The sequence below is a fragment of the Xenococcus sp. PCC 7305 genome (genome assembly GCF_000332055.1).
Lineage (GTDB): Bacteria > Cyanobacteriota > Cyanobacteriia > Cyanobacteriales > Xenococcaceae > Xenococcus.
In genome coordinates this window covers 1-54053 of the sequence record NZ_ALVZ01000199.1, presented here as the reverse complement: position 1 = coordinate 54053, position 54053 = coordinate 1, and the positions used below count along the sequence as shown (strand labels likewise).

The window sequence follows — 54053 nt, the reverse complement described above, 5'->3', positions numbered from 1 at the left end:
TTTATCCTTCTGCCCTCTCTCTTGGTGAGCGTTCCCTTGCGCCTGACGGCGGCGCGGGGTCTCACCGCTGCCCTCTGCCCTCTGCCTTCAAGGGCGAAGCCCCGTTAAACTATTTAAGCGTACTTGCCCCAAAAATAATCGGTAGGAAAACAAAAATCTACAAGAATCAGCAAAACGCTGACAGCTCAACACTTATTACTTATTACTTATTACTTCTTACTTATCACTTCCACGCAACCGTACTAGTTGGTAAGGGAGCAGAGCCTTTAGATGGAGACAGCACTACCTCGACAGGGAGGATAATACGTAACCTTAGGTACAAATATTTGTCTTGTTGCCGTTGTATAATCGGAATTAATTTGAGTTGCTAACTTAAAATAATCTATTTTTTGAACATAATATATGATTAGTGCAGCGATCGAGACTCAACCGCTAAATTTAGAATTAGTCAATCAGCAATTAGAGAAAGTAGAAGCTAGTGAATTGGTAGCTTGGGGCGCCAAGAATTTCCACGACAATATTGTCATGACCACCAGCTTTGGTATCCAATCTGCGGTGATGTTGCATTTAGTCACTAGATTGATCCCCGATATTCCCGTGGTCTGGATTGATACTGGTTATTTACCCTCAGCAACCTATCAATTTGCCGAAAAATTAATCCAGAGACTAGAACTAAACCTGAAAGTTTACCAATCATCAATGTCTCCTGCCCGAATGGAAGCGTTGCACGGAAAACTTTGGGAGCAGGACAATCTAGAAGCTTTCAACCACTACGACCAGATACGCAAGGTCGAGCCAATGCAAAGAGCTTTAAGAGAACTTAATGTCAAAGCCTGGCTAGCCGGACTACGTAGTGAACAAACCAAACATCGTCAAACATTGGGCAGGGTTGCCAAACAAGGAGATATTTACAAAATACACCCGATTCTTAACTGGAACTCCCGAGATATCTATAAATACTTGATGGCCCATGATTTGCCCTACCATCCCTATTTCGATCTTGGTTATGTCAGCGTTGGGGACTGGCATTCTAGTCGTCCTCTAACCGCAGATGACACCGACGAGAGAGATACTCGCTTTAATGGACTAAAACAGGAATGCGGTCTTCATCTACCGAAGACCCGAGAAGAAGAAGAAAGCCTCAATTCCAGCAGTCTTTAAACTTGAGGCTTCAATCTGTCTAGAAGTCGCAAAAGAAACTTATTATTTAGAATTAGAACCAACTAAGCGCTTCTTAAGAGATTCTAGGCGTTGTTTTGCGATCTTATTTTCTGGCTCGTATTGGGCTGCTGCTTCGTAGGTTTCTACAGCTTTGACAATCATTTGTTTCTTTTCATAAACATTGCCCAAATTATTTAAAGCAATCACATATTCTGGATAAATTTTCAAAGCTTCTTTGTATTGGCGAATGGCAATGTCATATTGTTCTTGGGCGAAATAAGCGTAACCAATAGCATTGTAAATCAGGGCCTTATTTTCTGGTTCTAGGTCTTTGTCTTTTAGAGCTTTTTGGAAAAGAGTTAAAGATTGCACAAAAAGTTTTTTATCAAGATATAAACTTCCCAGTTCATAATATTCTTGGGCTGTCCCTTTTTGCTCTTTAAGTTTTTTCTGTAACTTGCTAAATTTATTTTCTGAAAGTCTGATTTTAATTACTTCTTTGACGACAAAAAATGCTGCGATTAGCAAAATTGCCAATAAAGTAGAAATATAAACTAAAGGTAAATTGTCATCCATAACCAAATTTTCTTTTATGTATTTATTTATTAACTAATCTATTGTCTATTTATTGATTGGTAATTATTCCTCGTTCCTTCTTCCTTATTCCTCCGTCCTTAATTTAAAGTCCCCAATATTTAATTCTTTCTTGTAACCATCCTGATTCTCGCCAATCTAAAACTGCGTTATTAATTTTGCTCCTTAGGGACTCATATTGTAGCCCTTTGGGCATAACTATACATAAAGCTTCCCCAGATAAACGTTCCCAGAGCAATCGGTATTGGGAATATTCTTGTTCCCAACCCGCCAAGACAGTGCGATCGCCAGCAAAAGCATCAACTTTCCCATCCTCTAATAGCTCCAATGCCTCCTGATAGGAAGCAACGCCCACTAGTTTCGCTTGGGGCAATCGTTCACGAATCACAGCAATAGTGGACGAGTTGTATAGTACCGCAATTGTGCCTGCCATTAAGTCATTGACTTTAGCAAATGTAATATCTTTGGTGATAATGCCTGTGCCATCAAGATAATAGTAAGGACTAAGGGCAACAAGACGACGACGAGATGAGGTATCCGTTACGTTGGCGATCGCGATATCCACATCGTCATTTATAACAACTTTTAAGCGATCTTTATTCTGGACTGGCACTAAATTGACAGCATCCGCATCTCCTAAAATCTCTGTGGCTAAACGACGGGCAATATCAATTTCTAAACCAATTAGATTCTCCTGCTGATCCCGATAGCCCAAAGGACGCAGATTATCCTTAACCGCAATCGTAATTTTGCCGCGATTTTGAATTTCAGCCAATTCTGCTGCGATCGCAGAATTCTGCGGCCTAGGAGAAAATAATATGGGGCCAGCCAAAACTGCGATCGCTAAAGTGACAGGAAATAAGCGCATGGATTTTTTTGATGAAAACCTTACCAATCTGAATTATATGCCGAACGCAGAAAGTTAAAAATAATCTAAGAATTCGTGATTCCCAACTGTTTCTTCTTGCAAAGGCACCCCAAGTCACACTAAGCTATATCGAGGTGGGAGATATAAGCAAAATGCTGTAATGTAAACGTTTGCATTATCTTATCCTCTTCATCGCTCAAGCAATTTACCGTCAATGATCTCTCGAATCATTGCATATAAACAGAGAAATCATAAGTACTATGTTGAAACAAGTTATTGCCAAGATCAAAAATTGGTCTCCTGCACCAGAAGTCCATGCTCATTGCGACGGGCCTTGTGGTGTCTACGATCCTGCTGCTGCACGTATTACAGCTGAAGCAGTGCTATCTATGACTAAAAAAATTCTTGCTCTAGAAGTACCTGATTCTAGTGATGCAGCGGCTACTGTAGCTTATCAAAACACTCTTTCCCGTTTCATTGCCATTAAAGAAGAGCAAGCTCAAAAAACCAAAGATGATATCTTGATTCTTTGGACAGATTACTTCAAACCTGTACATCTTGAAAAATATCCTGAGCTTCACGATACTTTCTGGAAAGCCGCTAAACTATGTTCTGCTTGCAAAGTTGAAGTAAGTCTTGATCATGCTAATGAATTGATGGATGCTGTCCAAAAAATTCACCAAATGTTCTGGGCAACTAAAGATCGTGATGTGACTTACTACAAAGCGAGCTAGGGTTGCTAGATGAAAGTAATGAGTAATAAGTAATAAGTAATTAGCCTACATTAGTTCTTAGGAATTGATGTAGGTTTTAATTATTTAGAACTTGAGAGTAGACGCCTGACTAGCCAGTCTTCAAAAGCAGGTAAATTTTTCCAGGCAGTGGCGCATCGAATCACCTTTGCATTCTCATCAATTAAAGTGTAACCATCATCTGTTACTCGAATGCCCAAGTTTTCCATTTCCACATATTCTTCGGACAAGGTAAGGTAAACAGCTACCATGTCGAACAAAGTAGAACTCTTGACATTGGGATCAACTTTTGTCCAGTCAACATGTTCAGCCCAGCTATCATAGCTTTCAATAAGAGTTCGGATCAAAGCATCTTGAGAACTACGCACTTTGCGATATTTTCGGTCTCTAAGATAAACGATGCCACAAGTATCAAGAGGAGTAATTGTAATATCAGGAAATGCCTCTAACATCTTTCTACAAGCATCGGGGTTTAAGCGGACATTAGTTTCCTGAGTAATCTCGCTATTGCCATCGTAACCATATCTGAGGCTGCCCAACATTGCTTTAATTTTGACATTATTGACAATGCGAGGCTCAATCTCAAGGGCTGCTTTGATGTTGGGGACGGGTCCAATACAAATTAAGGTAATCGGCTCAGGTGAGGCCATAATCATCTCAATCATTGCCACCACACCCTCCTTGTAAACTGGGCCAGGATAATCCGAGATTTTATAGTCACCCAACCATGATTCCTGAGGGCCTGTTCCATCATTTTCATAGATGCCCAAGCCTATAGGAATATCAGTTCTACCCGCAGCTTCGAGATACTTCCCTGCTACAGCTCCACGATATTGAGGATTTCCCGTATCGGTAAGCAGCATCTTCAAATCAAGCTCTGGTGATTTCAGAAGCAAGGCCAAGGCCCAAGCATCATCAATATCACCACCAATATCAGTATCCAAGATGACGGGTATCTTGGCAGCTCTTGGTCTATTTCTTTTCGCTATAATTTCCGTTGTGGGATCGAAAGAGGTTGCACTATTTCCTTTTAATCCATTTTGTAGTATGAGAGTGGCTCCGATCGCGCCTGCTGATAGTGTCAGAAAATTTCGTCTACTTTTAGGCTTGCTCATCCAATTTTTGCTTTTTCTGTTGGCTTACTCCAGTTATCGATGATAACAATTCCCAAAAAATCTAATTAATTGTTAAATTAACCTGATTATCGATTAATTGTGATCTTCCCTGGTCATCGATCGCACCAAATGCCGAAAAATACTCTTGTAGTTGGTCAGGAAATTCGGGAAAGTCGAAAATAGTATCACCCTGGGCTATATCTGCCCAAAAATAACGCAATTGAGGAACATACTTTACTGCCTCTTGAGGATCAAGATTTAAGGGGGAGCAGGTTAGCAAGCTCATCATAAATTTGTCAGAGCGATCGCCCAGAAATTCCCTGGATGTTGTAGCCAAATCTGGCCAACCAGGAACCGAAGTTATCTGATGAGATTCTATTTTGACCGATAAATCCTCAGCATCTTGATTGCTTACCCGAATTATTCGATAGGGATGGGGATAGCTAACCAACGAGCCTGTACATATCTCATAAATATCATCAGATTGGGCAATATCCTGAACATGTAAATGACCAGTGAAAAGCAATTGCACTTGGTATTTTTTGAGAATGGACAATAGTTCCTGACTATTGCCCAACATATAGCGCTGCCCCAAAGGATGTCGGGATTGTCCTGGTAAATGTTCAATCACATTGTGATGAACCGCAACTAAAACTAATTTATCCCGTAAATTTGCCAAACAGCTTTCTAACCATTCTAATTGCTCAGCATCTAAGAAACCTAACTGAGTACCTTCAGAGTCAAACAAATTGGAATTCAGCCCAATCAGTTGCACTCCTGGGAGAATCTCCCGACTGTAATATAGTTGGGAACTATTTTGATAACCAAACTGCTGGTAATATTCAGGAAAATCAGCAATCGCGATCGCAGATTCAGTGGCCAATAAACTCGGAACATCATGATTACCAGGAATCACATAGGCAGGAAAAGGCAATCTAGCCAAACGCTCGACTAACCATTGATGATTTGCAGGCTCACCATTCTGGGTTAAATCGCCAGGCAACAACAGAAAATCTAAATCCAAAGATTCTAAATGCTCTAAAGCTTGTTCCAAAGCAGAGATGCTAACCTCCACTAAATGAAATCTTTTTTTGCCATTATTACTAATAGTTTGTGGTAGCGCAATATGAGGGTCGCTAATAACACCGAAGCGAAAATCAAGATTCATGATCCTTAAAACAGAGCCAAGCCCTGGTCAATCAACTAACAATCCTTCACAGCTAATTCGAGTTGTCTCACTGCTGTTCTTCGAATAAACTTCCAATTCTGCTTCTGGTAGCGCATCAAACAACAAACGTTGTTGAGGAAAAATCACTTTTTCAAAATACCATTCGTCAATATTCGAAATCCGGACAATTTGAATCTGGTCGGTGCGGTTGACATAGCAGCACAGACTAAAGGAGCGAGAATCAACCTTAGATATAGATAACATTGTAATTTTAAAGATAAAAAATTTTTTATTAAGTAAGATGGATTAAACCAAGACAAAGTTCTTGCCTTTTTAGGCCAACCTAGCATTTTATTGCGAAAAGTGCTTACTTTGTTAAGCATTGTAAACTTTCATTTTGTTATTTATTATAAATCTAAAGATTTTCTTTAGATTTGACCTTCAGGGTTTAAGATTTTAATGTTGATTTAAGACTCAACGAATCATTCCCGCTTCTGTTGGAGGTAAAGCGCCTTGAATATTTCACTATTGCGCCAAATTTGGAAGGTAATTGAGCAGGCAAATCTCTACGAATTATTATCCTTAAACGATACTGAGGTGATTACAAGATTACTCGGGCAACTAGAAATAAAAAACCGACTTTCTAGAGAAGAGACTCTGGTCGTCAAGGTTTATCTCAATTCAAAGCTGCCTTTGATCAAGGATTTGGCAGAGTCTCACTCCTAAGAGAGAATAAGTACCTAGGCTTAATATCTGCTTTGAGGTTTGGGGTGTTAGGGGGTTAGGGAATTAGGAAAAATAAAGATAGCTAATGCCGGCAAATAATTAAGGATATTTGGGGAACTATAGGTGATGTACAACAACATCAAATGAATTCCTAACTAGTAAATGTATTCTACTGCTGATTTACCAACTGAGCCAATCTACAATGAACCCATTCCCGTGGTACAGACTTGGAATCTTTGCAAAGTCTACCGCACTGGCTTTTGGATGAACAAAAAAATTGAATCTCTCAAAGATTGCTCTCTCACAATCTATCAAGGAGAAACCTTTGGATTGCTGGGGCCCAATGGCGCAGGCAAGACAACTTTATTAAAAATTTTACTTGATATTACTAAGCCAACTTCTGGCAAAGGAATAGTCCTTGACAAACAGATTGGCGATCGCCGAGTCAAACAAAGAATTGGCTACCTTCCCGAAAATGCTTATTATTATGAATATTTAACAGCTTGGGAATTTTTGGAGTTCACCGCAGGATTGTTTCAGATTCCTCGGGCAGTGCAAAAGAAACGCATTATCGAATTATTGAATTTAGTAGGATTAGCCCAATCCACTGCCAAGAAAAAGAAGCTTAAGCAATATTCAAAGGGCATGTTGCAAAGAGTGGGCATGGCCCAAGCTTTAATTAATGATCCAGAGATTGTCTTTCTCGATGAGCCGATGTCGGGATTGGACCCGATGGGAAGATATCGGATTCGCGAGATTATTTTATCTTTAAAACAGCAAGGAAAAACTATCTTTTTCAACTCCCATATTTTGGCAGATGTTGAGCAAATATGCGATCGCGTTGCGGTTCTAGCTTTAGGAGATTTGATTTGTCAGGGTTCTTTAGATGAACTTTTAGGCACTAGCAATAGTTATCATGTCACCATTAAAGGTGGCGATTCCGAACAACTAACCCCTTGGCTCACTAATTTAACTTGGGAACATAATCGTTGGCATGGTCAACTCCAAAAAGAACCAGCAGAGTTTATCTCTTATTTGAAAAATATTGATGCCCAATTAGTTCGTATGAATTTGGATCGACTCACTCTCGAAGCATTTTTTATGCAACAACTCAGAGAAAGAGGCATTGATTTTAGTCGCTAAGAAGATAGCACTTAATTTAATGACATGAAAAGAGATTAAGATTGATTGTAGAATAACAATTAATTTACAAAACGCAACATTTTTAATAAAAATCTCTTTTCATGCAGCAGACATCTTTAAACATAATCGCGATCGGAATTTTTATCATGACCGTATCGACGATCTTGGGGCCTATTCTAAATATTCCCCCCGCAGTTCCTGCCATAACCACTTTTGGCATTCTGGGTTTAGCAACTATCGATACTTTAAGTTGGAATAATAAAGGGGCTACTTTATTTTTAGACTTATTTGTCACAAGTGAACAAAGGCAACGAGTTATTCACCACGAAGCGGGTCATTTTTTAACAGCTTATTTTTTGGGAATCCCCATTACAGAATATAGTTTGACAGCTTGGGAAGCTTTTAGAAAAGGACATTATGGGCAAGGAGGAGTTGTTTTTGAGCCCAATTCGGCAATCTCCAAAACTGTAGATAAAAAAGATCTTCCCTTAACTTTAGATCGTTTATGCACTGTTTGGATGGCAGGGATTGCTGCTGAAAAATTAGTTTACGATGAGGCAGAAGGAGGACAGGAAGATTGCCAACAATTACAAATAGCTTTAAATATGGCTGGTTTCCCCAATACAATTTATAGTCAAAAAGAACGTTGGGGACAACTACAAGCAACTAGTTTATTGGAAAGACATAAGCGAGCTTTTGATGCCTTGGTCATCGCGATGGCCGAGAGAAAATCTGTCACCGAATGTTGCCAAATAATTCAAGAAAATTGCTAGTCTTAAATAAATCATTAGAGATTAACAATCGCTTACCCATTACCCATTACCTGTTACTTATTGCTTAAACTAAATGACAGAATCTACTGCTATTAAAAGTCCAGAATCAACCAAAATCAACACAAACATACTTTACCAAGTAGGAATGTCTCAACCGACTTCCCATCTATTTGAAGTTACGTTGAATCTTACTAATTGGCAAAAAGATCGGCTAGATCTAAAAATGCCTGTTTGGACTCCTGGCTCTTATCTAGTCAGAGAATATGCCAGACATTTACAAGATTTTTCGGCAGAAGATAGCAGTAGCCAACAGTATTTATCAAGCAAAAAATTAAGTAAAAATCACTGGCAAATAGACACAAAGGACAGCTCTGATATTACTATCAATTATCGAGTATATGCTAATGATTTGACGGTAAGAACAAATCATTTAGATGCCACTCACGGTTACTTTAATCCTGCTGCTTTGTTAATGTTTATTCCAGGGTTCACTGACAAGCCAATCACAGTCAAAATTGTCCCGACCCAAGCGGACTGGCAAATAAGCACAACTTTACCGTCAGTACCTAAGGCAACTAATACTTATCTGGCTCAAGATTTTGATACATTAGTTGATACTCCGTTTGAGATTGGAACCCAAAAAGTTTGGGATTTTGAAGTTTTGGGAAAACCCCATCAGTTTGTGCTTTGGGGACAAGGAAATCTCAATCGGCAACAGATAATTCAAGACACTAAGAAGATAATTGAAACAGAAGCTGAACTTTTTGGTGGGTTGCCCTACAGCAAGTATATGTTTTTATTGCATCTGTCTGGTAGCGGTTATGGTGGGTTGGAACATAAAGATTGTTGCACTCTTAATTATCCTCGTCTGGGATTTCGAGATAAGGATAAATACAATCGTTTCATGCAATTAGTAGCTCATGAATTTTTTCACCTCTGGAATATTAAAAGAATTCGGCCTCAAGCTCTAGAAACTTTTGATTACGAACAAGAAAACTATACCAGTTCTTTATGGTTTTCCGAAGGAACTACTAGTTATTATGATATTTTAATTCCTTTGCGTTCGGGTATTTATAATCGCAAAAAATTTCTCGAAAATCTGAGTAAAGATTTGACTCGTTACTTAACGATTCCTGGTCGTAATGTCCAACCCCTAGGAGAATCTAGTTTTGATGCTTGGATTAAACTATATCGTCGTGATGGCTATAGTGATAATAATCAGATTTCCTATTATCTCAAGGGACAATTTGTTTCTTTATTATTAGATTTATTGATCCGAGAGCAACATCATAATCAGCGATCGCTAGATGATGTGATGCGTTTGATGTGGGAGCGTTTTGGTAAGGATGAAATTGGTTTTACTCCTCAGCAGTTGCAAAAAACTATCGAAGAGATTGCCGAACAGGATTTGAGTGAGTTTTTCCATAGTTACTTAGAAACTACCGTAGAATTACCTTTCGATGATTACCTCAAACCTTTTGGTCTCAGAGTGAAACCGATTCAAGACAAAGAACCTGTTCCCCATTTAGGATTAAAAGTTAATACCGAAAATAACCGAGAAGTAATCAAATTTGTGGAAGCCAATTCTCCCGCTGAGCTTGCAGGTATTAATCTTGGAGATGAGTTACTTGCGATCGCAGGCATTAAGGTAAAATCTGGAGGATTAAATGAACATTTGAAAAACTATCAACCAGGCGATCGCATATCTGTGACCATTTTCCACCAGGATGAGCTAATCACTTTCCCTGTCAAGCTAACAGAACCACGAGCAGTTCGTTATGAAATAGTTCAATGCGATAATCTGAGCGAGCAACAAAAGCATAATCTAGCAGGATGGCTCGGCTAGAATTTTTCGTTATATTAAGATTAAAAAAATTCAGACAACAAGACTTATATAAACTTAAAAAGGGAGCCAACGACTTGCCGTGTTTCGTCTTGGCTCCCTTCTTAGTTCACTTCCTCACACGCTTGTAATGTTAATCTTACTGAAGATATTTTGTCAAGATTTCAGATCAACTCCTTCTTTTATCTAGTTGACGATAAACATCGCGCAGATCTACTTTATGGTAGGCCAGGGCAACTAGAGTGTGATAGAACAAGTCTGCAACTTCCGAAGCGATCGCATCTGGATCGTCATCTTTACAAGCCATCACAACTTCGGCCGACTCCTCACCAATTTTCTTGAGAATTTTATTATCTCCCCCCGCTAGCAACTTGCAAGTATAAGACTCGGCGGTGGGGTTAATAGCGCGATCGCGGATAACCTGAAAAACTTCAGAAAGGGTATCAGCTGGGGGCGCATCTTTGTGATTATTGACCTGGTGAAAACAGCTTCGCTCTCCTGTATGACAGGCAATATCACCAATTTGTTCAATAGTCAGCAACAAAGCATCACTGTCACAATCGTAACGAATCCCGCGAATTTTCTGGAAATGACCAGAAGTTGCCCCTTTATGCCATAATTCTTGACGAGAACGGCTCCAGTACCAGGCTTCTTCTGTTTCTAAGCTTTTTGCCAAAGACTCTCGATTCATCCAAGCCATCATCAAAACTGTGCCATCGAGATAGTCTTGTGCGATCGCGGGAACTAGTCCTTGTTCGTTGTAACGGATTTTGTCTAAAGGAACTGCTTGGCTAAGAGACATTGGTGAATAAAAACTCTTTACGGGAAGCCCATTATACATTTTCTTTGTCAGTTGACACAATGACATAAACCGCGTCTAGTTTGAAACCTGTAGTTTTTGTCATTGTTTCGGGAACAGGGAATAGGGAATAGGGAATAGGGAACAGGGTTTGAGGCCTCTATAACTTTATTTCAAAACTCCATTTCTCAATATGGACGCGGTTTACCTTGAAGTTAGACCACAAGCCTTAGATAAACTCAATATCATCTGCATCAATATCAAGCCCAACATCTAGCTGAATGATTTCTTGCCCATTAAGAGAAATCCTCCCAGTATTGGGATCATAACTAGCCTCGTTATTATCGGCTACTCCTTGAATAACAATAGAATCTTCTCCTGGTTGAAAATCAGAGATGTCATTCAAATTATTAGGAACTTCCTCAGCAAACAAAAACTGGAAAGTATCAGCACCAGCACCACCATCTAGAGTATTATTGCCATCTGCTACGATGAGCAGATCATCTCCAGAACCACCACTCAAACTATCATTACCATCGTTAGCAGTCAACATAGATTTGATTGCCGCCAAAACTCCGTTTAATCCAGTTTGGACCTGGTTAAGATTCGTACTAGGAATTTTAGCAACAGTGATGTTCTCGCCTACTAAATTCACATTTTCCACATTTAGACTGCCGTGAAGAGTGTCATTTCCTGCTCCCCCTTCGAGGACATCACTCCCAGAAGTACCTCCCAGTAACAAATCATCACCTTCATTACCCTGAAGGACATCATCATCTGCCCCACCATCGAGGGTATCGTCATCATTACAACCTAAAAGAGTATCATTGCCACCTCTTCCTTCAATAGTATCTCCACCGGATAAACCACCCAAAACATCGGCCAAATTAGCACCCGTAATGGAATCTCTCTGGGCTGTGCCATTTAGCCTGTTCTCTCGATTTACAAAGCCTTGAATATCAAGACCCCCATTAGCATTGGGTAATTCACTAAAAGGGTTAGTCGGATTAACAATAGCTGACATTGTCAATTAACATCTATAGTAGATGTTGAAATATATTAAACTGTCCTAACTACTAGATTACTACCTTTTTGAGAGATAGTACAAACAATCTCAGAAAATATACTGACTCAGTTTTTTCTTAAATAATTTAGCAACCTGATTTAATGTAGAGCGTTTCTCAGATTCATGGGGTAGATCTTGATGTTCTCTATTGCCGATTCCCTATCTTGGTGAGCGTTCCCGAAAGCAGAGCATTATGCATCTCATCAATTTGAGAATGGCTATATAGCTTTTTAATAAATGAACCATGCGTTGCATTACATTTTATAACATTTGATATTGAATATGTTTTAGACAGAACGCTTTTTAATAGATAGACTAAGCTCAAAAAAGCCTCAAAACAATCCAAATATGACATTCTATAACATTTGGTATTTAATATGTTTTAGATATAATAGACGAAGTCATGTTTTGTATTATTAAGTTTATATAAATCTAAACACTAAAATACGGTTTTTCCTGTTAATTTTTGGTGTTTAGTCGTTTTTTTGTGTGTTTTAAGCTATACTTCGGGGAACAATGACAAAAGAAATGTACTTCTTCATTTTATTGTCTCATCTATTATTTTTATTATCTTATCTATTTAGTATTCATCTAAAATATGCGATTGCAACAGTATCAGAATCAAGAATTAAAGAATTTACTGAACTCTCAACTTAATCAAAATACTAACGGAGTATTAACAGTAGAAACGCAAGTTAGCTCATTGCAAAAACAAAGAAGTGGTGTACTGATAATCCATAACGGGGCCCTGATATATGGAGGGTCAATAGTACCCAATAATCTTCAACTTGCCGAGAGTATAGATTCTAGGATAAATAAGAAGTCGATTAACGCTACTCTTTCCGCAGCTGGCAGAACATTAACAGACCCCAAATCTGTTCAAGAATTACTAGAAATATTGGTTCAACTTGAGATTCTGACCTGGAAGAAAATTAATGATCATCTTCATAATCAAATTATTTTAATGTTGGAAAGATTTGTGACTTTTCCGGTAAAAGTCCAGTATCAAAACTCAAATGATTTCGACCTTATAGCTAATGAAAATTATCAAGGGTTTAATTGGCAAGAATTGGAAGTCGAGCTCAATTACCGTCGCATACAATGGTCAAGCTTAGCTTCCAAGATTTCTTCAATGGACACAGTGCCTTATGTGAGCGAAAGTAATTTGCTAAAAGTGAGTGACCCCAAAGTAATCAGCCATTTCCATCACTATGTTGATGGACAGCGAACTTTGCTTGATATTGCGCTGGCAATGAATAAAGATCCTTTGAAAGTTGCTAAATCTTATTTTAATTGGGCTAATTCTGGAATGATAAGTTTTGATAAGACTTCAGCAGCTGATTCCCCAGCTGGGGCGATCCCAAGCAGCAAAGCAGCTGCTAGCTTGCCAACAATTCTGTCTGTAGATGATAGTCCTATTGTTCAACTTTCTATCAAGCGAGCTTTGACCGAGCACTATAATGTGCTCTGTATTAACAATTCCCTAGATGCCTTAAATATCCTCAGTCAAAAACAAGTCGATTTAATATTACTTGATTTAACTATGCCCGATATGGATGGTTTAGATTTTTGTAAAACGATTCGCAAAATTCCTAAGTTCAAGAATTTACCCATTATTATGGTGACAGCAAGAGACGGCTTGATCAATAAGATGAAAGGTCAAATGGCTGGCACAAATGGTTATATGACAAAACCATTCAAACCTGATGAATTGATTGCGACTATCCAGAAATATGTCGTGGCCTAAGTAATTTCCCCGGATTTTGAGCCTAGGTTTTACCTTTAGAGAAACTCGACATCGTCTTCATTAATCTCAAGACCAATCTCAAGTTGAATTATGGCTTGCCCATTAAGCGCAATAACACCCGTTGTGGGATCGTAACTGCGCGCAGCGGCATCACTAATGCCCTCAATGATAATTGAATCTTCTCCTGGTTGAAAATCAACGATTTGATTGGGATTGTCAGAAATGATTCGGGCAAAATTAAATTGGAAAGTATCTGCCCCAGTCCCGCCACTAAGAGTATTATCTCCATTCGCAACAATTAAAAGATCATCTCCTGCATCTCCACTGAGACTGTCCTTGCCATCATTGGTGAATATAGCTTCGATGCTAGAGAGAAAGGCATCTTCCGCCGAGAGATCATTGCCAACTCCCGCTTTGAGAGTATCATTCCCCGCACCTCCTTCTAAAATATCATTGCCCAGAGGGCCGCCTATGATTAGGTCATCCCCAATTCCGCCTCCGAGGAGATCATTACCTCCTCCCCCATTGAGGGTATCGTCACCTGCCCCGCCACTGAGGCTATCATTGCCAGATAGACCAGTTAAGACATCAGCTAAACTGCTGCCCGCGATCGCATCTGACTGAGTTGTTCCATTAACTGTATTGACAGCCAAATATTCAATGTCTTCAAGGTCGATCACAAGTCCTGGGGTTAGTTGAATGATTCCTTGTCCATTAAGGGCAAGCCTTCCTGTGAACTGATCGTAAGTAAAGTCTCCGGTCGGGGCGCTTCCTTTGACCAGAATTTTTTCACCTCTTTGGTAATCAGCAATTTGATTCAGGGTTACTACCGGCTGTTGAGTGAGATCGAACTCGAAGCGATCTACTTGCAATCCTCCACTAAGAACATTGCCACCGCCCACGGCAACAAGCTTATCCTGACCTGAACCACCATCGAGTATGGTTGTATTAGGCCCAGCAATTAGAGTATCATCACCGACTCCCCCTAGGAGGGTGTCGAAACCTGTGCCGCCAACGAGAATATCGTCACCTTCATTGCCTTCTAGTAGGTCATTTCCATCCCCACCTCGCAATAGATCATCTCCTTCGCAGCCTAAAAGGTTATCATCACCAGCTAATCCTTCAACGGTATCGTTGCCAGCTAAGCCACTCAACAAATCTGCCAAATTACCGCCAGAGAGAGAATCTCCAGTTGAGGAGCCGTTAATTCTATTGGTGCCACTCTCAAAACCCTTAATATCGAAGCCTCCATTGGGCAGTGGTAGAGAACTCAAAGGGGCAGTGGGATTGATAATAGCTGTCATCGCAAAGAAGTTTCAAAGTAAACAACAAAGAATAAAAGATTATTTCAAAAGTGATATTAGCACTTCTTTAAAGATTAGTGAATCTAGTGAGAACTATACTCGCGAGAATTAAGTATACTTAGGTAATATTGCTGAACTTGCTCAACAACATCGCCAGCAACTCTCCGAATTTTAGCGATAGTTTTCCGTACTTATTCTGAGAAAAGACCATTATGTTTGTCAATTCCAAACCCCAAAACATCATATTCACAGCTGGTTTGCTTTGCCTATTCGCCCCGTCATTATCAGCACAGATCGTACCCGACGGCACAACAAATTCAACAGTCGAGATTAACGGAAATGAGTTAACAATCCAGCAAGGCGATCGCGCTGGCGATAATTTATTTCATAGTTTTCAAGATTTTTCCGTACCGACTGATGGCTCAGCATTTTTTAATAACTCGGTAGATATTGTCAATATTTTCTCGCGCGTTACTGGAGGCAATATTTCTAATATCGATGGGATATTGGGAGCAAATGGCACCGCAAATTTATTTTTGATTAATCCTGCGGGAATTATCTTTGGAGAAGGTGCCAGTTTAGATATTGGAGGTTCGTTTTTTGGGAGTACTGCCGATAGTATTATTTTTTCTGATGGAGAATTTAGTGCCACTGATTTAGATAATCCCCCACTCTTAACAATTAATGCCCCTATCGGATTTAACTTTCGCGACAATCCAGGAGATATTGCTAATCGCTCTGTAGCGCAAAATAGGGGAAGTAATATTATTGGTTTAGAAGTTACAGCGGGTAATAATCTTACTTTAGTCGGGGGAAATATTGATTTTGAGGGGGGAGAAGCCACCGCCAGAAGCGGCCTAATCGAATTAGGAAGTTTGTCCAGTGCAGGAACTGTGGGAATTAATGCCGATGGTAGCTTGAGCTTTCCCGAAAATGTCTCCCTAGCAGATATCAATCTTCGTGGTACAGATTTAGATGTTAGAGGGACAGGCAGCGGCAAGATTATCATGAACGCCCGCAATCTCAACCTTGAAGCTTCAGATATTCAGAGTAGTCAGGTCAGAGCAGGAGTCATCGTCAACTCAACTCCGGCTGAAGCCCCAGTTGGGGACATTAGGATTAATGCCACAGAAAATATAACTGTTGATAATAGTATAGTTCTTAATCGAGTCAATTCAGTAGCAGTAACAGATGCAGGAAATATCAGTATCACCACTAATTCTCTGAATCTCAATAACGGGGGGCGAATTGATGCTAGTACTGCTGGTCAGGGAAATGCGGGTTCAATCGCAATTACTGCTGGCGATACAATTACTATCGATGGTGAAAACTCACAAGGCAGCACTAGTGGGGTAACCAATCTGGTCAATTCGGGCGCAACGGGAGATACTGGGGGCATCACGATTACTACAGGTTCTCTGTCTTTGTCCCGAGGAGGACGAGTTTCTGCGAGTACCTTTGGGGAAGGGGATGCGGGTTCAGTGGCCATTACCGCTAGCGATGCCATTACTATTGACGGGGAAAATTCTCGGGGCAATCCTAGTGGGATAACTAATTCAGTCAACTCAAGCGCTGTGGGAGATTCTAGAGGTATCGCCATCTCCACAGATTCTCTGTCTCTCACTGATGGGGGAAGAGTTGAAGCTAGTACCTTTGGGGAAGGAAATGCTGGTTCAGTGGCCATCACCGCTGGAGAGACAATTAATATTGACGGGGAAAATTCTCAGGGCAATCCCAGTGGGGTTAACAGTTTCGTCAATCGAGAAGCAGTGGGAAATTCAGGTGGGATCGTTATCAGCACAGGTTCTCTGTCCCTGACAGATGGGGGACGAGTCTCTGCCAACACTTTCGGGGAGGGAGATGCGGGTTCCTTGGCAATTACTGCTAGGGATCGGATTACTATTGACGGGGAAAATTCGGGGGGTACTCCTAGTGGTGCGAACAGTCTAGTCAATCAAGGAGCAGAGGGAAATTCAGGCGGTATCGTTGTCAGCACCGGTTCTCTATCTCTAAATGACGGAGGGCGAGTTGAAGCTAGTACTTTTGGCCGGGGCAATGCCGGCTCAGTAGAGATTACCGCTAGTGATGCAATTACTATTAATGGGACAAATTCGCGGAACGTTCCTAGTGGGGTTACCAGTCAGGTCAACCCAGACGCCGTGGGGGAAGCCAGAGGTGTCACAATTACCACAGGTTCTCTGTCTCTGACCAACGGGGGACGAGTTTCCGCTAGTACCTTCGGACGGGGCAATGCAGGCTCAGTAGAAATTACCGCTGCCAATGACATTCTTATTGACGGGAAAGATTTAGATGATCGTCTTCCCAGTCGTGCCACCAGTTTAGTTAATCAAGGAGCAGTGGGCAATGCAGGGGGTGTTACCATTACCGCAGGCTCCCTAACTCTAACGGATGGGGGTCTAGTCTCAACCGCTACCTTAGGGCAAGGGGATGCCGGAGATGTGACTGTTAATGTCAGAGAATCAATCATCATTAGTGGGCTCAGCGAGTTGGCTCGTGCTGGTCTATCTGCTAATGCTGTGATTCGCAACGGGAATGGGGGCAATGTGAATGTTGTTGCCGATGAAATAACTATTGATAATGGGGGCACTATTGAGGCGAGCAACTTTGATTCTTTAGGGATTGTTAGTCCAGGGACAGGAGAACCAGGAAATATTAACATAACCGCCAACTCCCTGAGTTTAAACAATGAGGCGAGAATCGATACGGCTACTCAATCTGAAACTGGGAATAGTGCCAATATTAGTCTTCAAATCGCCGAGAATATTACATTAGATAATAACAGCTTTATCTCCGCAAGAGCTTTTTCAAAGGCAGATGGGGGCAATATTAATATCAATGCAAAATTTATTATTGCTTTTCCCAATGGCAACAATGATATTATCGCTAGTGCACAACAAGGACGGGGAGGAAACATTGACATTACAGCAACAGCTCTTTTTGGAATCCAGGAAAGACTTCAAAATCCACTGACAAATGACATGGATGCCAGTTCTGAGTTTGGATTGGATGGGAACGTTTCCATTGTTACACCTGATAGCAATAATATTCAAACCGAGATCCAATTACCCAATAATCCGATTGCGACAGAACAGACTGTTGCTCAAGCTTGTTCAAATACTACCATTGCCAACACAATTAGTGGTTTAACTATCAAGGGAAAAGGAGGGATACCTCCTAAACCAAATCAACCGTTTGATTCTGATACCATTATCGTCGATACAACAATTCCGGACTCTAACGCTCAAGCTCAAACTGCCGCGTTATCTAATTCGGAAGACTCAACCAAGGTCACTCATCAGTACCCAAACATTCAACCTATCAAAACCAGCATGGGAGATATTTATCCAGCCAGGGGCATCATCAAAACGGTCGATGGGCAAGTTATCCTAACAGCCTACAAGAATAGTGATATCAATATTCGGACTCCTCATGCTTCTGCTAACTGCGCTTCACCATAAATTATTGCCATGGCCGGTATATAATACTGGGCGCTAAATATTTATAAGTAATAGGATTTGGTTGAATGATTGCCAAAGATACTAGCAAAGTTGAAGATGATGGTGATTGCTTAAAACAAGCAGGAAAAATAAAAGAGGCAATTGATTTTTATCAACAAGCGATAGAGCTTGCTCCCAATAATGACCGTTACTATTTTAAATTGGGTAAATTATTGCAGGAACAAGGACAAATAACGAATGCGAGTATCTATTTTCGACAATCCATTCAACTAAAACCGGAATATTCTTGGTCCCATTATGCTTTGGGAGATATTTTTACTCAACAAGGTAAGCTAAAAGAAGCTGTTGATTGTTACAAGCGGACAATCGAACTAAATCCTGATTTTTCTTGGTCTTACTATAAATTGGGGCGTATTTTACAGGAAAAATATAATCTAGAAACGGCTAAGGTTTTTTATGAAAAAGCTATTGAGTTGGAGCCAGATTATGATTGGGCACGTCAATTCTTGGCAGATGTCTTAACAAAGCTAGAGGAATATAGACTGGCTCTAGATTGTTATCATCAATCAATTGCTTTGAATTCAGATTACTTAAAGACCTATGAGGCTCTGGGTAAAATTCTACGGAATAGAGATCCAGATGTACTGATCAAAGACATTCAAAAATTACAAACTAATTCCAGAATCGAGCAAGCTTGCATAAAAGTTTATTTAGGACAAGCACTGCAAAATCACAATCAGCATCAAAAAGCAATTCAAAATTATGAAAAAGCGATTGAAATTGAGCCTTATTTTGAATTACCTTATGAGTTGATTCGAAAAAGTCATGGATCTCCAGAAACTATAGATAATTATCAAAGGTTCATTGTCCTTTGTCATCCGAGGACTGGGTCTAATTTTTTAGGTAGTTTGTTACTGTCTCATCCTCAAATTAGAGCTTTTGGGGAAATGTTTTCTGAAGACAATGAACTTCACTGGTTATATTCAGGATATAAATCCCGGCGAATCATTGAGCTACGAGAGGAAAATCCAATCTACTTCATTGACAAACTTATATATCGTCAAACTTTTCCCTCTTTTGTAAAGGCAGTCGGCTTTAAACTATTTTATTTTCAGCTAAAAAATAGACAACATGTCATTTGGCAATATTTGAAAAAACTGAAAAATTTAAAAATAATCCATTTGACAAGAAAAAACATGTTACATACCTATGTTTCTCATAAGCTAGCAACTATAAGCAATCAGTGGAAGTTGATAAAAGAAGAAAAGAATAGTAGCAGATTTTCTTTATCAGAACCAATTGTGATCGATTATGAAGAATGTCTAGCTACATTTAAGCTGGTGAGATATTGGGAAACACAATATGGCAATTTTTTTGATTTATCTACACAGCAGTATTGCAATGTTAACTATGAGGATTTAGTAGGCAAGACTGAACAAGTAACCAATAAGTTACAGGAATTTATCGGAGTAGATCGACAACCGTTGACTTTCTCTACGATAAAGCAAGGATTAACCCCAATGAAAGAAATGGTTGCGAACTATGATCAACTAAAAAGAAAATTTCAAAATAGTTGTTGGGTTGAGTTTTTTGATGAGTAAACAAAGGGCACTTAGACTATCTAAGCAAGCGAAGAAACTGGGGAAAGCTGGAAAGCTTAATAAAGCCATTGCTTGTTACCGACAAGCTATAGAATTAGATGCGGATGCTTACAAATATTATTATCAATTAGGAAATTTGTTGTTGGAATATGGGCTGCTGGTGCAAGCAAAACTTTATTTTGAGCAGGCTATTAAGTTGGATTGTCATAACTCTTGGGCATATTATTCATTGGGAAAAATATTAGTCAAACAAGGTAAGATTCAAGCTGCCATTGATGCTTATAAAAAAGCGATCGCATTGAAACCAGATTTTTCTTACTCCCATTATGAGTTAGGCCAAATTTTCTCTAGTCAAAATAAACTTGATAAAGCAATCGATTGTTATAAAAAAGCTCTACAATTAAATCCTGATTATTCCTGGGCACATTATTTTTTGGCGAAAATCCTAGCTAAAAAAGAACAGATTGATCTGGCGATCTCACACTATAGCCAAGCAGCACAATTAAACCCTGATTTTTATAATTCTCACTATGAATTAGGCCGCAATCTGCACAGAAAACTCCAATATCAAGCAGCAATTGATTGCTATCTGAAGGTGATTGAGCTAAAGTCTCAGCATTTTTGTTCTTATTATTATTTAGGGATTGCATTTGCTGCGACGCAAAGATACCTCCAAGCAATTGATTATTACGAACAGGCGATAGAATTAAATCCTCAATATTTGTCAACTTATTTTAGGTTAGGCCAGATTTTATTAATTCAGGGGCAACAGGCGATCGCAGATTATCGAGCATCACTTAAAACTAAATCCCAGTTATGGCAAATCTATTTTGAACTTGGCTTAGGACAAGCTTGGGAGCAACAAGGCAATTTTGACACGGCCCTCGACTGCTATATTAACGCTGTTAAGATTGATCCAAAACAAGAATTACCTTATAAAATCCTGCAATATATCAAAATTACTCCACAAAAAATCACTGAAATACTTCTTTTTTATCAGAAATTAACAGAGAATGATCCTAGTTTGGATTTAGCTTGGGGAAATTTAGGAGATGTCTTTACTCAATTGGGGCAGCTAGACAAAGCAATTCGTTGTTATCGCAATAGCTGCTATCACAATACGATTAACAGTAATATTGAATTAACTCAATCAAATTGGACAACAAAAAAACAAAAAGCCCCTGATTTTATTATTATTGGCTCAGCAAAATGTGGGACAAGTTCTTTGTTTGCCTATCTGCAAAAACATCCACAGGTTTTACTCCCTCATAAAAAAGAAATAAATTTCTTTGATGAACATTTTGATAAAGGTCTTGATTGGTACTTATCTCATTTTCCCTCAATTACGGACTCCGAGAAGTTGACTACTGGAGAGGCCAGCACCCAATATATATTTACTCCTGAAGTAGAACACAGAATATATAATGCTTTTTCAGATATTAGGATTATAATTATGCTGAGAAATCCGATAAGTCGAACTATCTCAGATTACTATCATCATGTGAATCGTGGGCTAGAAACAAGAACACTACAAAAAATTATTTCTCAAACAAAAGAGCACTTAAACAACTATAAAAAACAGGAGCTAGAATATATAATCAAAGGATCTGATTATATTCTAAAGAGTATTTATTTGTGGCAAATTCGTCGCTGGAAAAATTTTTTTCCCAGTAACAATATTCTAATCTTAAATAGCGACTATTTTTTTGCAGACACTGCATCAGTCATGGAAAAAGTCTGGCATTTTTTACAATTAGATTGTTATTCCGCTGGCTCATATATAAAATATAATGTAGGCATTTATGAATCTTGTACTGATGAAATTAAACAAGAATTGGAGAAGATTTTTAACCCTTATAATCGCAAGCTAGAAGAATATTTAGAGATGAAATTCCATTGGTAAAATATATTCTTATCATAAATATTTAGCGAAAGACAAGATTTCGTTTGAGAGTCATAGCGTAATTCTCAAACATAATCAGATGATTGCCTATCTATAAGTTTTTAGATATCGTCAATCAAATCAATCTCCGGTATTACTTGCATATTTGACCCAAATATTGTTGGTTCAATGTTACTAAAGGAATTCAAAATTAGTTCTGAAACTTCTGAAGAAGTTACGCCCCAGGAAAAATCTAGACTATTACTTATCTCTTGACTGCTCAAACCAAGCGAATAAGTAACAGTAAAATTATTATCTAATGAAAGCTCCTTGCTTCCGGCACCCGTAAAGGGGTCAACTACCAAGTTAGATTCTGTTTGAATAGCAAGAGAATCATCTATGTTTATTGGCGGTCTGATATAAAGTTCATCAAAGATATCTATATAAACAGAGTCATCTTGAGTTTTGACTAGGTACTCGTGGCGATCATCATCACGCCAAGTTTGCCATTGGCTAGAACCATCATCATTAACCTGGTTGAATCCTTCGTTTATCCTTGTCCATAAATCTTGATCGCCTCTGACTGCCCATAATACGGCTGGTGGATCCCAGGAATGAAACCCATCAGTAATCGCATTATTGGGAGTGTCAAACCCTTTAAATACCTCATAAGTATATCTTACTGGATTAGATACTGGAACATTTTGTAAACTCGTCCCACTATACATTCTCCAACCAATTTCAGATCCGGCAAATACCATACGAGTTGGCCAAGTATCTACTACATATTTAGTGTCTTGAGGTCTATTACGAGAAAAGTTCCATTCTGTACCAGGATGGGGATACTGACCACCCATCATAACTACTACCTTAACCTTCTGACGCACTAAATCTATTCCATTGAGACTACTATGCTCATCCGGCTCGGAACGCAGTAGACTAGCCATATTGATAGGATAACCTGCCTGTATATAGGAAATTGAATTGTCTTCTGCCGCAGCTAAAGTTGCTCTTAGGACATCGACTGCATCTGCTACTTGCTCGTCATTAGGGGTGTCTTGGGGAAACATCTTATACAGATTGTGACCATACCAACTGCCATCTTCTTGTAAATCAGTAACTTTGGTAACACCAATCGGAATATTAGGACGATTGTAATAAGTATTAATGACATCAACAGTTGAAGCTGTCCTGTCTGACCGAGCATTAGAATTTGTTACAACTGCAAGTAGTTCAGCTTCCCCATTATCGACTAAAGCATGAATCATTGCTAAAGCACTAACATCATCTGCATCATTAGAGATATCTGTGTCATAAATAAGTTTGACTGCATTACTAGTACTAGAAGTCGTCACCATTTCCGGATCGATCACAGGCTTAGGTATAAACTAAAGGTTGAGTCTCGAAGAAACAAGTAATCAATATCTAACTTGAAAAGTTATAGTATAAATCATGTAGAGTAGTACCTAAAGCGAAACTTGCAAAAGTCTAACCTCAAGGATCAAAAACCACGAGTCAGTGTTATTATTCCCACTTACAACAATGCTCAATATCTTGCGATCGCAATAGATAGTGTCCTCAACCAAACTTATCATAATTACGAAATAATTATTATCGATGATGGTTCGACGGATAATACTGTAGAAATATTAGAACAGTACCAAGACAAAATACATTATATTTATCAAAAAAATCAGGGAGTTTCTGCTGCTAGAAATAAAGGAATATCCTTAGCCAAAGGAGAATTAATTGCATTTTTAGATGCTGATGACATCTTCATGGCTCATAAGCTAGAAAAACAAGTAGAAGTTTTTGAGCAACAACCAGAGTTGGGAATTGTGAATAGTGGGTTCCGAATCATTAGAAACAACGGTGAATTTATTGCTGATGTTAAAAGATGGGAAGCCATTCCTGATTTAACAATAAAAACTTGGATTTTACATCAACCGGTTTTGCCTTCGGCAATGATGTTTCGGAAACAATGGCTAGAGACAGTTAATGGGTTTGATAGTCGTTGGTTTTCTAGTGAAGATGTCGATCTAGTTTTTCGGCTGATTGCTAAAGGTTGTCGAGGAGTATGGCTCCCTCAAGTCACAATATATTATCGTAGACATGATCGCAGTGCAACTTGGAAAAATTCTCTGAAACAAGCCAGGAATTCTGAGGCAATGCAAGATAGTTTCTTTGCTCAACCGGATTTACCAGAATCTATATCTAGTCTAAAAAATCAATTTCGTTTTAATAATTTTACTTGGTTAGCTTGGCTTTGCTATCAGGGTGGCTTTACCAGAGAAATGGCAGCATATTTACAAAAGTCACAATTCTATAGTTCCTTCTCTTGGCCGGAAACTGTGACACGATGGATTAAATGCTTTAAAAATTGTGCTGAGTTATATGGCTATAATTTTGATGCTTATTCATTTAGTAAATTGCCAGAATGGCAATCAATAATTGCGCGGTTACAAGTTACCCCTTTATTTAATCAATATTATCAACAAATCACTAATTATCAACAAATATTAGCGACAGCTCCAAATAGTTATCCAAAAAATCTGTCTGCCCAAAATTATTATTATTTAGGTTGTAGTTTGCTAGCACAAAGAGATATTGAGCAGGCGATTATTTTTCTTCGCAAGGCGATTAGTCTGGAACCCAATAATGCTCGCTATAATAATGAGTTGGGAAAGGCTTTTGAGGGGAAGTATGATTTAGAAGACGCAATTTTATTGTATAAAAAAGCGTTACGTCTCGAATCAGATAATCAGGAATATGCCAATAATTTAGAGCAAGTTTTAGAATTAGAAAAAAATTGGCAAAAATTAACTCAATATTGTAAACAAAATAGTAAAAAAATATTGCCAACAGATAAAAAACTCAAGTTATTAATGATTTGTCCCTATCCTCCCCACACTGTGGCAAAAGGAGGTGCGGCAATACGGATGTTTGAGCAAATTAAATATTTTGGCAAAAATCATCATTTAACAGTAATATCTTTTATTTTTGACGAATTAGATTATATCTTAGAAAAAGAGCTGAGACCCTATTGTGATCAAGCTTTTATGGTCAAACTGGGAATGCCCATGAGTGCCAATATGGGAAATGGGCAGAAACAAGTTCATAGCTTAAAAACCTGGAATATGTGGAAAACATTACAGCAATTGAGTCAAATTGATTTTGATGTTGTATTGTTTGATTTTATTTTTGCTGCCTCTTATTATTCTTTGTTTAGCGATCACTTTACGATTTTGAATGAACATAATATTGAGTCTAAACTACTCAAAAATTGTCAAAAAATTCAAGACAAAGAACTCATAGCCGAATTAGCAGGTGAAATTGGAGCAATACAACCTTTTGTCAATGCAGAAAGTGAATATAAAAAATTGGAAGATTATGAAAATGAATTATGGCCGCAATTTACCTTGCGCACGGTAGTAAGTCAAGCAGACAAAACGGAATTAGATTCCCGTTGCGGGGAAGGAGAAACCATTGTTGTTAAAAATGGAATTAACATAGATAAAATAAAGCTTCTTAACAATGAAAAGTCTCAAAAAATATTGTTCATGGGAACCATGAGCTACTATCCCAATATAGATGGAGTATTATATTTTATAGAAGAAATTTTACCTTTAATTCAACAGGAAGATACTAGCATTTCTTTATGTATTGCCGGGCGAGAACCGCCAAAGATTATTCAAGAATTAAGCATATCCCATACTAATATTGAGATTATTGCTGACCCTGAAGATATGAGTATCGTTGCCCAAGAATGTTTTATGAGCGTTGTGCCATTGCGCCTCGGTAGCGGCACTCGGATCAAAATTCTCCATGCTATGGCAATGGGTTTGCCAGTGGTTTCTACTAGTTCAGGTTATGAAGGTTTAGAAATGATTGACGGCGTCCATTTGTTAGTGCGAGATCAACCTCAGGATTTTGCCACAGCAGTCAGCAACATTTATCGCGATCGCCAATTATGGCTGAAATTACGAAATAACGGCAGAAAACTAGTAGAAGAAAAATATAATTGGCATCAGATATTCACTCAATATGAGGAACAAATATTCGCTAGACTGCAAAACCTATCAGAATGAGAAGGTATTAGGTGTTAAGCGAAGGCAGAAGTTAGAATTATTTATTCCCTCTGCCTTCTGCCCTCTGCCCTCTGCCCTCTGCCTTCAAGGGCGAAGCTCGATAATGTTGATAAGTCCTCAGAAAAAGATAGAATTATTAGTCTGACTCAGAAATTTTGGTGTTTAAGACTTAATCTAAATCATGCACAACTTTTTGCCTATTGCTTATTTTGAGAATCAATTTATCCCCTTCGAACAGGCTAATATTTCCATAGCTACTCATGCACTACATTATGGTACGGGAGCTTTTGGTGGAATGAGAGGCATTCCGAATCCTGATAATCCGCAACAAATTTTATTATTCAGATTAGATCGCCATAGCCAAAGATTAAGCAATAGCGCCAAGTTCTTACAGTATGATTTACCAGCAGACAAAATTCAGCACACAATTATTGATTTTGTCAAAAAAAATCAGCCAGAGAAGCCTTTTTACATTCGTCCTTTTGTCTATACTTCTGACTTGGGAATTGCTCCTAGATTACATAAAATCGAGAAAAACTTTTTCATCTATGGTTTAGAATTGGGTGACTATTTACCTCCTGATGGGATTAGTTGTCGCATTAGTTCCTGGCATCGCCAAGAAGATCGAAGTTTGCCCCTAAGAGGTAAAATTAGTGGGGCTTATATCACCTCTTCTTTAGCCAAAACAGAAGCTGTAGAATCCGGTTTTGATGAGGCGATTTTAATGAATTCCCAAGGTAAAATTTGTGAAGCTTCGGGGATGAATATTTTTGTGGTCAGAGATAACAAAATAATCACTCCTGGCTTCGATCAAGACATCTTGGAGGGTATCACTAGAGATAGTGCCATTACTGTTGCTAAGGATTTGGGAATAGAAGTGATTGAAAGAGCAGTAGATAAGACCGAGTTATTGATTGCAGATGAAGTATTTTTTAGCGGGACTGCAGCAAAAATTACTCCTGTTAAACGAATAGAAAATTATCATCTTTCCCCCAACAGGCCAATCACAGAAAAAATCAGAGAAAAACTAACTGCTATTACAGAGAATAGAGATGCTCAATATCAAGATTGGGTATTTCCTATTGATATTTAAACTATCGATAGAAAGCAGAAGGAAGAAATATCTCTAAACCTTCTACCTTCTGCCATCTGCCGTCTGCCTTCAAGGGCAAAGCCCGATAGTAACCGAGATTACTTCTGAGTTAACTTGGTCAAAACCTTGTTGGAGCGTTCGACAAAAGCCTTCATTCCCTCAGCATCAAAAGCCTTTTGGGCCATCAGAGCCAAATCGTAAACATGAAGACACATTAGTTTTACCAATTCCCCAGATTGAGAAGTTCCAGTCGCGTCCACGATCGCGCCCTTATTCAAGTCGATAATATTCTCAATGAGAGGATGACTAGTATTGACCAACAAGATATGCTCCTCGGGGAATGCCATCGCTTTTTCCTGCATCAAAGCTGTCATTTCCTGCAATCTCCGCATCGCTTCTGGTAATAAAACCATCGCAGGAGGAGTTCCTTGAGGATCTTCTGATTTAATGGATTGGGTTTTGATATTTACCTTGGGTTTGTCAAGGGCCTGCTCGAAGATTTCTTTGATTGTTTCGTTGCGAGTTTTGTTGGTAGTCGGATCGACAATCTCTTGGGCTTTGTCTTCTTCTACCAAGTTTTTATCTAACTCTGAATCAACCCGCGCAAATTTTAAATCGTTATGTTCTCTTTCGAGGAAAGGTACAAAATAATTGGTGTCGATAAAGGAATCGAGGAACAGAACTTCTAACCCTTGATTTTTGTATAAGTCAACAAAAGTTCCTTGAGTCGAAGGATCACTACAATAGAAAACCTGATTTTCTTGGGATTCTTGATTGCGATCGCGATACTCTTGAAGAGTAGTATAGGGTTTGCTGGGAGTGTCATCGCCCGTGACCTTTGCCCATTCATCATCACCATCAGTTTGCACCTCTACCTTGGGAGCTTCTTCGGTAGCAGCATCTGCTTGATAGGTGGTCTTGTAGATAATAAAATCTTCTACTTGCTTTTTAAATTTCTCGTTTTTGAGAGAACCATATTTGACAAAAGTTCCCACATCTTCCCAACAACGAATATATTCATTGCGATTTTCGTTGTAGAGAGATTTTAGGCGATCGCCAATCTTCTTAGCAATAAAATCAGCAATCCGTCGCACAGTGCGATCGTTAGTTAAGGCGCTACGGGAAACATTCAGCGGAATATCAGGGCTATCAATTACCCCGCGTAAGGGCATAAGAAACTCAGGGATAATTTCTTCGCAATGATCGCTAACAAATACCTGATTACAGAAAAGCTTGATATGTCCTTGGCTGACATCAACATCGGGTTTTAGTTTCGGAAAATAGAGAATCCCGTTGAGCAAGAAGGGATAATCAGTATTAAGATGTACCCATAATAGAGGATCTTCTTGGAAAGGGTAGAGATAACGATAGAACTCTAAATAATCTTCATCCGTTAAACTTTGGGGCGACTCTTTCCACAAAGCACGTCTTTTATTGATGGCTTCTCCATCTAAGACGATTTTCACGGGCATGAAATCGCAGTAGGTTTTGACTAGCTGTCTTACTCTCTGGGGTTCAGAATATTCTTTCTCTTCGTCTTGTAAGAATAGAGTAATTGTCGTACCTACTGTGGTCTTTTCCGAATCAGTCAACTCAAATTCTGGGGAACCATCGCAAGACCAATGGACTGCGGTTGCGCCTTCTTGATAGGAAAGAGTATCAATTTCTACTTGCTTTGCCACCATAAAGGAAGAGTAGAAACCCAATCCAAAATGACCAATCAGATCATTGGAACTTTTTTCATATTTTTTAATAAAATCTTCCGCACTAGAAAAGGCAACCTGATTGATATATTTTTTGACCTCTTCGACAGTCATGCCAATTCCGTTGTCGGAAACCGAGATTGTGTTTTTGGTGCTATCTATCGCGATCGTAACTTCTCCATCTGGAACTTCTCCTGTGGATTCTCCAGCCAAAGATGCCATTTTGCGTTTAGAAATCGCGTCGACGGAGTTGGAAATAAGTTCCCGCAGAAAGATCTCATGATCTGTGTAGAGAGACTTCTTGATAATCGGGAAGATATTCTCGGTATGGATCGTGATATTGCCTTTTTCCAGTACAGCCATATTTCTATCGTAGGTTTGCTGATAATGTTGTCATATATATCTAGCGATCGATTCTCCCTTATTTTGGGGATAAAATAACTCTGGAGATTACACTACATTGACTATTCGGCTTTCCTCACCTTTGGGAAGTCAAGAGCCCCTGACGGGGTGAAGGCAGAGGGCAGCAGGGCTATTTCATTCTACATTGATGTTCTTACTTTTTAATATATCTCAAATTAGTATTATTTAATTCACACCAGACGTAATGGAAATATTGTAAATATGAGCTTTTCGTTATCATAAATGCGATCGCAGAAATTAATGAAATACGCGATCGCGCATAGCTCCACTACCGGCGACGCAAAGTACCAATCTTCAGCTATTCGAAAGTATTGAAAAGTTTGTGTAAGAATTACAATTAATAAAATTTTTATACGATATTTAGAAATGTATGAAGAAATTCCTGGGATAAAACTTTAGCATTAGGGTAAAATCGAGCTATGACACGCCAACAAATACTAGAAACAATCAATGAACTACTTCCTAAACAGTCTGAGGAAAAACTTGAGGCACTTATTGTTTGGCTAGAACAGGAAGATGATACTTTTGAGAAACAGCTACGCATTGATGTTGAAGCTGGAAAACTGGATCGACTCATTGCTGATGTTATTGCTGAAGACGACTTGGGAGAAACGATAGATCTTGAAACATCGTGCAACTAAGACATTCTGGAAACTGTATAATGAGCTTCCTCTTAATATTCAGCGTCAAGCACGTAAACAATACCGATTACTGAGCCAAAATCCACAACATCCTTCTGTACGTTTCAAGCCTGTGAGTAAATTATGGTCAGCAAGAGTTAATGATGATTATCGTGCGCTGGCAGTCAAGCGTGAAGATGCGTATGTTTGGTTTTGGATTGGGCCACATAAAGACTATGACAAAATTCTTTCTCAATAGATGCGATCGCAGAAACTAAGGAATTCACGGGCGACCGCGAAGAGATCCGCTACCTGCGACGCAAAGTACCAATCTTCAGCTTTTCGAAAGTGTTAAAAAGTTTGTGTAAAAATTAAAAGTGATTCAGTCAGCCTGAGCAAAATTTATGAATGTAGAGCAGCATCTAGATCAATCCGAATTTGGATGATGATGGAGAGGCAATCATTGAAGAAATTGATCAAAGAAAACCTCTCAAAAACTTTTTATTAAAAGCATAAATTATTCACTAACAAAAACTAAAAATTTCCTAACTCGAAAAGTTTAACTGCGCCACCTAAGATTACTAAAATCAAGCCAACTACAACTCCACGATTGACTTGTCCTCGAATGGGGATAAATTCTTGATTGGCTATTCGCTTATCCATTTGTTCAACCTTAGTATCCAGTGTCTTAATTTGTCCTGATAGTTTTTCATCTACAGATTTAATTTGTCCTGATAGCTTTTCATCCACAGACTTAATTTGCCCTGATAGCTTTTCATCAAGTGCCTTAATATCTCCCTTGAGCTCAGCTTGACCTACTTCCAATTTATTAAGACGATCATCAATTTTGTCTAGTTTCTGATTGATTTGACCTAGCACTTCTGCTAAATCAGTTTCAATTACAGGATTGTTCACTATATTGTGCTCTTAGTTGGTTTACAAGATATTTTTCATAATCTCCAACCAATTATCAATCAATAGGAGATGCTCTGATTCTAGCGTAATTAAGTCGATATTAGTCGTTAATAATTCATTCCCTCAATTTCTCCTTCCGCTTCATTCACAATATGTCGCAAATCATCCAATATCTGGTTACTAACTTCCTGCCACATTCCCCTTTGATTCGCTTCCAATAATCTTTCCGCCATATCTCGCAAAGCCCAAGGATTTTTATCCCGCACAAACTGCTGTACTTCTTGATCTAAAACATAAGCCTCGGCTACTCCTTGATACATATAATCACTCACCACCTTAGTTGTCGCATCATAGGCAAATAAATAATCAACCGTTGCTGCCATTTCAAAAGCTCCTTTATAACCATGACGCATTACTCCTTGAATCCATTTCGGATTAATAACTCTGGAGCGATATACTCTAGCAATTTCTTCGCTTAACTTCCTCACCTTCGGATTACTAGGAAGGGAATTATCACCAAAATAAACTTCGGGATTTTTACCCGTTAAACTTCTGACTGCTGCGGTTAATCCTCCTTGGAATTGATAATAATCATCCGAATCTAATAAATCATGTTCGCGATTGTCTTGATTTTGCAAAACTATCTGTAACTCTTTCAGTCTGGTTTGAAAAGATTCTGGTGCCGAATGACCTTTGCCTTGGGCATCGTAGGCATAACTACTCCAGTTCATATATGCTCTGGCTAAATCTTCATCACTTTGCCAATTCTGCGCTTCGATTAAACCCTGTAACCCCGCACCATAAGCTCCAGGTTTTGAGCCGAAGATTCGATAACTTGCTCTTTGCTGAGCCATAGTTGCATCTAATCCTTGCTCTTGCCAATAATTAGTTTCGATCGCAACTCTTTCGGCCAAGGGATTAACTTCCACCGACTCGGTTAAATCTGCAACAGCTTGCGTTACCTTATTAAGCAAGTTCAGAATATTAGGAAAAGAATCGCGGAAAAAACCTGATACTCTAACTGTGACATCAACACGGGGACGATTAAGCACTGAATCATGCAGGATTTCAAAATCTACAACTCTGCGCGATAAACCATCCCAAACGGGACGAACTCCCATTAATGCCATCACTTGAGCAATATCGTCTCCTCCTGTACGCATGGTAGAAGTTCCCCAGATGGAAATCGCTAAGGTTTGGGGATATTCACCATTTTCTTGGGTATAACGTTCGATTAAGGCTTCTGCTGCTTTACTACCTACTTCCCAGGCAGTTTCTGTGGGAATAGCGCGAATATCTACCGAGTAAAAATTTCGTCCTGTGGGTAATACTTCGGGTCTTCCTCTGGTGGGTGCGCCAGATGCGCCACTGGGAATATATTCACCGTCGAGGGCGCGGAGTAGATTGGTGATTTCTTGATCGGTTTTTTGCAAGGATGGGAGGAGAGTTGTTTTGATCCAGTTGAGTTTTTTGGTGGTTTGGGGAAAGGTTATGGGGTCGAGGGTGAAGGTATTGTCAGCGAGGAGTTGATCGATTATTTCGGCTGCTATTTTTTCTAGGGTTTCAGTCGTGTTCTTGGTATTTTTGCCCCCTAAATCCCCTTCCTCGCGCGTTCCTTTGCGGATTATAAATTCCGCAGGGTCGCTCGTCAACTCTGGCGGACTTTGAAATCTTGTTCTCCCCACACTTGGGGGGCTAGGGGGGCTAGCTTCCCCATGTTCCTCTAGCGGGCGCAAGCCTTGCGCCCCTACTTGCCACCCTAGATCCTGAGCAATAGCCTCAGTAAAACCTGGCTCATCAATATTGGAGAAACGTGCGATCGCAATAATCAAATCTCTCAGTTGTCTACCCTGGGGACATTTCCCTAAAATATGCAGTCCATCTCGAATTTGGGCTTCTTTTAATTCGCAGAGATAGCCATCTGCTATGTTGAGAAATTCGGTGATTGATTCGGTGGTGATGCCCAATTCGCGATCAAGATTTTCTTGTTTGACCAATTTATCAATGCGATCGCTGATGGTATCTAAGCGAGCTGGATCTAAAGTCAAAGCTTCGTAATATTCATCGATCAGAGCTTCTAGTTTTTCTAGTCCGCCATAGAGTTCGGCGCGAGTTAATGGTGGCGTCAGATGATCTATGATCAAAGCCTGGGAGCGTCTTTTGGCTTGGGAACCTTCTCCAGGGTCATTGACAATGAAAGGATAAATGTTGGGAATTGTTTGGAGCGCAATCTCAGGATAACAGTTATTGGATAAAGCTAGACTTTTACCGGGAAGCCATTCTAAATTGCCATGTTTGCCAACATGAATAATTGCTTGGGCTTGAAATTTTTCCCGTAACCAATAGTAGTAAGCTAAATAATCATGGGTTGGTTCCAGGTCTGGCGCATGATAATTCAAACTGGGGTCGCGATCGTATCCCCTCGATGGTTGGATTCCGATGAAGATATTGCCTAGCTGAATACCAGGAAGGTGGTAAAGGGATAAGGGATAAGGGATAAAGGATGAGGAAAAATTGTCTTTAACTTCCCCAACTCCCCAACTCCCCAACTCCCCAGTCTTAAACTTTCCCCAGCGCTTAACGATCGCTTGTTTCACTTCCTCGGGCAAAGTTACAAAATACTGTTCATATTCTTCTACAGATAAACTTTGATAGACCTGACGTAATTCCTGACTTTCTAAATCATTGGTGACTCCTGTAGTTAAAAGTTGAATTAAATCATCCCCCGTTTCCGGAATATTATCTACTGTATAGCCTGCTTTTTGTAATGCTTGCAAAATCTCGATACAACTAGCGGGCGTGTCTAAACCAACGCCATTGGCGATTCTGCCATCTTTATTGGGATAGTTGGCCAATATAAGAGCTACTTTTTTATCGGCAACATTCGTGTTTCTAAGTTTGAGCCAATTAGCAGTCAGATCAGCCACAAAATCTACGCGATCGCGATCAGGCTCATAAACTACAACATCAGTTTCTAGAGAATCAATTCTTTGTTTAATGGTTTTAAAAGAAATGGCCCGAGTAATAATCCGACCATCCACTTCTGGTAAAGCCACATTCATCGCGACATCTTTAGGCGTTAAACCCATCAAACTAGATGACCATTGCTCCTGAGTACTACTACTAAGAATTACTTGCAAGACGGGAATATTTAGTTGCTGCCAAAATTCAATCGCAGTTTCATTGCCAATTTTGGCAACGGAGAAACTTGTAGTATTCAATAAGACTTCTATTTTATATTCTTTTACTATTGCTAAAAGTTGGGCTTGGAGATCTAGTTCTCTCAAAGAAGAAATAAATATCGGAATGCCCGTAATATCTCTTGCGAATAAAGCTTTAGATAGAGCTTTAATTGGTAAAGTATTTCCTGCTAAATAATGCGATCGGTAAAATACGATACCAACTTTTTGGCTCGTCAATTGATCAAGTTGATTTTCCTGCTTATTTGCTAAATCTATGGTTTTTATCTGACTTGCTGCCAATTCTATTTCTGAATTATTATTTGCCACTTCATCAAAACAAATACCAAGACGAGGAATAACTTGAGGTTGGGGAGGATTATAATTAGTATTTAAGCAAGTATCGGCAATAAATTCAAAACCATAAATATAATTTTTGATGCCACCTTCTATAAAGTAATTCCATAGTTTATTAACTACCGCTAAACTGGTTGTGGAATGGCTTGATAAATCGGGATCGGGGTGATCATCCCCTGGTAAGACCAATAAAGTCGCTTTGGTCTGAGCTACAATTTCCTTTATTTGTTCTAAGCCATAAGACCAATAAGCGCGTCCTCCTAGTAATCGTAAGATTATTATTTCTGCTTTAGATAATACTGTTTCGACATAAGTATCAATACTTAATTGCTGTTGTAATTGTAATAAATTAGCTACTCTGATCTGCGGAAAATTATTAGGTAAATACTCTAAAGATCCTGCTAAAGTTTGAATTTCATTATCTGCTGCCGTCAGAAAAACAATGGGTGCCGGATTTTGCTCGATAAAAATAACACCTTCGGTATCTTGATTCCAACCTCCAGGAGTTGCCGCTATTTTATGCATAGTTTTACTGACGAAATTTTATAATCTTGAGAAATAATTACAGTTAAGATAAACAGGGTCAGAAATAAGGGATATTGGATAAGGTTCCGAGTCAGATTCTAAACTTGCTGAATTTATCAAATGGGAAAACTGTCCCAGAATTATCAATTTCCGATCATCGAGCGGACTTCAACCAGTGCAGTTTTTAGTCAACTGCGCCGATTGTGGGTTGCAACCGCAAAAAAAGTTGGAAACAATACCTTTTTGGTTACGGAACAAGAATTATTAGCATTAACTCATAACACTTCAGCACTGAATGGTCATCATACATTAAAAAATGAAAAGTTTTCTCTTTTGGTGACCCCAGATTTTAACGCCTTGTTGTTGGGTGTTATTAACCCAGCAGAGAGTTGTTATCAAACTAGCATTAGTTTTGATTCCGAAAATATATCTGATTACATCAATCGCTTACGTAACTTATATCGAAATAATTCGAGAATTGTTGATCTTATAGAGTCTCAAATTGCCGAGAAAATTCCCTCTCAAGTTAATTATGTAGGAGATTTTGTCGAATCTATATTGGATTTACTCGGCACTAATAAAGATCTAAACTTGACCCATCCTTTGCATTCAATTAAAGATTGCTCTCCGAGATTCTCTCCTCCTATGGGGATGTCTCTAAATTACCAGGCAGAGCAGCAAAAAATTCTGGAGCAGTTTAAAAGTCATATTAGTAATAATTGGAAATTATTTGATACTATTCAAATTGCTCTAGAAAGAGTCCGTAAGTTATTAGAAATAGATCGCCTAGTAATTTATCAGTTGAATGTGGCAACTGATACTACTGAAGCCCTACCGAATACTATTGATCGAGTTACTTACGAAGCTTTGGCAACGGAATCTGTTGCTTCGGTACTCAATTTTCATGAAGAACAATGTTTTACTACTTCCCCTCGTTGTTTTACTAAGTATCGTCATGGTTTTAGTTTAGTAATTCATGATATTAGCTTGGAGTCCAATCTTTCGCCCTGTCTGCAAGATTTAATGGTACAACTACAAGTCAAAGCGAAACTTGTAACTCCCATTAATTTGCGCGATCGCTTGTGGGGGTTTTTAATTGCCCATCAATGTGATGTTCCTAGACAGTGGAAAAACCGAGAAATTGAATTTTTGCGTCAGATTGCCAATTATATTGCGATCGCAACCTACAAGAATCAATCTTATCAGCATCTACATAAACAAAAGCAACTGTTAGAAAAGCAAGTTGAAACTCAAGCCCAACAAATAAAAAATGCCCTAGTTGCGGCTCAAATGGCCAATCAATCCAAGAATGAGTTTTTGGGAAATATGAGTCATGAGCTGAGAACTCCTTTAACTCGTGTAATTGGTTTATCAGGTACTTTGTTGCATTGGTCTCTTGCTGAAGGCAAGATTCCTTTACCGATCGAAAAGCAGCGACAATATTTGAAAACAATTCATGATAGTGGAACCCATCTTTTATCATTAATCAATAGCATTTTAGAATTTTCGGAAGTAGAATCGGGCAAGCATCTTCTAAATATTGAGAGAATTTCTCTTTATCGTCTAGCTCGAAAAGTATTGCATTTATGTGAAGAGGAAGCAGCTAATAAATCCATTGATTTAAATTTAGATTTTCTGATCAAACCAACGAACGATTTATTTGATGCTGATGATATAAGAATTCAAGAAATTCTGTTTAATTTAATTAGTAATGCCATTAAATTTACCCCAGCACAGGGACAAGTAAGTTTAAGAATTTGGCGCGAGGGAAAAATAGTAATTTTTGAAGTTGAAGATACGGGTATTGGGATTTCTCAACAGCAAATGCCTCTATTATTTGAAAAGTTTAAACAACTCGAAAATTCCCGTCAACGGATTCATGGTGGGACAGGTCTAGGTCTGGCCCTGACAAAACAACTAGTGGAACTTCATGGTGGAACTATTGAAGTAGAATCTACTGTCGGACAAGGTTCTTTGTTTAGAGTATGTTTGCCTGATCAGATTCGACTGAATCCGATCAAAAACGATGCGATGATCCAAAATGATAGAGAAGTTGAACAATCACGAAATATTATTTTAATTACTGAAGATGATGTGATTGCTACCTTTATTTGCGAGTTATTAACCGCAGCATATTATAAATTAGTCTGGTTAGTGGATGCTAGTAGTGCGATCGAGCAAATTCGTCTCTTAGAACCCAAAATAATTATATTTGATCGGGACCTAGCAACACCAGTCTATGATTTTATTGATATTCTCAAAGACAGATATAATCCAGAAACTTTACAGTTGGTTCTTCTCTGTTCAAGCATGGAGGAGCTGGAATGGGAAATGTTACAACAGGCCGGAGTTAAGGACTATTTAATCAAGTCAACCAACCTACCTCAAATTCTCCAAAAGCTTGATGTTTTAATTGATAGTTGATCTTTTCATATAGCAATTATTTGACTTGTGAGGTGAAAAAATTTACGCTTTTGGGAATAGAGAATAGAGAATAACGTCAGCTCGGCGAATTTTTTTGAATCTGTCAGAACTGAGTAGCTGGTACTGTCAGGTTAAGTTTCAAAATTGATTTAAATAATGTTTTTGATTACCGGTTAAGGCAGTATTGTAAATCATTCAACTCAGTATATAACATTGAATTTAACCATTTTTCTCTGATTTTTTGTTGAGCAGAGGAATCTGCAATAAATTCGTTGATCATGGCTCTCCATTGAGGATCGTCATTAGGGAGAAGCAGTCCATAGAAATCGCAGGTTAAGGGTTGTCTGGGTTGCAAAATGTAATTATCAAGAGATAAATTCTGCCGGTTAACTTCTTCTAGAGACAAAATACTATCACCAGCAAAGGCATCGATGTGTCCCTGGGAAACAGCTTTGACAGCAGATTCTCTTCCTTGGGGACCTTCAAAATATACCAATTCGGCTTGAGGATAGTTATTCTGAACAAATTTTTCAGTGGTCGTATTTTTCAAAACTCCCACTCTCAAACCCTCTAAAGATAGGTTTGGATTAATTTCGGTTTGACGTTGCAGTTGACTCAGAAAACGAGTTCCACTTACCCCGATTGGACTGGAGAAAGTTATTCCTGATAGATCTTGGCGAATAGTATTCGGCCCACATTCTAAATGAACTGTATCTTCTTGGAGCAGGGAAAATCGATTTTCTAGGGTTGAAGGCAGTTGTGCCAACTCTATTTCTAAATCCAAGCCCAACTTGTTGGCCAAATAATTTTTGAGCGCAACGGCCAGATCCCCACAGTAACCAGACCATTCCTTTTGACTGTCTATATAACCGAATGGAGGAGCATCAAGACGCATTGCCACTTTTAGTACTCCAGTGCGTTGAATTTGGTCGATAATACTCTCTTTCCGAATAGTAACAATCGATTCAATGGGTTCAGGAACAACTGGGATAGGAGGATTTCCGTCATAGGCAGTTTCTAATTCTTTAGGAGTCAGAGATGTAATAATCTCAAGGCTCATTGGATTTCCTTTACTTATGGCTTGGGCATAAGCTGAACTTAAATAGGGTAAAAAATCGCTCCTCCCTCGCAAATAAGTCTCAAAAAATGCTACATTCAGTCCCTTAAAGTATTGTCTGCCAAATTCTTGATGTTTTCCCATCAAAATTGGCGGTATCGATTCAGAACCCTCGGCACTTTGTTCGCTAGTAGCAAAATGAGTTCCTGGCTTGAATAACGCTAAGTATTTGGACTCTGACTCCATCCAGACAAAAGGATGAATCTGCTCTGTAACAACTGGAGTTACTAAATCATCGCTTCCAGCAACCATCATTAGGGGAATGTTGATCCTGCTCATGCCTTCTGGACCAAAGATCCCACTAGTAAGTGGATGACCTGAGATCGCAGCTTTGATTCTGGGGTCGCCTAAATAAAAATTTTGAGGAGGCAAAAATTGGGCTCGGCACTGTAGAAATAAAGATACATTCAAAATTATATTTTCTTGGTTACAAGTTTCAATCAAACGAGCATGATTAACATTTGCTCCTGCAAGGGAAAGGACCGTAGTTCCTCCGAGAGAATCACCCAACAAGCCAATTTGCTTTATATTTAACAACTTTTCCCATTGAGAATCAGAGGCAACTAATTCTTCCAATTGATCGATTAAAAAGGAAATTTCTTGGGGGCGATTAACAAACTCGATGGGGCTAAGCAGTGTATTCAGCCTTCCTTCGAGAAAGGTTTGACGAAAGGATAGGTTACTGCCGATGTGCTCTGGGACCACAACGACAAAGCCATAGGAAGCTAGATGTTCGGCAATAAAAACAAAATTATCTTTAATTGCACCAAATCCATGGGAAACAATAATAATTGGTGCGGGCTGACTCAATCCTTGAGGGATAAATACATTGACTGGAAAGTCGTAGTTAACGGATAAACCGGTTTTAGTTTTACGCAGAGCTGGATTATTAACTGTTAGAGTTTTGAGCTCGAAGTCATAGGAGCCTAGCTGACTTAAGTCCGACAAATTAGTTAAATTTAAATCCCATTGAGATTCTACTTCTTTTTGCGCCCTGGTTTCGATCGCTTGCACCACGGCTTGTTTATAGTCCAAGTAATCCTCTAATATCCGTCTTAGTTGGAGCAAATCTTGGACATTAACTTCAATCGTTTCGGTAGGAAATTGTGCAATGGCGTCGAGAATGGTCCAGCCCTCCCCATCTGAATTTGCAGCAGCTCCAAGTAGGGCAGCTCGCAGTCCATAAAATCCATTCCGCTTAGGCGTGAAGCGAACTAATTTGCCTATTTGAGCAATCGTTTTCCGTCCTAGAGGGGAATAACTCAGATTATAGGTCTGCACGACATCTAATTGCAGACGTTGCTGAAGTCCTTGACGTAACTCTGCCATAATTTGATCGTCGAGAAACGAATTAAATAGCTTGAGATTCCCTGTTATTTCTCCAGATTCGGCAAAGGTTTCTAGAGATTCAATAGATAAAGATAGGGTCAGAGGACCAATAACATGAAAACGGATTGTTTCCGCACTGGCACTGGGGCGAGCAGTTATGCCTTTCATTACAGCAGCTGTCATTGTTATCAAGCTAATATAAGTAAAGCTCCATAGAATTCCTGATATGTGTTTTGTAACTTTTGTCATCATCTGTGAAGTAATTAGAGCAAATTCTAGGAACATATTATTACAGAGTTAGATTCGACTGACTCCCCCAGAGGGTACTGTCAGGTTAACTAAAATCAAGCATCTTATTAAGAAATTTCTCGTCTAGCTCACGTAGAATAGGGAATAGGGAATAGGGAATAGGGAATCATCATAAAAAAAATTCGCGAACACAAGTCGCGAATTTGATTGTTATTTTTTCTAATAATCGCTTGGCGATTCTAGTAGACGTGGGAGCAAATAAGCTATCTATCAACAAAGAGCAAAAAGCTGACAGGTCAATACTTATTACTTATTACTTTCACGACTTACTTATTACTTCCACGAATCGGCACTAAGCTGTTGCTGCAACTTCAGCTAGAGGATAAACACTAACTTTTTGTTGTCCTCTCTTGCGATACTCGAATTTCACTTCGCCTTCAATAAGCGAGAACAAAGTGTCATCTTTACCGCGACCAACATTATTTCCAGGGTGAAATTTAGTGCCTCTTTGACGAACTAAGATGCTACCTGCGGTCACGGATTGACCACCATAGCGTTTAACGCCCAATCGTTTGGAATTTGAATCGCGACCGTTACGAGTACTACCAGTACCTTTTTTGTGAGCCATATTTATTCTCCAAGTGTATTTAAATAAATAGTATTAACGAATTTCTACTCCAACAGCCTCAGTTAAGGAAGAGGTTCGAGATGGGGAAATATGCCCTTTAAACCTAAAACCTAACCCCCTAATGCCTAAAACCTAATTACTCCTCTGAATCATCAGCTGTGATAGGAGTTTCAGTAGTTTCGGGAGCAGCTGCAATTACAGAGCCTCCCATACTAATAGAATTAATCATTAAACGACTTAACTCTTGGCGGTGTCCTCGTTTTTTACGAGTTTTCTTTTTCGGCTGCATTTTGTACACGATAACTTTTTTACCGCGACGATGGCGCAATACCGTACCTTCTACTGTAGCTCCTTCAATGTAAGGCTGCCCGATGGTGATTTCATCATCGTTATTTACTAGTAAAACTTTGTCTACTGTGTAATTGGATTCAGCGTCTACAGGAAGTAGATTGATATCGTAAAAACGGCCTGGCTCCACTTTGAGTTGTATACCGCCAGCTTCAATAATTGCGTAAGTCATAGGTTAATCTGAAATTTAGTTTGCCGTAGGGGTAGTCGCATAAAAGCGATGTAAAATTCCATTTTGAATAAGAATTCCAGCTTGTTGCGACATTTTTGTCGATTAACAACTAAAAATCAAAAACCAAAAACTGAAAGAGGTAATTTTCAATTTTCCATTATCAATTTTCCATTGTTAAAGATGTCTGAACCCGATCCGAGCATGAATAGACACACAGCCTCCCATTATCTTTAATAAAGATGAATCTTGTCAAGTTCCTATATGATCTTTGATAGTGAATATTTTGACAGCTATGAAGATTGGAATTGTCGGGTTAGGTTTGATTGGTGGCTCTTTAGCTTTAGATTTAAAATCTCTGAATCACCAAATTCTGGGAGTATCACGGAAAGTAACAACCTGTGAAATTGCTGTGGCCAGAGGAGTTGTCGACGAAGCGAGCACCGAATTGAGTTTGCTACAAGACTCGGAAATTGTGATTATCTGTACTCCCATAGGCGCGATCGCCAGAACCTTGAAACAACTAATTCCCTATCTCGAACCCAATACTATCGTTACCGACGTCGGATCAGTTAAAAAAAACATCGTAGATGAATGCTCTGGTTTATGGACAAATTTCATTGGTGGTCACCCCATGGCAGGAACCGCAGAACAAGGGATCAAGGCCGCACAAAGCGATTTATTTCAGGGTGCGGCTTATGTTTTCACTCCCAGTCGAAATACTAAAGATATTGATCTAGAGAAGTTACAAACTCTGGCAATATCTGTGGGTGCAATTCCTTATATTTGTGCTCCCGAAGTCCACGATCGCGCTGTTGCTTGGATCTCCCATCTTCCAGTCATGGTTAGTGCCAGCCTAATTACTAGTTGCCTTGGAGAAAAAGATGCTGAAGTATTAAAACTGGCAAAACAGCTCGCTAGCTCTGGCTTTCGAGATACCAGTCGTGTCGGTGGGGGCAATCCTGAATTGGGAAGAATGATGGCAGAATATAATAGTCAGGCTTTGTTGCGATCGCTTTATGAATATCGTGACAATTTAGGGCAAATTATCAAATTGATAGAACAGAAAAAATGGGATAACCTAGCAGCAAACTTACAAGTTAACCAACAATCTCGTCCAGATTTTTTAAATTGATTTTTAAATTAAAGTTTTACTATTGCTGAACCAAATTGCATCTCCCCATAAACAATTAATGAAGGAAAAGGTTGCTTATTATCTAGATGATATTGAAACTCCTATTGGCTTAACAGCTAATTTAGTAATTTTAGGGTTAATTTTACTTTCTTTAGTTATATTTGTTACCGAAACCTACCCAATTGGTGATTCATTAGCTCAGATTCTGCATCTAGTTGATCTGGGTATTTTAGTAATTTTTACGATTGAGTATAGTTGCCGATTTTGGTCATCTGAGAATAAAGCAAGATTTTTTTTTAGCGGTTTTTCTTTAATAGATTTGATCGCTATTTTCCCCCTAGTTTTCGGAGTCATGGATATTCGGTTTATCCGAATATTTCGCTGGTTTAGACTTTTAAGAATTATTCGTTTTTGGAGATTGGAGACCAAAATATTAGGCATAGAAACCGAAGATGCCCTTGCTTTTGCCAAGATATTTTTGACGCTATTTTCTTTAATTTTTATCTATGCTGGATTGATTTTTCAGGTCGAGAGCCCATTTCACCAAGGAAATTTAAATAACTTTTTTGATGCTTTCTATTTTGTAGTCGTTACTATGACAACAGTCGGATATGGTGATGTGACACCTCTGTCTGAAGCAGGTAAGGCGATGACTTTGATGATGATTTCCACAGGAGTTTTGTTTATTCCTTGGCAACTTAGAGAACTTGTCGGCCAATTCCAGAAAAATACGAATGTTGTGCAAAAGCAATGTCGCAATTGCAACTTATCTCGCCACGATATCGACGCGAATTTTTGTAAACAATGTGGTGCCAGCCTTGAAGTAAATTGAAGACTAATTATTCTGGCGTTGCTGAATCCAGATATGAACTTGTTTCGCGCAAAGGCGCAAAGACGCAAAGAAAGAAGCAAAGAAGATTAGTCCAAAATTCTTTCATGTTTTAAATCAGCAACGCCATTATTCTAAAATTAATTGGGAATTACGGAAATCCGCGATCGCATGATGCTCTTCTCTTTAGGAATCTAAATGCTGTTATAAGCTAGGAGCAGATCCAAATCTGTTTTCTCCTTCAGTTCCTTTAGTAATGGCAAATATGAGATTTGCGATCGGTACAATTATCCACCATCCACTGCGATCGGTGTCATGCATTCTCCGAACACCCACAGCAAGACTCGGAACTAGAGTAGCTAGTGTATAAATATTGCCAAGAATGCTTTGGTCTGTACTGGTAATTGCTCCAAGAACTCCCGAGATCAATCCCACCCCAATCGCAACGATGAAGTTAAAGAGGAAAAACATCCAGTACTCAGTTCGATGTGCTCTTCCACTGAAAACTGCATACTTTTTCCAAACTTGGATATACCATTTCATTGTTTTATGCTCCACTTAAATTTAGGGGTGACCACTCTACATGGGCAGTCTAATTTATCTAAAAAAAAAGCTGACTAGTTTTTTAATAAAATCTTTTAAGCTAATGCTTTTATCACAAGCAAATAATTGTAGTTTGTAATCTAATGTTTATTCTAAGTTGTCAAAACCACGCTTGGCAATCTAACCTACATATTTTTTTACTTTTTCCACCGTGCGATCGCAAATCTGTCTACTAGTTATTATTAATTGATCTAAAATCCAATTATTCTTACCTTAAATTAGAGATTACGGAAAATTGCGATCGCATTATGACTATTAATTCTTATATAAACTATAAATCTGTTAATTCTTTGCCTGAAATTTGGCCAATCGCGGCTCAAGCATTTGGTGGGATCATGGCTTTAAATGCGCCTCATCTTAAGTCTAAAGTCACTTTAAGCTATCAAGAACTTTATCAAAAAATTCAGTGTTGTGCCGCAGGATTGCAAGCCTTGGGTGTTTCCTCTGGAGACAAAATAGCCTTGTTTGCCGATAATAGCCCCCGTTGGTTGATTGCTGACCAAGGAATTATGATGGCGGGTGGAGTCGATGTTGTTCGCTCGGGTAGCGCAGAACAACAGGAACTACTTTATATATACGAAAATAGTGATAGCAGTAGCTTAATCGTAGAAAACCTCAAAACTTTAAATCGTCTATCTCCTCAAATCGAAGCATTATCTTTAAAATTTATTATCTTGCTTTCCGATGAAGAAATTCCCACAAGCTCAAGTACCAAAATTCTTAATTTCTCTCAACTATTAGAGCTCGGCAGTAATCATTCCCTAGCAAAAGTTACCCAAGACAAATCAACTTTAGCAACTCTCATCTATACTTCCGGTACCACCGGCAAACCCAAAGGGGTCATGTTGTCCCACGGTAATTTGTTGCATCAGGTCAATAATCTCCGACAAATTATTCTCTGCGAACAAGGCGATCGCGTCTTAAGTATTCTTCCTAGCTGGCATGCCTACGAAAGAAGTGCGGAATATTATCTACTATCCCAGGGCTGCACCCAATATTATACTAATCTGCGATCTCTAAAATCCGACCTCAAAACATATCAACCCCACTACATGATCGGCGTCCCTCGTCTCTGGGAATCTCTTTATGAAGGTGTTCAAAAACAGTTTCGCGAGCAAGCTCCGACCAAACAAAAATTGATTAATTGGTTTTTTAATCTGTCACAAAAATATGTCATGGCGCGTCGTCTGTCTCGGGGATTGGATTTAGATAATTTACAACCTTCTGCGATCGCAAAGTTATTCGCCACTCTCCAAACATTTGCTCTCTTACCGTTGCATCTTCTAGGAGACAAAATCGTTTACCAAAAAGTTCGAGATGCCGTGGGTGGCAAAGTAAAAACCTTTGTTAGTGGTGGTGGTTCTCTAGCAAAACATTTAGATGATTTTTATGAGCTGGTAAATATTCCTGTGTTGGTCGGCTATGGTCTTACCGAAACAGCTCCTGTAACTAATGCGCGAACCTTGGATCGCAACTTCTCCAAAACATCAGGACAGCCGATCGCCGAAACAGAAATCAAAATAGTTAATCCCGAAACCAAAGAAGCTTTACCCACAGGAGCCAAGGGACTTGTCCTCATTCGAGGCTCTCAGGTCATGCAAGGTTATTATAAAAACCCCGAAGCCACAGCTAAAGCGATTGATGCTGAAGGTTGGTTTGATAGTGGAGATCTCGGTTGGGTCACCCCAGATAATGACTTGGTATTAACAGGCAGAGCCAAAGATACGATTGTGCTGACTAATGGTGAAAATATTGAACCTCAACCGATAGAAGATGCTTGTATTCGCAGTAGTTATATAGATCAGATTATGTTGGTTGGACAAGACCAACGGGCTTTGGGCGCATTGATTGTTCCGAACCTAGAAACTGTACAACAATGGATTACTCAACAAAACCTGCAACTGCAATTGCCATCTTCCGAAGCTGATTTAGCAACTGTGGCCAATAGCGCTCTCTACAGTAAACCCATTCGGGATCTGTTTCGTAAAGAACTGACTCGTCAAGTACAAGATCGCCCAGGATATCGGACTGATGATCGCATCACCGATTTTCAATTTATTCTCGAACCTTTTTCCCAGGAAAATGGCACAATGACGCAAACATTTAAAATTAAGCGCCCTCAAGTCCGAGAAAAATATCAGGAACTAATCGATCAAATTTATGAGTCTTAGTTATCGGTAAGGCAGAGGGCAGAAGGCAGAAGGCAGAAGGCAGAAGGCTTTAATCTAGTAAACTTGGATATAATAAAAACACTATACCAACCAGCTCTAAAGCTTGATATTACAAACTTTTGACTCTTGACTTTTGACTCTTGACTCTTGACTTCCGCGCAGCGACACTAATCTCTTTCGATTTTGACCCTTTTGGTCACCATAGTAATGCCATCGCTTCTCACCACAATCGCAGATAACCAGTGATTGTCAGGAAGTAATGGCGCTGTGACCACCTTATAGATTCCTCCTGCAGAAAGAGGCTCCAACTCCAACGTACTAGGATTAATATAGAGCTCACTAGCTGTCTTTTCTTCCAGGGCTGCACCAAGTAAAACCTTGTTCTCTAAAGGTTCAGTCACAATAACATCAAAACTATATTTCTCGCCCACTGTCACTGTATCAGGAGCGATCGCCTTAAGCTCAGGCGGTTGGGAACCAGTTTTAAGCTCGGTTTGCTCTGAAATAATATCTTGCCGAATTATTTGCTGGTCTTGAAAATACTGTCGCGATCGCATAGTAGAGTTTAAACTAATAGCTCTGCCTTGGTCTATTTGAGAGCCATCCATCTGGGTTAGAGTTTCTACGACGAAAAGATCTCCTTGTTGCTCCCAAGATTCAATGGTGGTTTGGTATCGCAATCGAGGATAATTTGACCAAACTTGTTCTAGGGCTTGGCCCATCACCTCAACAGTTAAACCATCACTATTAGTAAAATTGGCATTATAAAAATTCATCAACTTTGATAAATCCTGAGCATTGGCTGCTTTCTCAATTTCGGAAATCGTTGCCCTTAGATCGCTGGGAATGGTTTCAGCCGAATCGGCTCTGACTTCACCTACTAAAGTTGTCAAGATTCCGACACTTAACAATAAGGGAGCGATCGCCTTGAAACAATTTTGTTTCGCCATTGGATTGTTATTCATACATCTCAAATTTGTTAGCAGCTATCAAAATCTATCTTATCTTCATCTTCGTTACTAATTTAGATAACTGATGACCTGAAAAAATCATAAAATACTCACTACCCGCTAAGGTTTATTCTCATCAGGGTAAATCATTTAATATAAAAAGCTTAAAAAACAATATGAGTAATGTCATTTGGGAATTAGATTTTTATTCCCGTCCGATTTTAGACGAGAATCAAAAAAAAGTCTGGGAAGTCTTAATCCAGGAAAGCCCCACTACTACGGATCGATCGCTAGATGACCTGTTTAGATATGCTCAATATACTTCTAGTAAAACTATTAATTCCCTATGGTTGAGCGAAGCTATTGAAAAAGCGATCGCAGAATCGGGAACCAAGCCCCGTAAAATCCGATTCTTCCGTCGCCAAATGAATAATATGATTACCAAAGCCTGCGAAGAGTTAGGTATCGCTGCAATTGCTAGTCGTCGTACCTATGCTCTAGCACAATGGATAGAAGATAGAATGACCTCTGTTTACCCCAACGAAACAGGATACGACCAGAAAGCTGCCAATTCTGCTTCCGTCAAATATCCTCCTCTCAATGCCATTCCTCTTCCTGATGCGGTGCGTGGCGATAAGAATGATCGCTGGGCTTTTGTAAGTTTAGATTGCTCTGCTTTTGCCGAAATGTCTGAATGGGAAATTAATTTTGGAGAAGCTTTTCCCCTATCTCTGGCCAATATTGCGGGTGAAACTAAAATTCCTGGGCTTATTTTCTTCTCTCCTCGCGCTAATCCTTTGGCGGCTTGGATGTCTGGCCTGGAAATGGGTTACTTGCAACTGGAAATCACTTCTCGTCCCAGATTGCGCCTCGAAACAGGTGCTAGTGACAGTTGGATCTTAGCTAACGTCACAAATCCTCAAATTCTCTCAGAAGCCAAAGGATTTGAAGCTAGTAAAAAGGAAGCTCAGGGTGTTCATTTTCTTGCAGTCCAATCAGATCCCGAGTCCGAATCTTTTGCTGGGTTTTGGCTACTCAAAGACTAGTATTTTTGTAGTACATTCTCCTACGATAAAACAGTTAATTGATTGAGGATTAACAAGTGGGAAAAAATATTAAGTTTTATGATTTTATGTGGTGGTTTGATGATAAAGGACCATCGATTTACCACGGACCGTCTCAATAAAAGCCTGGGATCATTTAGAATCCGTGTAATATATCCTCATTAAGATTTACAAAACTTGATGATATCGGTTCTGGCTGCATTGTATAAAAGAACTTATCAGGACGATGCTAAGCATAATTCTCTATGTAAACCAATATGGAGGTTTGACTTGATAGTTATCACTGATAAAACTCCCCTTTTAAAATGCAAAAGGCGCAAGCCCTTACGCATCAAACAATCTGGGTCTGGGTCTTCTGCCATTGTATAGGCTGAAGACTTAGCCCCCCAATAATTTCTAACAAAACCGTAAACTTCGGTTGTTAGGGAAAGTTAGCGTAGAGAAGAAAATTTACCTGTTGTTTTGAGGCAATTTACTTCATTGCGTTGGCATTTTTTGGCAACTGTATTTATTTGGGTGTTGTTTTAAGGGAGCAAGTAAATAAGCATTAAGTAGCTTCCTATATTTAAGTTGACCTTATCTGTAGGGGGGACTTGTTGCCATTTTAGGGATAGTGTGTTCATCACATTAAAAGCCTAAAAAAATATTATTATGCGAAGGGAGATTTAGTAATGGTTTTTGGACCAGCATCCGAACTTGGTGTCGGTTTGTTTGAAGATACGGCTGCTTTTGAATATGTACCTGGTCGTTCTGACGAAGAAGCAGAAAGTATTATCCGAGCTGTTTACAGGCAGGTATTGGGTAATGCTTATGTCATGGAAAGTGAAAGAGCAACGATCCCCGAATCCCAATTCAAACTGGGTGAGTTGAGTGTTCGTGAATTTGTGCGTGCGATCGCCAAATCCGACGCTTATATGTCTCGCTTCTTTGACAAAGCTCCTCGTTATCGCTTTATCGAGCTAAATTTCAAACATCTTTTGGGTCGTGCACCTAATAGTTTTGAAGAAATGAGAGCCCATAGCACCATTCTTGACAATGGTGGCTACGAAGCAGAAATCGATTCCTATCTTGATAGTGACGAGTATCAAGAAGCTTATGGTGAATTTTTCGTTCCCTTCTATCGTGGTTATAAGAGTAAACCTGGTCAGACTATGGTTGAGTTTACTCATATGTTTGCCATGTTGCGAGGTGCCTCTTCTAGCGACTTCAAAGGAAGTTTAGCTGGAAAAACCCCTGTTCTTAATAAAAATATTATTCAAGGCACTCCTTTGGCGGTTATTCCTCCCTCTAGCGGGGTTGCTGGCAACGGCTGGTCTTTCCAAGATACGACTCTGGGTGCTCGTTCTCGTCATGGGGTTGGCGCTAGTTCTAATGGAAAAGTATATAGAATCGAGGTAACTGCTTATGCTTCTCCAGGTGCGGTAAATCGCGTTTCCAGATTCCGCCGTAGCAACAAAGTGTATCTTGTTCCTTTTGAAAAGCTGTCCGATGAATACAAGCGTATCCACAGACAAGGCGGTCAGATTGCCAGTATTACCTCTATCTAGATCCCTTAACAGTTGTCCTCATTTGTCCCATCTTTTGTGGGATAACAGGAACAAGTCGGTTGACGGTTGCCAGTAAAGAGCAACTATTGACTAACTAACTGCTAAAGCTGTTTAGAAACTAATAACTACAAAATTCAGGAGAAATCAATAAAATGCCAGTTGTAGATGCTCGTTTTGAGCTTTGGGAGACCAGTAGTGCTGACGAAAAAGCAGCAGTGATTCGTGCTGTTTATAATCAGGTTTTAGGAAATCCTTATGTAATGGAGAGCGAACGCCTAGTAAATGCTGAGTCCCAACTTTGTAATGGAACTTTAAGCGTTAGAGAGTTTGTGCGTGCCGTGGCGAAATCTGACTTTTACCGCGCTCGTTATTTTGAATCTTGTGCTCCTTATCGTTTTGTGGAGCTAAACTTCAAACATCTATTAGGACGTGCTCCTGACGACCAAGCAGAACTTTCAGCTCATATCCAAACTGCTGTTAACCAAGGTTATGACGCAGAAATTGACTCCTATATCGATAGCCAAGAATATTCTGACAAGTTCGGCGAGAATATTGTTCCCTACTATACTGGAGCGAAAACTGAAATCGGCAAAAAACAAGTTAACTATAATCGTACCCAGTCTCTATTTAAAGGGTATGCAGAAATTGATAGTGCCAACAAGGCATCTTTGTTGGTAAGCAGTGTGGCTGGGAACTCTGCTGTATCTGCTGCTCGTAGCACAGCTAGTGGTCGGATTGCGGCCTATAAAGACGCCACAGAAAAAACTTTTAAAATCGTAGTTAGTGGCTCTAAATTTGATAGTCCTCGCCGCGTGAGTACGACTGAGTACACTGTTCCTGGTAATCGCATGACTCCTCAAATCCAGCGAATCAATCGCACTGGAGCCAAGATTGTCAGCATTACCGAAGTCGCCTAAATAAATGATGTAAAGGCTGTAAAATCTATTTTTTTATGCCATAGAGATTACAGCTTTTTTTGATTAATTAATTTTTAAAAATTCAGGAGAAATTTCAATGTCACTTTGGGTAGAAACTACTGCACCCGTTGAATTGCGTCCCAATTTCACAGAAGATGACTTGCAAACTGTAATCCGTGCTGTTTACAAGCAGGTATTGGGGAACGCTCATCTTCTAGAAGGCGATCGCTTAGACGAAGCCGAGTCCATGTTGCGAAATGGCGACATTACTGTTAAAGAATTTGTTCGCAAAGTAGGACAATCGGCACTCTACCAATCCAAGTTTTTCGATAATTCCTATCAATATCGTTTTATTGAACTCAACTGCAAACATTTCTTGGGCCGTGCGCCTCAAGATCAAGTAGAAATCGCTCGCCATGTCCTTATCTATAGCGAAGAGGGTTATGGAGCAGATATCGATTCCTATATCGATAGCGATGAGTATAACGAAAGCTTTGGCGAGAATGTTGTGCCCTATCCTCGTAATAACGTTTCCCAAACAGGAAGCAAAAATGTAGATTTCAATCGTACATTTAGCCTTTTCCGTGGTGATGCTACTAGCGATTCTGGTCAGTCTTCTCGCTTGATTAGTGATTTAGGGGCTAATGCATCTTCCAAAATTGCCCCAGCTGCCAAAGGTAGTGGCAATGTTAGCAACACAGGAAAACGTTTTCGGATTACTGTTGCTAAAGCTGGTAACGGTGCTAACTATCGTCGGAGTAATAGCACTTATGAAGTTGGTTATGCTCAATTGACGCAAAAGATTCAGAATATCCATAAACTAGGTGGAAAAATAGCTAGTATTACTGAAGTAACTCAGTAATCAACGGCGCGAATTTGTGGGGATATTCTAAGGGAGAAGTCCCCACAAACATTATAAAAATTGATAACTAAATAATAATCATAAGAAATTAATAAAATACTAAAACTGCATGAATATTGTCGAATTTGTGAAGCTTTCTCTGGGTGAATGGCGATCGCAGCGCAGTGCGCATCATTTAGCTTTTCAACATTTTGAAGCCGTAACTTCTGAGATAGCAATTATCGGTTTAGATGCAGAAGATTCTCGGGTTATCGAGCTTTGTAAAAGTAATCATATTGACCCCAAATTAGCGACTAGTCCTTTTAAAATGACTTGGGAAGGGGAATCTGATTGGGATGAAGATGAGCCTGAGACCATGTCAGGTTCGACTATTCTCGTGCCAATCCCTGATGGGGATGATCTGACTAGAGGGAAGTTGCTTAGAGAGCAAGGTTATGCCGAAACTATTCCTTCGATTGGGGAATATGAGATTGGAGAAGACGGTACTTTCGTTTTGGTAACCAAATACGATCGTGCAGCGGCAGAAGAAAAAATTTGGTTTGCAACGCCTAACTTGCGGTTTAGGGTTTCCTTAATCAAAACCAGTAGTGGGAAAGGTGTGACGACAGCATCTTTTTCTTCAGAGATTCGTTCTCTGAAAAATTCCCAAGAATAAAAGTTAAATCTCAATATTCATAATTCATAATTTATAATTTCTACTTTCTATTCAGATGTTAATCAAAAGCGATCGCACTAGAGAGACAGAATCAACTCTACTAATAGATCTCGCCAAAGTGATGGCTGGGGATTTTAGCAATCAAAAACAGGCTTTTGCTAATTCTAAAGACTATGCTCATATCCGCGTTTTTTTTCGCCCGTTGCCCTGGGAATTTTTCGGCGCGATCGGCTTCTACTCAGAACAGGTTTATGATTACGATCTTTGGACACCCTATCGTCAGGGAATACATCGTCTTGTAGATAAAGGCGATCATATTTACATTGAAAATTATAGTCTTCAAGATCCTGTTATTTATGCAGGGGCAGGGCATAATAAGGACATCATCCAAACGATTAGTCCCACATCCATTGACAGACGTTATAACTGCTCAATGGTTTTTAAACAGGATGGCGAGGTATTCCGTGGAGCTGTTGAACCGGGGAATAAATGTTTAATTCATCGCAAAGGTGTAGAGACCTATTTAGTTAGCGATGTTGAAATAACTGAAACCACTTGGATTAGTTTGGATCGAGGAATGGATCTTAATACAGGAGAACAAATTTGGGGTTCAGCAAAAGGACCTTTGAAATTTGAAAAACGCGCGAGTTTTGCTGATGAATTACCATTATCTCAACTCTTATAGAGACGCAGCTTTTGGAAACGGAGCTTCCTCTGACTTCGTAAATCTGATTTTTAGATAACAAAGAAACTTTATGATTACTTCGGAGCTAAAACAGAGTATGCTGCCACCAGTAGCTCGCAAGAAAATGCAGTGTTGGATCAGAAGTCGACATTTGATTTGTTCAGGCAATTTCTATATCCTTGAAACTTTAGAATATTCCACTGTCGAAAGATTTGAAGAATGTGTCAAAAGTTTAGGCGGAACCTTGATTGCTGTTGAACCCGTCAGAAAAGTTTGGATTGGTAATCATCGTAAGGTAGTACTTTATCAAGCGAAGGCCAGTTTACATACTCCGCATCATGAACTCAAACAATATTGGATTAAATATGGTGGGTTTTATACGAGATTTGATGAACGCTCTTGTTAATTGATGGCAGAGGGCAGAAGGCAGAAGGCAGAAGGCAGAGGGCAGTCCCGTCAAGCCGGATAATAAGGGCAGAGGGCAAAAGTAGTGAGTTTTAATCTAAAGATTTATCAACAGGAACTTACGAAACTTGCCACAGTCTATAAACTAAACCCCGTTGATTTATATGTCTTTGAGATTATCCCCTCCACAAATCAAAAAATATTGTCTTTGATCGATGAGGGGAAGTCTCTGCCTATAGCCGCAATTGCGCTACAACAAACCTCAGGAACAGGTCAATGGGGTAGAACTTGGCAATCTTCTCTTGGTGGTCTATATCTTTCGGTAGCGATTAGGCCAAATATTTCTTTAGATGATAGTTGGCATCTGATTATGGCCACTGCATGGGGCATTGCGAAGAGGCTGAGAAATTTGAATATTCCCGTATCTTTAAAATGGCCCAATGATTTGATCTTGCAAAATCGCAAACTTGGAGGCATCAAAATTGAGACTCGCACCAGCAAAGGCAAGATAAAATATGCTGTTATTGGAGTGGGAATTAATTGGACTAATCCTGTTCCCGAATTGGGGATTAATTTACAATCCTATTTGCAGGAACAAGAACGAACTTCTATTACTTGTCTCGAACAGTTAACAGCTATTACTATTCAGGGAATTCTCTCAGGATATCGGCATTATTTAGACAACGGTGGCTGTCAAATATTAGCTAATTATGAAAAAATGCTGACTAGCATCGGACAGGAAGTTACAGTCAATAATTATCTTGGTGTAGTTACAGGCGTGACAATTCAAGGCGCATTAAAAGTTCGTCTACAATCTCCTGGCGCTTCTACAGAAATATGTTTATCACCTGGTCAAATTAGTTTGGGTTATCCGCAATGCGATAAGTAATGAGTAATAAGTAATGAGTAATGAGTCAATACTTCTCGCTTAGGGAAATAGGGATGTAGGGAATTAGGGAAATCTAGCTATTATTATTCCCCAAACCCCTAAAACCCCAAATCCCAAATCGTTAGGTTTTTAAAGTCAATCTTTAAACGAGAA

The 54053-nt window shown here is 39.3% G+C and carries 43 protein-coding genes; 26 read left to right on the top strand and 17 right to left on the bottom strand.

Annotated features, from left to right (window positions below; genetic code table 11):
- Positions 1 to 402 precede the first annotated feature (402 nt).
- On the top strand, positions 403 to 1161 hold the full coding sequence (locus XEN7305_RS16950; protein WP_006510703.1) for a phosphoadenylyl-sulfate reductase: 759 nt from the start codon (positions 403 to 405) through the stop codon (positions 1159 to 1161).
- A gap of 42 nt (positions 1162 to 1203) precedes the next feature.
- Here the strand turns inward: XEN7305_RS16950 and XEN7305_RS16945 are convergent, their stop codons facing one another.
- Positions 1204 to 1737: a tetratricopeptide repeat protein gene (locus XEN7305_RS16945; protein WP_006510702.1), complete on the bottom strand. Its 534-nt coding sequence runs from the start codon at positions 1735 to 1737 to the stop codon at positions 1204 to 1206.
- Between the two features lie 103 nt (positions 1738 to 1840).
- Entirely contained in the window at positions 1841 to 2623 is a 783-nt protein-coding gene (locus tag XEN7305_RS16940) for a transporter substrate-binding domain-containing protein (protein WP_006510701.1), read from the bottom strand.
- A 260-nt stretch (positions 2624 to 2883) separates the two neighbouring features.
- Here XEN7305_RS16940 and sodN point away from each other — a divergent pair, with 260 nt between their 5' ends.
- Positions 2884 to 3357: a superoxide dismutase, Ni gene (gene sodN / locus XEN7305_RS16935; protein ID WP_006510700.1), complete on the top strand. Its 474-nt coding sequence runs from the start codon at positions 2884 to 2886 to the stop codon at positions 3355 to 3357.
- An 80-nt stretch (positions 3358 to 3437) separates the two neighbouring features.
- Here sodN and XEN7305_RS16930 read toward each other — a convergent pair whose 3' ends face one another.
- The 3 genes from XEN7305_RS16930 to XEN7305_RS16920 form a co-directional block, all read right to left on the bottom strand.
- Positions 3438 to 4490, bottom strand: coding sequence for a nucleoside hydrolase (locus XEN7305_RS16930; protein ID WP_006510699.1), 1053 nt, complete (start codon positions 4488 to 4490; stop codon positions 3438 to 3440).
- 61 nt (positions 4491 to 4551) lie between these two features.
- On the bottom strand, positions 4552 to 5658 hold the full coding sequence (locus XEN7305_RS16925; RefSeq protein WP_006510698.1) for a metallophosphoesterase: 1107 nt from the start codon (positions 5656 to 5658) through the stop codon (positions 4552 to 4554).
- A gap of 27 nt (positions 5659 to 5685) precedes the next feature.
- Positions 5686 to 5922, bottom strand: a complete 237-nt coding sequence (locus XEN7305_RS16920) for a DUF1830 domain-containing protein (protein ID WP_006510697.1) — start codon at positions 5920 to 5922, stop codon at positions 5686 to 5688.
- Between the two features lie 249 nt (positions 5923 to 6171).
- On the opposite strand from XEN7305_RS16920, the gene XEN7305_RS16915 reads away from it, so the two are divergent.
- The 4 genes from XEN7305_RS16915 (at position 6172) to XEN7305_RS16900 (ending at position 10146) form a co-directional block, all read left to right on the top strand.
- Positions 6172 to 6384 (top strand): hypothetical protein, encoded by a 213-nt coding sequence (locus XEN7305_RS16915; protein WP_040898349.1) that lies wholly within the window; start codon positions 6172 to 6174, stop codon positions 6382 to 6384.
- A 162-nt stretch (positions 6385 to 6546) separates the two neighbouring features.
- Positions 6547 to 7527 (top strand): ABC transporter ATP-binding protein, encoded by a 981-nt coding sequence (locus XEN7305_RS16910; protein WP_006510696.1) that lies wholly within the window; start codon positions 6547 to 6549, stop codon positions 7525 to 7527.
- A 101-nt stretch (positions 7528 to 7628) separates the two neighbouring features.
- On the top strand, positions 7629 to 8300 hold the full coding sequence (locus XEN7305_RS16905; protein ID WP_006510695.1) for a hypothetical protein: 672 nt from the start codon (positions 7629 to 7631) through the stop codon (positions 8298 to 8300).
- Positions 8301 to 8373: 73 nt separating this feature from the next.
- Positions 8374 to 10146 (top strand): M61 family metallopeptidase, encoded by a 1773-nt coding sequence (locus tag XEN7305_RS16900; RefSeq protein ID WP_006510694.1) that lies wholly within the window; start codon positions 8374 to 8376, stop codon positions 10144 to 10146.
- A 166-nt stretch (positions 10147 to 10312) separates the two neighbouring features.
- Here XEN7305_RS16900 and hisIE read toward each other — a convergent pair whose 3' ends face one another.
- Positions 10313 to 10945, bottom strand: coding sequence for a bifunctional phosphoribosyl-AMP cyclohydrolase/phosphoribosyl-ATP diphosphatase HisIE (hisIE, locus tag XEN7305_RS16895; RefSeq protein ID WP_202951294.1), 633 nt, complete (start codon positions 10943 to 10945; stop codon positions 10313 to 10315).
- Positions 10946 to 11171: 226 nt separating this feature from the next.
- A complete protein-coding gene (locus tag XEN7305_RS26860; RefSeq protein WP_006510692.1) occupies positions 11172 to 11966 on the bottom strand; it encodes a calcium-binding protein in 795 nt (264 codons plus the stop codon).
- A 640-nt stretch (positions 11967 to 12606) separates the two neighbouring features.
- On the opposite strand from XEN7305_RS26860, the gene XEN7305_RS16885 reads away from it, so the two are divergent.
- Positions 12607 to 13755, top strand: a complete 1149-nt coding sequence (locus XEN7305_RS16885; protein WP_006510690.1) for a PleD family two-component system response regulator — start codon at positions 12607 to 12609, stop codon at positions 13753 to 13755.
- A gap of 35 nt (positions 13756 to 13790) precedes the next feature.
- Here XEN7305_RS16885 and XEN7305_RS28710 read toward each other — a convergent pair whose 3' ends face one another.
- Positions 13791 to 15059, bottom strand: a complete 1269-nt coding sequence (locus XEN7305_RS28710) for a calcium-binding protein (protein WP_006510689.1) — start codon at positions 15057 to 15059, stop codon at positions 13791 to 13793.
- A 212-nt stretch (positions 15060 to 15271) separates the two neighbouring features.
- On the opposite strand from XEN7305_RS28710, the gene XEN7305_RS16875 reads away from it, so the two are divergent.
- The 3 genes from XEN7305_RS16875 (at position 15272) to XEN7305_RS16865 (ending at position 22042) form a co-directional block, all read left to right on the top strand.
- The gene (locus XEN7305_RS16875; protein ID WP_006510688.1) at positions 15272 to 18538 is read left to right on the top strand and encodes a filamentous hemagglutinin N-terminal domain-containing protein; all 3267 of its coding nucleotides are present in this window, start codon (positions 15272 to 15274) and stop codon (positions 18536 to 18538) included.
- 65 nt (positions 18539 to 18603) lie between these two features.
- Complete coding sequence (locus XEN7305_RS16870; RefSeq protein WP_006510687.1) at positions 18604 to 20139, top strand: sulfotransferase; 1536 nt, start codon at positions 18604 to 18606, stop codon at positions 20137 to 20139.
- Positions 20132 to 22042, top strand: coding sequence for a tetratricopeptide repeat protein (locus tag XEN7305_RS16865; protein ID WP_006510686.1), 1911 nt, complete (start codon positions 20132 to 20134; stop codon positions 22040 to 22042). The genes XEN7305_RS16870 and XEN7305_RS16865 overlap by 8 nt, the downstream gene beginning before the upstream one ends.
- A gap of 101 nt (positions 22043 to 22143) precedes the next feature.
- Here XEN7305_RS16865 and XEN7305_RS26855 read toward each other — a convergent pair whose 3' ends face one another.
- Complete coding sequence (locus XEN7305_RS26855) at positions 22144 to 23394, bottom strand: nucleoside hydrolase (RefSeq protein WP_052035192.1); 1251 nt, start codon at positions 23392 to 23394, stop codon at positions 22144 to 22146.
- Positions 23395 to 23499: 105 nt separating this feature from the next.
- Here XEN7305_RS26855 and XEN7305_RS26850 point away from each other — a divergent pair, with 105 nt between their 5' ends.
- Together XEN7305_RS26850 and XEN7305_RS16850 are read left to right on the top strand one after the other, a co-directional pair.
- Positions 23500 to 26109: a glycosyltransferase gene (locus tag XEN7305_RS26850; RefSeq protein ID WP_006510684.1), complete on the top strand. Its 2610-nt coding sequence runs from the start codon at positions 23500 to 23502 to the stop codon at positions 26107 to 26109.
- A 181-nt stretch (positions 26110 to 26290) separates the two neighbouring features.
- Positions 26291 to 27202, top strand: a complete 912-nt coding sequence (locus tag XEN7305_RS16850; protein ID WP_006510683.1) for a branched-chain amino acid transaminase — start codon at positions 26291 to 26293, stop codon at positions 27200 to 27202.
- Between the two features lie 98 nt (positions 27203 to 27300).
- Here the strand turns inward: XEN7305_RS16850 and htpG are convergent, their stop codons facing one another.
- Entirely contained in the window at positions 27301 to 29268 is a 1968-nt protein-coding gene (htpG, locus tag XEN7305_RS16845; RefSeq protein ID WP_006510682.1) for a molecular chaperone HtpG, read from the bottom strand.
- 479 nt (positions 29269 to 29747) lie between these two features.
- Here htpG and XEN7305_RS16840 point away from each other — a divergent pair, with 479 nt between their 5' ends.
- Positions 29748 to 29969, top strand: coding sequence for a hypothetical protein (locus XEN7305_RS16840; protein WP_006510681.1), 222 nt, complete (start codon positions 29748 to 29750; stop codon positions 29967 to 29969).
- Positions 29950 to 30207, top strand: a complete 258-nt coding sequence (locus XEN7305_RS16835) for a hypothetical protein (protein ID WP_040898343.1) — start codon at positions 29950 to 29952, stop codon at positions 30205 to 30207. The genes XEN7305_RS16840 and XEN7305_RS16835 overlap by 20 nt, the downstream gene beginning before the upstream one ends.
- Before the next feature lie 275 nt (positions 30208 to 30482).
- Here XEN7305_RS16835 and XEN7305_RS16830 read toward each other — a convergent pair whose 3' ends face one another.
- Positions 30483 to 30863: a hypothetical protein gene (locus tag XEN7305_RS16830; RefSeq protein ID WP_006510680.1), complete on the bottom strand. Its 381-nt coding sequence runs from the start codon at positions 30861 to 30863 to the stop codon at positions 30483 to 30485.
- A gap of 107 nt (positions 30864 to 30970) precedes the next feature.
- Positions 30971 to 34924 (bottom strand): cobaltochelatase subunit CobN, encoded by a 3954-nt coding sequence (gene cobN, locus XEN7305_RS16825; RefSeq protein WP_006510679.1) that lies wholly within the window; start codon positions 34922 to 34924, stop codon positions 30971 to 30973.
- Between the two features lie 120 nt (positions 34925 to 35044).
- On the opposite strand from cobN, the gene XEN7305_RS16820 reads away from it, so the two are divergent.
- Entirely contained in the window at positions 35045 to 37348 is a 2304-nt protein-coding gene (locus tag XEN7305_RS16820) for a GAF domain-containing hybrid sensor histidine kinase/response regulator (RefSeq protein WP_006510678.1), read from the top strand.
- 166 nt (positions 37349 to 37514) lie between these two features.
- Here XEN7305_RS16820 and XEN7305_RS16815 read toward each other — a convergent pair whose 3' ends face one another.
- The 3 genes from XEN7305_RS16815 to rplU form a co-directional block, all read right to left on the bottom strand.
- Positions 37515 to 39977, bottom strand: coding sequence for an alpha/beta fold hydrolase (locus tag XEN7305_RS16815; protein ID WP_006510677.1), 2463 nt, complete (start codon positions 39975 to 39977; stop codon positions 37515 to 37517).
- A 418-nt stretch (positions 39978 to 40395) separates the two neighbouring features.
- Positions 40396 to 40671: a 50S ribosomal protein L27 gene (rpmA, locus tag XEN7305_RS16810; RefSeq protein WP_006510676.1), complete on the bottom strand. Its 276-nt coding sequence runs from the start codon at positions 40669 to 40671 to the stop codon at positions 40396 to 40398.
- Positions 40672 to 40807: 136 nt separating this feature from the next.
- Positions 40808 to 41191, bottom strand: a complete 384-nt coding sequence (rplU, locus tag XEN7305_RS16805; RefSeq protein WP_006510675.1) for a 50S ribosomal protein L21 — start codon at positions 41189 to 41191, stop codon at positions 40808 to 40810.
- A gap of 292 nt (positions 41192 to 41483) precedes the next feature.
- On the opposite strand from rplU, the gene XEN7305_RS16800 reads away from it, so the two are divergent.
- Together XEN7305_RS16800 and XEN7305_RS16795 are read left to right on the top strand one after the other, a co-directional pair.
- A complete protein-coding gene (locus tag XEN7305_RS16800) occupies positions 41484 to 42323 on the top strand; it encodes a prephenate/arogenate dehydrogenase (protein WP_006510674.1) in 840 nt (279 codons plus the stop codon).
- A gap of 58 nt (positions 42324 to 42381) precedes the next feature.
- Entirely contained in the window at positions 42382 to 43155 is a 774-nt protein-coding gene (locus XEN7305_RS16795) for an ion transporter (protein WP_006510673.1), read from the top strand.
- Between the two features lie 201 nt (positions 43156 to 43356).
- On the opposite strand, the gene XEN7305_RS16790 is transcribed toward XEN7305_RS16795, so the two are convergent.
- Positions 43357 to 43695: a DUF805 domain-containing protein gene (locus XEN7305_RS16790; protein WP_006510672.1), complete on the bottom strand. Its 339-nt coding sequence runs from the start codon at positions 43693 to 43695 to the stop codon at positions 43357 to 43359.
- A 308-nt stretch (positions 43696 to 44003) separates the two neighbouring features.
- Between XEN7305_RS16790 and XEN7305_RS16785 the strand changes: the two genes are divergently transcribed.
- A complete protein-coding gene (locus XEN7305_RS16785) occupies positions 44004 to 45926 on the top strand; it encodes a long-chain fatty acid--CoA ligase (RefSeq protein WP_006510671.1) in 1923 nt (640 codons plus the stop codon).
- Between the two features lie 167 nt (positions 45927 to 46093).
- On the opposite strand, the gene XEN7305_RS16780 is transcribed toward XEN7305_RS16785, so the two are convergent.
- Positions 46094 to 46891 (bottom strand): hypothetical protein, encoded by a 798-nt coding sequence (locus tag XEN7305_RS16780; protein WP_006510670.1) that lies wholly within the window; start codon positions 46889 to 46891, stop codon positions 46094 to 46096.
- A 161-nt stretch (positions 46892 to 47052) separates the two neighbouring features.
- Between XEN7305_RS16780 and XEN7305_RS16775 the strand changes: the two genes are divergently transcribed.
- The 8 genes from XEN7305_RS16775 to XEN7305_RS16740 all read left to right on the top strand — a co-directional run bounded on the left by XEN7305_RS16775 (position 47053) and on the right by XEN7305_RS16740 (position 53900).
- Positions 47053 to 47922 carry a Tab2/Atab2 family RNA-binding protein gene (locus XEN7305_RS16775; protein WP_006510669.1) on the top strand — a complete coding sequence of 290 codons (870 nt, stop codon included), beginning with the start codon at positions 47053 to 47055 and terminating at the stop codon, positions 47920 to 47922.
- A gap of 689 nt (positions 47923 to 48611) precedes the next feature.
- A complete protein-coding gene (locus tag XEN7305_RS16770; protein ID WP_006510668.1) occupies positions 48612 to 49487 on the top strand; it encodes a phycobilisome linker polypeptide in 876 nt (291 codons plus the stop codon).
- A gap of 152 nt (positions 49488 to 49639) precedes the next feature.
- Entirely contained in the window at positions 49640 to 50404 is a 765-nt protein-coding gene (locus XEN7305_RS16765) for a phycobilisome rod-core linker polypeptide (RefSeq protein ID WP_006510667.1), read from the top strand.
- 97 nt (positions 50405 to 50501) lie between these two features.
- Entirely contained in the window at positions 50502 to 51266 is a 765-nt protein-coding gene (locus XEN7305_RS16760) for a phycobilisome rod-core linker polypeptide (protein WP_006510666.1), read from the top strand.
- A 109-nt stretch (positions 51267 to 51375) separates the two neighbouring features.
- Positions 51376 to 51921: a phycobiliprotein lyase gene (locus XEN7305_RS16755; RefSeq protein ID WP_006510665.1), complete on the top strand. Its 546-nt coding sequence runs from the start codon at positions 51376 to 51378 to the stop codon at positions 51919 to 51921.
- A gap of 55 nt (positions 51922 to 51976) precedes the next feature.
- Positions 51977 to 52606: a chromophore lyase CpcT/CpeT gene (locus XEN7305_RS16750; protein WP_006510664.1), complete on the top strand. Its 630-nt coding sequence runs from the start codon at positions 51977 to 51979 to the stop codon at positions 52604 to 52606.
- A gap of 70 nt (positions 52607 to 52676) precedes the next feature.
- Positions 52677 to 53012 (top strand): hypothetical protein, encoded by a 336-nt coding sequence (locus XEN7305_RS16745; protein ID WP_006510663.1) that lies wholly within the window; start codon positions 52677 to 52679, stop codon positions 53010 to 53012.
- Between the two features lie 84 nt (positions 53013 to 53096).
- Positions 53097 to 53900, top strand: a complete 804-nt coding sequence (locus XEN7305_RS16740) for a biotin--[acetyl-CoA-carboxylase] ligase (protein ID WP_006510662.1) — start codon at positions 53097 to 53099, stop codon at positions 53898 to 53900.
- The last annotated feature ends 153 nt before the right edge of the window (positions 53901 to 54053 follow it).

Coding starts and splice junctions, on each gene's coding strand:
- XEN7305_RS16760 (WP_006510666.1), top strand. CDS start 50,502: ATGTCACTTTGGGTAGAAACTACTGCACCCGTTGAATTGCGTCCCAAT.
- XEN7305_RS16840 (WP_006510681.1), top strand. CDS start 29,748: ATGACACGCCAACAAATACTAGAAACAATCAATGAACTACTTCCTAAA.
- XEN7305_RS16910 (WP_006510696.1), top strand. CDS start 6,547: ATGTATTCTACTGCTGATTTACCAACTGAGCCAATCTACAATGAACCC.
- XEN7305_RS16755 (WP_006510665.1), top strand. CDS start 51,376: ATGAATATTGTCGAATTTGTGAAGCTTTCTCTGGGTGAATGGCGATCG.
- XEN7305_RS16815 (WP_006510677.1), bottom strand. CDS start 39,977: ATGACAGCTGCTGTAATGAAAGGCATAACTGCTCGCCCCAGTGCCAGT.
- XEN7305_RS16800 (WP_006510674.1), top strand. CDS start 41,484: ATGAAGATTGGAATTGTCGGGTTAGGTTTGATTGGTGGCTCTTTAGCT.
- XEN7305_RS16930 (WP_006510699.1), bottom strand. CDS start 4,490: ATGAGCAAGCCTAAAAGTAGACGAAATTTTCTGACACTATCAGCAGGC.
- XEN7305_RS16795 (WP_006510673.1), top strand. CDS start 42,382: ATGAAGGAAAAGGTTGCTTATTATCTAGATGATATTGAAACTCCTATT.
- rpmA (WP_006510676.1), bottom strand. CDS start 40,671: ATGGCTCACAAAAAAGGTACTGGTAGTACTCGTAACGGTCGCGATTCA.
- XEN7305_RS16950 (WP_006510703.1), top strand. CDS start 403: ATGATTAGTGCAGCGATCGAGACTCAACCGCTAAATTTAGAATTAGTC.
- sodN (WP_006510700.1), top strand. CDS start 2,884: ATGTTGAAACAAGTTATTGCCAAGATCAAAAATTGGTCTCCTGCACCA.
- rplU (WP_006510675.1), bottom strand. CDS start 41,191: ATGACTTACGCAATTATTGAAGCTGGCGGTATACAACTCAAAGTGGAG.
- cobN (WP_006510679.1), bottom strand. CDS start 34,924: ATGCATAAAATAGCGGCAACTCCTGGAGGTTGGAATCAAGATACCGAA.
- XEN7305_RS16750 (WP_006510664.1), top strand. CDS start 51,977: ATGTTAATCAAAAGCGATCGCACTAGAGAGACAGAATCAACTCTACTA.
- XEN7305_RS26860 (WP_006510692.1), bottom strand. CDS start 11,966: ATGTCAGCTATTGTTAATCCGACTAACCCTTTTAGTGAATTACCCAAT.
- XEN7305_RS16940 (WP_006510701.1), bottom strand. CDS start 2,623: ATGCGCTTATTTCCTGTCACTTTAGCGATCGCAGTTTTGGCTGGCCCC.
- XEN7305_RS16870 (WP_006510687.1), top strand. CDS start 18,604: ATGATTGCCAAAGATACTAGCAAAGTTGAAGATGATGGTGATTGCTTA.
- XEN7305_RS16745 (WP_006510663.1), top strand. CDS start 52,677: ATGATTACTTCGGAGCTAAAACAGAGTATGCTGCCACCAGTAGCTCGC.
- XEN7305_RS16875 (WP_006510688.1), top strand. CDS start 15,272: ATGTTTGTCAATTCCAAACCCCAAAACATCATATTCACAGCTGGTTTG.
- XEN7305_RS16770 (WP_006510668.1), top strand. CDS start 48,612: ATGGTTTTTGGACCAGCATCCGAACTTGGTGTCGGTTTGTTTGAAGAT.
- XEN7305_RS16765 (WP_006510667.1), top strand. CDS start 49,640: ATGCCAGTTGTAGATGCTCGTTTTGAGCTTTGGGAGACCAGTAGTGCT.
- htpG (WP_006510682.1), bottom strand. CDS start 29,268: ATGGCTGTACTGGAAAAAGGCAATATCACGATCCATACCGAGAATATC.
- XEN7305_RS16790 (WP_006510672.1), bottom strand. CDS start 43,695: ATGAAATGGTATATCCAAGTTTGGAAAAAGTATGCAGTTTTCAGTGGA.
- XEN7305_RS16785 (WP_006510671.1), top strand. CDS start 44,004: ATGACTATTAATTCTTATATAAACTATAAATCTGTTAATTCTTTGCCT.
- XEN7305_RS28710 (WP_006510689.1), bottom strand. CDS start 15,059: ATGACAGCTATTATCAATCCCACTGCCCCTTTGAGTTCTCTACCACTG.
- XEN7305_RS16780 (WP_006510670.1), bottom strand. CDS start 46,891: ATGAATAACAATCCAATGGCGAAACAAAATTGTTTCAAGGCGATCGCT.
- XEN7305_RS16905 (WP_006510695.1), top strand. CDS start 7,629: ATGCAGCAGACATCTTTAAACATAATCGCGATCGGAATTTTTATCATG.
- XEN7305_RS16920 (WP_006510697.1), bottom strand. CDS start 5,922: ATGTTATCTATATCTAAGGTTGATTCTCGCTCCTTTAGTCTGTGCTGC.
- XEN7305_RS16850 (WP_006510683.1), top strand. CDS start 26,291: ATGCACAACTTTTTGCCTATTGCTTATTTTGAGAATCAATTTATCCCC.
- XEN7305_RS16865 (WP_006510686.1), top strand. CDS start 20,132: ATGAGTAAACAAAGGGCACTTAGACTATCTAAGCAAGCGAAGAAACTG.
- XEN7305_RS16925 (WP_006510698.1), bottom strand. CDS start 5,658: ATGAATCTTGATTTTCGCTTCGGTGTTATTAGCGACCCTCATATTGCG.
- hisIE (WP_202951294.1), bottom strand. CDS start 10,945: ATGTCTCTTAGCCAAGCAGTTCCTTTAGACAAAATCCGTTACAACGAA.
- XEN7305_RS16885 (WP_006510690.1), top strand. CDS start 12,607: ATGCGATTGCAACAGTATCAGAATCAAGAATTAAAGAATTTACTGAAC.
- XEN7305_RS16775 (WP_006510669.1), top strand. CDS start 47,053: ATGAGTAATGTCATTTGGGAATTAGATTTTTATTCCCGTCCGATTTTA.
- XEN7305_RS16945 (WP_006510702.1), bottom strand. CDS start 1,737: ATGGATGACAATTTACCTTTAGTTTATATTTCTACTTTATTGGCAATT.
- XEN7305_RS16900 (WP_006510694.1), top strand. CDS start 8,374: ATGACAGAATCTACTGCTATTAAAAGTCCAGAATCAACCAAAATCAAC.
- XEN7305_RS16820 (WP_006510678.1), top strand. CDS start 35,045: ATGGGAAAACTGTCCCAGAATTATCAATTTCCGATCATCGAGCGGACT.